The organism is Rhizobium leguminosarum bv. trifolii WSM2297 (genome assembly GCF_000271845.1).
Genome location: NZ_JH719395.1, coordinates 4,269,956 through 4,325,269 on the forward strand (window position 1 = coordinate 4,269,956; position 55,314 = coordinate 4,325,269).

Annotated in this window: 57 protein-coding genes (2 of these 57 only partly in view); 37 read left to right on the plus strand and 20 right to left on the minus strand. The window is 61.3% G+C overall.

Annotated elements, in window-relative coordinates:
• Positions 1-674, plus strand: partial view of a right-handed parallel beta-helix repeat-containing protein gene (locus RLEG4DRAFT_RS35875; protein WP_003584199.1) — the 3' portion only. 472 nt of this gene lie to the left of the window's left edge; only the last 674 of its 1,146 coding nucleotides appear in the window; the start codon falls outside the window, past its left edge; it ends in the stop codon at positions 672-674.
• 101 nt (positions 675-775) lie between these two features.
• Here the strand turns inward: RLEG4DRAFT_RS35875 and RLEG4DRAFT_RS35880 are convergent, their stop codons facing one another.
• Positions 776-2,110 carry an O-antigen ligase family protein gene (locus RLEG4DRAFT_RS35880; protein WP_003584200.1) on the minus strand — a complete coding sequence of 445 codons (1,335 nt, stop codon included), beginning with the start codon at positions 2,108-2,110 and terminating at the stop codon, positions 776-778.
• 453 nt (positions 2,111-2,563) lie between these two features.
• On the opposite strand from RLEG4DRAFT_RS35880, the gene RLEG4DRAFT_RS35885 reads away from it, so the two are divergent.
• The gene (locus tag RLEG4DRAFT_RS35885) at positions 2,564-3,367 is read left to right on the plus strand and encodes a Ku protein (RefSeq protein ID WP_003584201.1); all 804 of its coding nucleotides are present in this window, start codon (positions 2,564-2,566) and stop codon (positions 3,365-3,367) included.
• A gap of 44 nt (positions 3,368-3,411) precedes the next feature.
• Here RLEG4DRAFT_RS35885 and RLEG4DRAFT_RS35890 read toward each other — a convergent pair whose 3' ends face one another.
• Genes RLEG4DRAFT_RS35890 through RLEG4DRAFT_RS35900 form a run of 3 tightly spaced genes read right to left on the minus strand, consistent with a single transcriptional unit; the run spans position 3,412 to position 4,831 of the window.
• Entirely contained in the window at positions 3,412-4,263 is an 852-nt protein-coding gene (locus tag RLEG4DRAFT_RS35890) for a Ku protein (protein WP_003584203.1), read from the minus strand.
• Positions 4,264-4,281: 18 nt separating this feature from the next.
• Positions 4,282-4,515, minus strand: a complete 234-nt coding sequence (locus tag RLEG4DRAFT_RS35895; RefSeq protein ID WP_003584204.1) for a DUF2188 domain-containing protein — start codon at positions 4,513-4,515, stop codon at positions 4,282-4,284.
• 55 nt (positions 4,516-4,570) lie between these two features.
• Positions 4,571-4,831 (minus strand): hypothetical protein, encoded by a 261-nt coding sequence (locus tag RLEG4DRAFT_RS35900; RefSeq protein ID WP_003570398.1) that lies wholly within the window; start codon positions 4,829-4,831, stop codon positions 4,571-4,573.
• A gap of 144 nt (positions 4,832-4,975) precedes the next feature.
• Here RLEG4DRAFT_RS35900 and RLEG4DRAFT_RS35905 point away from each other — a divergent pair, with 144 nt between their 5' ends.
• From RLEG4DRAFT_RS35905 to RLEG4DRAFT_RS35915, 3 genes are all read left to right on the plus strand, one after another.
• Positions 4,976-5,404 (plus strand): OsmC family protein, encoded by a 429-nt coding sequence (locus tag RLEG4DRAFT_RS35905; RefSeq protein WP_003584205.1) that lies wholly within the window; start codon positions 4,976-4,978, stop codon positions 5,402-5,404.
• A gap of 100 nt (positions 5,405-5,504) precedes the next feature.
• Positions 5,505-6,941: an FAD/NAD(P)-binding protein gene (locus RLEG4DRAFT_RS35910; RefSeq protein ID WP_003584206.1), complete on the plus strand. Its 1,437-nt coding sequence runs from the start codon at positions 5,505-5,507 to the stop codon at positions 6,939-6,941.
• Between the two features lie 112 nt (positions 6,942-7,053).
• Positions 7,054-7,959 (plus strand): DMT family transporter, encoded by a 906-nt coding sequence (locus RLEG4DRAFT_RS35915; RefSeq protein ID WP_003584207.1) that lies wholly within the window; start codon positions 7,054-7,056, stop codon positions 7,957-7,959.
• Here the strand turns inward: RLEG4DRAFT_RS35915 and RLEG4DRAFT_RS35920 are convergent.
• From RLEG4DRAFT_RS35920 to RLEG4DRAFT_RS35935, 4 genes are read right to left on the minus strand one after another with little or no spacing between them, the layout of a single operon-like run.
• Entirely contained in the window at positions 7,925-9,607 is a 1,683-nt protein-coding gene (locus RLEG4DRAFT_RS35920; protein WP_245278005.1) for a VOC family protein, read from the minus strand. The two genes, RLEG4DRAFT_RS35915 and RLEG4DRAFT_RS35920, sit on opposite strands and share 35 nt — an antisense overlap.
• Before the next feature lie 21 nt (positions 9,608-9,628).
• Entirely contained in the window at positions 9,629-11,224 is a 1,596-nt protein-coding gene (locus RLEG4DRAFT_RS35925) for a response regulator (protein ID WP_003584209.1), read from the minus strand.
• Between the two features lie 4 nt (positions 11,225-11,228).
• The gene (locus tag RLEG4DRAFT_RS35930) at positions 11,229-11,654 is read right to left on the minus strand and encodes a response regulator (RefSeq protein ID WP_003584210.1); all 426 of its coding nucleotides are present in this window, start codon (positions 11,652-11,654) and stop codon (positions 11,229-11,231) included.
• Positions 11,641-13,782 carry a sensor histidine kinase gene (locus RLEG4DRAFT_RS35935; RefSeq protein ID WP_003584211.1) on the minus strand — a complete coding sequence of 714 codons (2,142 nt, stop codon included), beginning with the start codon at positions 13,780-13,782 and terminating at the stop codon, positions 11,641-11,643. The genes RLEG4DRAFT_RS35930 and RLEG4DRAFT_RS35935 overlap by 14 nt, the downstream gene beginning before the upstream one ends.
• A gap of 193 nt (positions 13,783-13,975) precedes the next feature.
• On the opposite strand from RLEG4DRAFT_RS35935, the gene RLEG4DRAFT_RS35940 reads away from it, so the two are divergent.
• The 3 genes from RLEG4DRAFT_RS35940 to RLEG4DRAFT_RS35950 all read left to right on the plus strand — a co-directional run bounded on the left by RLEG4DRAFT_RS35940 (position 13,976) and on the right by RLEG4DRAFT_RS35950 (position 16,001).
• A complete protein-coding gene (locus RLEG4DRAFT_RS35940; RefSeq protein ID WP_003584212.1) occupies positions 13,976-14,353 on the plus strand; it encodes a response regulator in 378 nt (125 codons plus the stop codon).
• A 475-nt stretch (positions 14,354-14,828) separates the two neighbouring features.
• Positions 14,829-15,533, plus strand: coding sequence for a helix-turn-helix transcriptional regulator (locus tag RLEG4DRAFT_RS35945; RefSeq protein ID WP_003584213.1), 705 nt, complete (start codon positions 14,829-14,831; stop codon positions 15,531-15,533).
• A gap of 30 nt (positions 15,534-15,563) precedes the next feature.
• Complete coding sequence (locus RLEG4DRAFT_RS35950) at positions 15,564-16,001, plus strand: response regulator (protein WP_003584214.1); 438 nt, start codon at positions 15,564-15,566, stop codon at positions 15,999-16,001.
• A 21-nt stretch (positions 16,002-16,022) separates the two neighbouring features.
• Here the strand turns inward: RLEG4DRAFT_RS35950 and RLEG4DRAFT_RS35955 are convergent, their stop codons facing one another.
• From RLEG4DRAFT_RS35955 to ybaL, 4 genes are all read right to left on the minus strand, one after another.
• On the minus strand, positions 16,023-16,730 hold the full coding sequence (locus RLEG4DRAFT_RS35955) for a sensor histidine kinase (RefSeq protein ID WP_003584216.1): 708 nt from the start codon (positions 16,728-16,730) through the stop codon (positions 16,023-16,025).
• 173 nt (positions 16,731-16,903) lie between these two features.
• Positions 16,904-19,453 (minus strand): protein translocase subunit SecD, encoded by a 2,550-nt coding sequence (gene secD / locus RLEG4DRAFT_RS35960; protein WP_003584217.1) that lies wholly within the window; start codon positions 19,451-19,453, stop codon positions 16,904-16,906.
• 83 nt (positions 19,454-19,536) lie between these two features.
• On the minus strand, positions 19,537-19,917 hold the full coding sequence (locus RLEG4DRAFT_RS35965; protein ID WP_003584218.1) for a hypothetical protein: 381 nt from the start codon (positions 19,915-19,917) through the stop codon (positions 19,537-19,539).
• Between the two features lie 54 nt (positions 19,918-19,971).
• Positions 19,972-21,792 carry a YbaL family putative K(+) efflux transporter gene (ybaL, locus tag RLEG4DRAFT_RS35970; RefSeq protein ID WP_003584220.1) on the minus strand — a complete coding sequence of 607 codons (1,821 nt, stop codon included), beginning with the start codon at positions 21,790-21,792 and terminating at the stop codon, positions 19,972-19,974.
• 34 nt (positions 21,793-21,826) lie between these two features.
• On the opposite strand from ybaL, the gene RLEG4DRAFT_RS35975 reads away from it, so the two are divergent.
• A complete protein-coding gene (locus RLEG4DRAFT_RS35975) occupies positions 21,827-22,126 on the plus strand; it encodes a helix-turn-helix transcriptional regulator (protein WP_037094549.1) in 300 nt (99 codons plus the stop codon).
• 24 nt (positions 22,127-22,150) lie between these two features.
• Here RLEG4DRAFT_RS35975 and RLEG4DRAFT_RS35980 read toward each other — a convergent pair whose 3' ends face one another.
• Positions 22,151-23,572, minus strand: coding sequence for an ArnT family glycosyltransferase (locus RLEG4DRAFT_RS35980; protein ID WP_003584224.1), 1,422 nt, complete (start codon positions 23,570-23,572; stop codon positions 22,151-22,153).
• A gap of 713 nt (positions 23,573-24,285) precedes the next feature.
• Here RLEG4DRAFT_RS35980 and RLEG4DRAFT_RS35985 point away from each other — a divergent pair.
• The 13 genes from RLEG4DRAFT_RS35985 to visR all read left to right on the plus strand — a co-directional run bounded on the left by RLEG4DRAFT_RS35985 (position 24,286) and on the right by visR (position 36,353).
• Complete coding sequence (locus RLEG4DRAFT_RS35985) at positions 24,286-25,914, plus strand: globin-coupled sensor protein (protein ID WP_003584226.1); 1,629 nt, start codon at positions 24,286-24,288, stop codon at positions 25,912-25,914.
• A 63-nt stretch (positions 25,915-25,977) separates the two neighbouring features.
• Positions 25,978-26,274, plus strand: coding sequence for an STAS domain-containing protein (locus RLEG4DRAFT_RS35990; RefSeq protein WP_003584227.1), 297 nt, complete (start codon positions 25,978-25,980; stop codon positions 26,272-26,274).
• A complete protein-coding gene (cheY1, locus tag RLEG4DRAFT_RS35995) occupies positions 26,271-26,636 on the plus strand; it encodes a chemotaxis response regulator CheY1 (protein WP_003570362.1) in 366 nt (121 codons plus the stop codon). Before RLEG4DRAFT_RS35990 ends, cheY1 begins: the two co-directional genes overlap by 4 nt.
• Positions 26,637-26,653: 17 nt before the next feature.
• Complete coding sequence (locus RLEG4DRAFT_RS36000) at positions 26,654-28,942, plus strand: chemotaxis protein CheA (protein ID WP_003584229.1); 2,289 nt, start codon at positions 26,654-26,656, stop codon at positions 28,940-28,942.
• A 4-nt stretch (positions 28,943-28,946) separates the two neighbouring features.
• Positions 28,947-29,414, plus strand: coding sequence for a chemotaxis protein CheW (locus RLEG4DRAFT_RS36005; protein WP_003570359.1), 468 nt, complete (start codon positions 28,947-28,949; stop codon positions 29,412-29,414).
• A complete protein-coding gene (gene cheR / locus RLEG4DRAFT_RS36010; protein ID WP_003584230.1) occupies positions 29,411-30,319 on the plus strand; it encodes a protein-glutamate O-methyltransferase CheR in 909 nt (302 codons plus the stop codon). The genes RLEG4DRAFT_RS36005 and cheR overlap by 4 nt, the downstream gene beginning before the upstream one ends.
• On the plus strand, positions 30,316-31,359 hold the full coding sequence (cheB, locus tag RLEG4DRAFT_RS36015; RefSeq protein WP_003584232.1) for a protein-glutamate O-methylesterase CheB: 1,044 nt from the start codon (positions 30,316-30,318) through the stop codon (positions 31,357-31,359). Before cheR ends, cheB begins: the two co-directional genes overlap by 4 nt.
• Before the next feature lies 1 nt (position 31,360).
• Complete coding sequence (locus RLEG4DRAFT_RS36020; protein ID WP_003556488.1) at positions 31,361-31,750, plus strand: response regulator; 390 nt, start codon at positions 31,361-31,363, stop codon at positions 31,748-31,750.
• Positions 31,747-32,301 (plus strand): chemoreceptor glutamine deamidase CheD, encoded by a 555-nt coding sequence (cheD, locus tag RLEG4DRAFT_RS36025; RefSeq protein WP_003570356.1) that lies wholly within the window; start codon positions 31,747-31,749, stop codon positions 32,299-32,301. The genes RLEG4DRAFT_RS36020 and cheD overlap by 4 nt, the downstream gene beginning before the upstream one ends.
• 16 nt (positions 32,302-32,317) lie before the next feature.
• Positions 32,318-32,707: a chemotaxis protein CheT gene (gene cheT, locus RLEG4DRAFT_RS36030; RefSeq protein ID WP_003584234.1), complete on the plus strand. Its 390-nt coding sequence runs from the start codon at positions 32,318-32,320 to the stop codon at positions 32,705-32,707.
• A gap of 109 nt (positions 32,708-32,816) precedes the next feature.
• Positions 32,817-34,508 (plus strand): flagellar basal-body MS-ring/collar protein FliF, encoded by a 1,692-nt coding sequence (fliF, locus tag RLEG4DRAFT_RS36035; RefSeq protein WP_003584235.1) that lies wholly within the window; start codon positions 32,817-32,819, stop codon positions 34,506-34,508.
• Between the two features lie 343 nt (positions 34,509-34,851).
• Entirely contained in the window at positions 34,852-35,598 is a 747-nt protein-coding gene (gene visN / locus RLEG4DRAFT_RS36040) for a transcriptional regulator VisN (protein WP_003584236.1), read from the plus strand.
• 8 nt (positions 35,599-35,606) lie between these two features.
• A complete protein-coding gene (visR, locus tag RLEG4DRAFT_RS36045; RefSeq protein ID WP_003584237.1) occupies positions 35,607-36,353 on the plus strand; it encodes a transcriptional regulator VisR in 747 nt (248 codons plus the stop codon).
• 57 nt (positions 36,354-36,410) lie between these two features.
• Here visR and RLEG4DRAFT_RS36050 read toward each other — a convergent pair whose 3' ends face one another.
• The 6 genes from RLEG4DRAFT_RS36050 to motA form a co-directional block, all read right to left on the minus strand.
• Positions 36,411-36,854 carry a hypothetical protein gene (locus RLEG4DRAFT_RS36050; protein WP_003584238.1) on the minus strand — a complete coding sequence of 148 codons (444 nt, stop codon included), beginning with the start codon at positions 36,852-36,854 and terminating at the stop codon, positions 36,411-36,413.
• A 5-nt stretch (positions 36,855-36,859) separates the two neighbouring features.
• Positions 36,860-37,939 (minus strand): flagellar biosynthesis protein FlhB, encoded by a 1,080-nt coding sequence (gene flhB, locus RLEG4DRAFT_RS36055; protein WP_003584239.1) that lies wholly within the window; start codon positions 37,937-37,939, stop codon positions 36,860-36,862.
• A gap of 129 nt (positions 37,940-38,068) precedes the next feature.
• A complete protein-coding gene (gene fliG, locus RLEG4DRAFT_RS36060) occupies positions 38,069-39,109 on the minus strand; it encodes a flagellar motor switch protein FliG (protein WP_003584240.1) in 1,041 nt (346 codons plus the stop codon).
• Between the two features lie 28 nt (positions 39,110-39,137).
• Complete coding sequence (gene fliN / locus RLEG4DRAFT_RS36065) at positions 39,138-39,725, minus strand: flagellar motor switch protein FliN (protein ID WP_003584241.1); 588 nt, start codon at positions 39,723-39,725, stop codon at positions 39,138-39,140.
• 65 nt (positions 39,726-39,790) lie between these two features.
• Positions 39,791-40,741 carry a FliM/FliN family flagellar motor switch protein gene (locus tag RLEG4DRAFT_RS36070; protein WP_003584242.1) on the minus strand — a complete coding sequence of 317 codons (951 nt, stop codon included), beginning with the start codon at positions 40,739-40,741 and terminating at the stop codon, positions 39,791-39,793.
• Positions 40,742-41,614, minus strand: coding sequence for a flagellar motor stator protein MotA (motA, locus tag RLEG4DRAFT_RS36075; protein ID WP_003584243.1), 873 nt, complete (start codon positions 41,612-41,614; stop codon positions 40,742-40,744).
• 254 nt (positions 41,615-41,868) lie between these two features.
• Between motA and flgF the strand changes: the two genes are divergently transcribed.
• The 13 genes from flgF to fliP all read left to right on the plus strand — a co-directional run bounded on the left by flgF (position 41,869) and on the right by fliP (position 50,799).
• Positions 41,869-42,603, plus strand: a complete 735-nt coding sequence (gene flgF, locus RLEG4DRAFT_RS36080; RefSeq protein WP_003584245.1) for a flagellar basal-body rod protein FlgF — start codon at positions 41,869-41,871, stop codon at positions 42,601-42,603.
• Between the two features lie 2 nt (positions 42,604-42,605).
• Entirely contained in the window at positions 42,606-44,003 is a 1,398-nt protein-coding gene (gene fliI / locus RLEG4DRAFT_RS36085) for a flagellar protein export ATPase FliI (protein ID WP_003584247.1), read from the plus strand.
• A gap of 2 nt (positions 44,004-44,005) precedes the next feature.
• On the plus strand, positions 44,006-44,548 hold the full coding sequence (locus RLEG4DRAFT_RS36090) for a hypothetical protein (protein WP_003584248.1): 543 nt from the start codon (positions 44,006-44,008) through the stop codon (positions 44,546-44,548).
• 165 nt (positions 44,549-44,713) lie between these two features.
• Positions 44,714-45,106: a flagellar basal body rod protein FlgB gene (gene flgB / locus RLEG4DRAFT_RS36095; RefSeq protein WP_003584250.1), complete on the plus strand. Its 393-nt coding sequence runs from the start codon at positions 44,714-44,716 to the stop codon at positions 45,104-45,106.
• A gap of 5 nt (positions 45,107-45,111) precedes the next feature.
• The gene (flgC, locus tag RLEG4DRAFT_RS36100; protein WP_003584252.1) at positions 45,112-45,528 is read left to right on the plus strand and encodes a flagellar basal body rod protein FlgC; all 417 of its coding nucleotides are present in this window, start codon (positions 45,112-45,114) and stop codon (positions 45,526-45,528) included.
• A gap of 2 nt (positions 45,529-45,530) precedes the next feature.
• Positions 45,531-45,872, plus strand: a complete 342-nt coding sequence (locus RLEG4DRAFT_RS36105) for a flagellar hook-basal body complex protein FliE (protein WP_003570337.1) — start codon at positions 45,531-45,533, stop codon at positions 45,870-45,872.
• Between the two features lie 19 nt (positions 45,873-45,891).
• Positions 45,892-46,680, plus strand: coding sequence for a flagellar basal-body rod protein FlgG (gene flgG, locus RLEG4DRAFT_RS36110; protein WP_003570335.1), 789 nt, complete (start codon positions 45,892-45,894; stop codon positions 46,678-46,680).
• A 16-nt stretch (positions 46,681-46,696) separates the two neighbouring features.
• Positions 46,697-47,179 carry a flagellar basal body P-ring formation chaperone FlgA gene (flgA, locus tag RLEG4DRAFT_RS36115; protein WP_003584254.1) on the plus strand — a complete coding sequence of 161 codons (483 nt, stop codon included), beginning with the start codon at positions 46,697-46,699 and terminating at the stop codon, positions 47,177-47,179.
• Positions 47,176-48,297, plus strand: coding sequence for a flagellar basal body P-ring protein FlgI (locus tag RLEG4DRAFT_RS36120; protein ID WP_003570331.1), 1,122 nt, complete (start codon positions 47,176-47,178; stop codon positions 48,295-48,297). Before flgA ends, RLEG4DRAFT_RS36120 begins: the two co-directional genes overlap by 4 nt.
• Positions 48,294-48,833: a MotE family protein gene (locus RLEG4DRAFT_RS36125; RefSeq protein ID WP_003584256.1), complete on the plus strand. Its 540-nt coding sequence runs from the start codon at positions 48,294-48,296 to the stop codon at positions 48,831-48,833. The genes RLEG4DRAFT_RS36120 and RLEG4DRAFT_RS36125 overlap by 4 nt, the downstream gene beginning before the upstream one ends.
• Positions 48,830-49,546 carry a flagellar basal body L-ring protein FlgH gene (gene flgH, locus RLEG4DRAFT_RS36130; RefSeq protein ID WP_003556536.1) on the plus strand — a complete coding sequence of 239 codons (717 nt, stop codon included), beginning with the start codon at positions 48,830-48,832 and terminating at the stop codon, positions 49,544-49,546. The genes RLEG4DRAFT_RS36125 and flgH overlap by 4 nt, the downstream gene beginning before the upstream one ends.
• A 12-nt stretch (positions 49,547-49,558) precedes the next feature.
• Positions 49,559-50,065: a flagellar basal body-associated FliL family protein gene (locus tag RLEG4DRAFT_RS36135; protein ID WP_003584257.1), complete on the plus strand. Its 507-nt coding sequence runs from the start codon at positions 49,559-49,561 to the stop codon at positions 50,063-50,065.
• Entirely contained in the window at positions 50,062-50,799 is a 738-nt protein-coding gene (gene fliP / locus RLEG4DRAFT_RS36140) for a flagellar type III secretion system pore protein FliP (protein ID WP_003584259.1), read from the plus strand. Before RLEG4DRAFT_RS36135 ends, fliP begins: the two co-directional genes overlap by 4 nt.
• Before the next feature lie 103 nt (positions 50,800-50,902).
• Here fliP and RLEG4DRAFT_RS36145 read toward each other — a convergent pair whose 3' ends face one another.
• A complete protein-coding gene (locus RLEG4DRAFT_RS36145) occupies positions 50,903-52,876 on the minus strand; it encodes a glycosyl transferase (protein ID WP_003584260.1) in 1,974 nt (657 codons plus the stop codon).
• 376 nt (positions 52,877-53,252) lie between these two features.
• Here RLEG4DRAFT_RS36145 and RLEG4DRAFT_RS36150 point away from each other — a divergent pair, with 376 nt between their 5' ends.
• Both RLEG4DRAFT_RS36150 and RLEG4DRAFT_RS36155 read left to right on the plus strand, forming a co-directional pair.
• Complete coding sequence (locus RLEG4DRAFT_RS36150; RefSeq protein WP_003584262.1) at positions 53,253-54,158, plus strand: flagellin; 906 nt, start codon at positions 53,253-53,255, stop codon at positions 54,156-54,158.
• 282 nt (positions 54,159-54,440) lie between these two features.
• Positions 54,441-55,314, plus strand: partial view of a flagellin gene (locus RLEG4DRAFT_RS36155; protein WP_003584264.1) — the 5' portion only. Its footprint extends 35 nt past the window's final position; 874 of the gene's 909 nt are visible here — the first part of the coding sequence; it begins with the start codon at positions 54,441-54,443; its stop codon lies beyond the right edge, outside the window.

Below are 55,314 nucleotides of genomic sequence, written 5' to 3' on the forward strand. Positions count from 1 at the left end.
TCGGCGACGATGCGGTGGTGCGCAGCAATATCATGCGCGACGGCAGGATGAACGATTATTCCTTCGGCTATGGAGTTGGCGATCAAGTCAGCCATGCCGGCCACCATGTCTATGACAACAGGATTGAGAACAGCAATCGCGGCGTCAGTTTGAGCGGTTATTCGGATCAAAATCTGGCCTTTCGCAAAGATATGAATATCCACGATAACGTCATCAGCGAATGTGAGATCGCCTTTTTCGCCAATCGACCATGGTCCGGAAGCTTTCGACGCAACATATTCCTGCGGTGCAAGCAGGGCATTCTGCTGAAGGGGAACGGGAAGGAGACCGCGGGGGAAATTGACGGCAACTATTTCAACGACGGCAGCTTTCTGAACGTGACTGCGCCGCCGCTTCGCTTCAAGCCCGATGGAAAGGCTTCCGTTTCCTCCGGCGAATGGACATCCGAGCCCGACGAAATCCGCATCCAGTGGCGTGACAAGGGCATCGATATACCGGGCGCCAACCGGCCTTCCATTACGGTTGAACCCGGTATGGAATTGTCCTGCGTCTTGCTGGCCCGCAAGGAGCAGAATTGGATGTTGGCGATCGCCGAGACTGCTTATGACGATTTCACGCCACGCGCCTGGGAAGAAAACATGCTGCCTTGGCAGAAGCGCTATCTCTCGATCTGAACGGCTGGTCGCGTGCCCATCCGGCGGCGACACATATTAACCGACGCGACGAAAACGGCGGAATGAGGCGCTCTACCGCCAGACGTCGAACACATCTTCCCTCAAGGCTGGTATTGATTCCGATTTATTCGCAGCCTGGGACGCAGTTCCGAGAGTGCGATGACCATATGTGGCCAGCAAATAAAAGGTGCCAGCATCATGCCTGCCTCGGTCATGGCTCCAAGCATGATGAGGATGATGATGACAATTTCCTTTCGCCTGGCGCCCGATTCTGCCGGATCGGGGTCGACGATCGTCATCTTCCTGAACACGCGGGTCAGCGCAAACAACGTCCATGCGGTAACGCCCGGAATGCCGATATTGAGCGCTAGCTCAAGATAGGTGTTATGGGTCGATCGTGCATCGAAGGTAACCTTGACGTACTCTTCCATGACATCGGGCTGACGAAACATCGCAAACCCATAACCTGTTATGGGCCTATCCCATATCAACGGAAATAGCTGTTCCCAGATATTGGTGCGACCGGAGAAGGTAATGTCTTTGCCGAATGCTTCCGCAACCGCTGAAGCCACGCCGAGGTAAACGAAGCTGGCGCCGAACCCGATGATCACGAACAACAGGAAAACAACGAAGGAACGAAAAAGACGGTTCGGGTAAATGTGAATAACGCGAATGCCATACAGCATCATGCTGCCGAACATCGTCAAGACAACAGCTGTCGAGGATTTTGTAGCCACAATCAAGGCGAGAAGGCAAAGCATCGCAGCCCAGCGTATCAGGGTACTGTAACGAAGCCGGCCGAGTTTCTCCGTCGATAGCAGGCAGACAAAACTGACCGAGCAAAACTGCCCCAACGTGTTCTTGTGATAAAATGCGCCTTTGACCATGCCCGCATAGCTGCCACGCATGATGGCGAATTGTGGGAAAGCCGCTGTATAGAGAACGTTGATGAATGCGGCGGCAATCGCAAAACGGCCGAGTACTTTGAAGGCTTCGACATTGCCGTAGCGCGCGCGATACAGAAGAGGCGGGATCGCGAGAACGATGACCGCAGCCAATCCCTTTAAGGATGCGGTCTTGTCGATGGAGAAGACGATTGATGTCAGGCAGGAAATGCCAACAACCACGATGAACGGCGAAAACCTTGAAAAGACCCGCAGGAACTGTTTCTGCTCCAGCAGAAAATATAAGCCCGACAAGGGAATAAGGCCGTAGAGCAATATTTTCATCGGCAGCGGGTCGACCGCGGCGCCGTCGTCGAAGTTTGCAGGCAGGCCGTACCACATGCCTGTCGCCCGCCAAAGAGACGCGTAAAATGCTATCGTAAGGACCAGCTTTGCCAGCACATCGCGCCGGACGCGCCACCGGGGCACAGACTGCCGGTGGTAGCCCGCCGGATAGTGGTGTCTTGCCAAGGCTGCATTTTCTATCGTCATCAAAGGCTCATATAAATCAATCTTGAGAACCCCGGCTGTTCGCCACGATCAAGGCAATGCCGGTATTCGATTGAACGGAGGCGGGAACTGGTCTGTGCATCCTCGGCTTCCGCTCGCGAAGAACGAATTCGTTTTTGGCGGTATCGATAACGTCGTCCTAGTTTCGCAAACTGCCCGTTTCGGTGGGCGATTCAGCCTGGGCAAATTTGACCAGTGGCCCCAAGCGTCTTGAAGCGGCACGTCGCACTTCGCCATGCGGCACGACTTTAAGCGAACTCATATCGTGAATCCAGCCGATAAAATCATGTCATCATGTCGCGCCGTTAGCCGTCCAATCGACTCTAGACTATTGGCACTACCGGGGCGCTTTTGCGGCGAACCCGATTTTTGGAACCAAAAACCGAACCCGCCGTTGATTGCCATGCCCAAGCGTGTCCGGGAGGCAGGACAGACATGGCACGTCAGACATTCTGGAAAGGTTATCTCAAGCTCTCGCTCGTCACCGCCGCCGTCTCGCTGACGCCGGCGACGACCGAAAGCAACAAAGTGCGGTTCCATGTGCTCAATCGCCAGACCAGGAATCGCGTCGAAAGCCGCTATGTCGACAGCGTCACCCATAAGCCGGTTGCCGATCGGGACCAAGTGAAAGGTTATCCGCGCGGCGAGGACGACTATGTCCTGCTCGAAGACGAGGAGCTCGAGGAGGTCGGGCTCGAAAGCACCCGCACCATCGATATCGATACATTCGTACCGCGCGGCTCGATCGATTGGATCTGGTACGACAAACCGCATTTTCTGGCGCCCGAGGACAAGGTCGGAGTGGAAGCCTTCTGCGTCATCCGCGAGGCGATGAAAGCGAACGATGTCGTCGGCATCGCCCGGCTCGTCCTCTATCGGCGCGAGCGTGCCGTGCTGTTGGAGCCGCAGGGCAAGGGTATCGTTCTGTGGACCCTGCGTTATGGCGACGAGGTGCGCGAGCCGGTGGCCGAACTCGACAGCAAGGCGGAGATCGACAGCAATCTGCTGACGCTGATGAAGCAGCTGGTGAAGGAAGAGACGAAGGATTGGAGCCCGGCCATGGTGCAGGATCCGATCCAGAAGCGCCTGAAGTCGATGATCCGCGGCAAGCAGAAGAACCTGAAGAAGGCCGCGCCTGCGAAAAAACCCGCACCGGTCAAATCGACCGGCAACGTGATCAATATCATGGATGCGCTGAAAAAGAGCCTGGCCGCGGAGGACGGGGGCAAGCCGCGTTAGGGAAAACGCGGTGGCATTTCGCCCGATGGGTTTGGAGAACCACCTCAGCTCGCCTTCTTGCTGCGGTTGTCGCTGCGTGCGGGCGCCTTCTTCGCCGCCGGCTTCTTTGCCGAGCTTTTGCCGCTCATCCCGGCGCTCTGGCGCAGCGCTTCCATCAGGTCGACAACCTTGCGTTCCGGAGGCTGTTTCTTCTTCGGCGGTGCCCGGCCCTCGATCTTCGCCTTCACCAACTCGACGAGGGCAGCCTCGTAGCGATCCACATATTCGCTCGGTTCGAAACTGCCCTGCTTGGTGCCGATGATATGGCCCGCAAGCGCGATCATCTCCTTGTCGAACTTGATGTCGGGAATGTCGTTGAAGACGGTGTCGGCCGAACGCACCTCGTAGTCGAAATTCAGCATCGTCGCGACGATGCAATCGTCATGTGGGCGGATCAGCAGCGTTCGGTTGCGCCGGAACAGCACGGCTTCGGCGAGGGCTGCGACCTTGCCGTCACGCATGCTCCTGGCGATCAGCGACAGCGCCTCCTCGTCGTGTTCGTCAAGGGGTGCAAGATAGTAGGGCCGGTCGAAATAAAGCTTGTCGATATCGTCGTAGCCGATGAACGCCTTGACGTTGAGCACCTTGTCGCTTTCCGGCATGAGTGCGGCGATCTCGTCGCCCTCGATGACGATGTAATCGCCATTCTCCATCTGGTAGCCCTTGACCTGGTCGTCCCGCTCGACCGGTTTGCCGGTCTCGCTGTCGATGAATTGCCGTTCCACCCGGTGACCGGTCCTGCGGTTGATGATGTTGAAGGAGACGCGGTCGGAAGAGGAAATGGCGGTGTAAAGCCCGACGGCGCAGGCCAGGTCGCCCACTTTCAGATGACCTTTCCAGCTTGCCCGCGCGGCCATTCCATCCTCCGTCGCAAATCAGAGCCGACTGTTGCTCTTGTCGGTTTCGAGTTCCTGAAATGCCCAGCCGTCGCCGTCGGGCGCGGGATAGGCGAGCAGCGCGTCACCATCGCCGATCTTCTGGCGCGACGCGGCGTCCCTGGCGTGAACGATCGCTTCATCGGCCGTTGCGTAGGTTTCCGAGAGCGTGTCGCCGAGTTTATACGCCCAACCATTGTCATGCGGTACGACCTGATAGGTGATATCGGCCATTTCGGATCTCCTCTTGCCAATTATATAGGGGGCATCATGGCGTTGCCATCATGCTCTAATTCCGATTTGTTTTACGCCGCTCATCAAGGGCGATGATTTTCTCCACCGAAGCGATATCCTCGCTGGTGACGACGGGAACCGGATCGGCCGCGATCGCCTCCAGCACCTCCTGCGAGACGGCACCGTTGCGGATCGCCCATTCCAGCGTCTCGCGTGTTTCTCGCTCGGCCTTGAGCTGAGCATAGAGCGCGACGATCAGCCGATCGCGGGCGTCCATGCGCCCGCCCTGGCGATCCATTCTGCGGACATGCACCATTGCAATCCACCTTTGTCACTGATTTCGTTCAGGTGTAATCAACTGCTGACGGATGGAAAGGTTCCGAAACCGGCGGGCAGCCATTGCCGGTGCGGCGCCGGGCGGAAATTGCCATCTGCAGAATGTTCATGAGAGGATTTCACCATGGTCGATCTCAAAGCTCGTCCCCGCCCGACCGGCGCCACCGCCGTTCTCGGCCGCACCGGTTTTCCGCATGTCACCTCCGCCACCAAGGGCGAGATCGATATCGTCACCTCGCCGTCGCAGCCGGGCTTCAATCCGCTCGACCTGCTCTATGCCTCGCTTTCAGCCTGCCTGGTGCTCAGTGCTCGTATGGCCGCCAGCCAGATGGGTGTTCTCGACAGGATCAGCGACATCACCGCCGAGGTTACCGGCGAGAAGGCCACGGAAGGCCTTTCGCGCGTTGCCAGGTTCAACATCGCCTTCTCGATCAAAGGCGATATCGATGAGGAGACCCGGCAGAGGATCGTCCATGCGGCTGAAGACGAGATCTGCACGGTGAGCAATACGATCCGCGGCAACCCCGATTTCTCGACGACGATATCGGCATAGGCTCAATCTTCATAATATTTATAGACAATTGCCGGCTAAGGATTGCGCGGCCCATGCCCGGCTTCTATGCTTGGGCATAGAAAGCGATGATACGGCCGCCATGCAGTCCAAGCCTTTCCCGTATTCTGAACGGCCTGTCGTCGCCATCATCGGCGGCGGTGTTTCCGGTGCCGGCGTCGCCTATCATCTGGCCCGGGCGCATTGCGGCGAGCGCCCCGTTATCCTGGTCTTCGAGCCGCGCGCCGAACTCGGCCGCGGCCTTGCCTATGACACGGATGATCCGGCTCACCGCATCAATGTCCCGGCCGCCAAGATGAGCCTGCAGCCCGACGAACTGGGCGAATTCCAGGCCTGGATCGAAGCCCGCGATGCCGTTGCCGGCGACCTCAAGGCCAAACAGCCCGATGGCTCGCTTTTCCCCCGGCGCCGGCTGTTCGGCGAATATGTCGCCTCCCTTCTGAAACCATTGCTGGAAGACGGTCGCGTGCGTCATTGCCGCGCTGCGGTCACCGGTGTCGAGCGCTGTGCCGGCCGCTGGACGATCCGCGACGAAAAGGGCGGCGTGACGGAGGCCGATATCGTCGCGATCGCCACCAGCCATCCGCCGCCCGCAGCCCCCGGCCGGCTGGCGAGCCGGCTCACGGCCCATCCGCGTTTTATCGCCGATACCACCAAATCCGCTGCGCTCGACGTCATCCGCCCGCATGACCGGGTGCTGGTCATCGGCAACGGCCTGACGGCGGCCGATGTCATCGCCTCGCTTGTCGAGCGCGGGCATGACGGTCCGGTGACGGCGATCTCGCGCCGTGGCCTGCGTTCGCGCGGGCATGCGCCGGTGCCGCAGCCGCTCTTCGGCGATTTCCTTGCCGATGCGGCGCCTTCCGCCGGCTCGCTGCTGGCAAGGATCCGCGCAGCCATTAATGCCGCAAAAGCCGACGGCATAAGCTGGCACGGCGTGATCGATCAGGTGCGGGCGCAGGGATATGATCTCTGGCAGGCGCTGCCGGTTGCCGAACGACGCCGCCTCGTCCGCCATCTGCGTCCCTATTGGGATGTGCACCGTTTCCGCATTGCCCCGCAGGTCGAGGCTGTGCTTGACGCGGCGATTGCTGCCGGCCGCCTCGAGATCCTTGCCGGCTCCGTCGCCGATGCGCGCATCGAGGGCGAGTTCATCCTGTGTACCCTGCAGCCGCGTCATCGGCGCCAGCCGCTGGAGCGTTGTTATGACGCCGTCGTCGTCACCACCGGCCCCGCCCATGGCGGTATACTCGATACTCAGCCCTGGCTTGCAGCGCTTGCGGCAAGCGGTCACCTGTCGCTCGATCCGACCGGCCTCGGCCTTGCCTGCACCGGGCAGTCGGAGGCGATCGGCCCGTCAGGAGAGGCGGATCCGTCGCTGCTGATCTCCGGCCCGCTGGCGCGCGGCACTTTCGGCGAGCTGATGGGGCTGCCGCAGGTGAGCGAGCACGCCGTCTTCGTCGCCACCGAAATCGCTGCGAAGCTGCGGGTGAACGCGACAAACACGCATCCGGTCTGATTTTGCATCTCTATGTCGCGCATCGGCTGTCGCCGGGGATGGATTTCTGATACTCGCTCGGCGACGACCATCCCATCGCGCTCGCGTCCGGGCGATTAAAAATGTCGAGATCATGTCGCAGGCTGCCTCCCCCCTTTCCGAAGCCTCGCCTTCCAATCGCCTCGCCCTTGCCGCCCTCATTCTCGGCGGGGCGGCAATCGGCGGCTCGCCGATCTTCGTGAGGCTCTCCGAGGTCGGGCCGATGGCGACGGCCTTCTGGCGCGTGGCGCTGGCGCTGATCCCGATCTTCATCGTCTCGCGGATGAAGAAGAATGCAGGGGCGAAGCCGCAAAACCTTTCCGATTACGGTCTGCTCATCCTTCCGGGCGTCATGCTGTCGCTCGATCTCGCCGCCTGGCACCTTTCGATTACGATGACGTCAGTCGCGAATGCGACGCTGCTCGCCAACCTCGCGCCTGTTTTCGTCACCGTGATCGCCTTCCTCTTTTTCAAGGCGCGGATCAGCCGCGTCTTCCTGCTCGGGCTTGCCCTGGCGCTGACCGGCGTCGTCGTCTTGAAAGGTGGACCGGCAGCGATCAGCAACGGCGACCTTCACGGCGACGGCCTGGCGATGATCGCCGCCTTCTTCTATGCCTGCTACATCCTTGCGCTGGGCAGCCTGCGCAGCCGGTTCGATACGATGCGGATCATGCTTTGGAGCACGGCGTCCGCTGCCGTCTGCATCTTTCCGGTCGCCTTCTTCATTGAGGGTCACATGCTGCCGGCGACCCTGTATGGCTGGTCGATGGTCTTTGGCCTCGCCTTTATCAGTCATGCCGGCGGGCAGGCGGCGATCACCTATGCGCTGGCCTATCTGCCGCCGGCTTTTTCCTCGCTGACTCTGCTGCTGCAGCCGGTCGTCGCCGCCATCCTCGCCTGGGCGCTGCTCAACGAGGCGATCGGGCCGATGCAGGCGCTGGGCGGCGCCGTCGTGCTTGCCGGGATCATGGTTGCCCGAATATCTCGCTCTCCGGCTTGATTGCCTGCTGCTCCAGCGGCGGTGGTTCGTCACCCCTTTCCTGCAGCAGCCATTTCTGGATGATCGGCACATCGGCATCGCCGAGATCGTGGCCGCCGGGGATGACGTCGGAATCGACTGTGGCGCCGGAACTCTTCAGCCGCTCTTCCAGCTCGCTCGCATATTTGCCGTAGGCATCCGTCTTGCCGCTGATGACGAGCAGGTCGGTGCCTTTGAGATCGGCATGCGGATAGTCGCTGAGAACAGGCATGGAGCGCAGCAGCACTGCCTTGTGAACCAGGTTCGGATGCAGGTAGAGCAGCGAGTTCAAGAGGTTGGCGCCGTTGGAGTAGCCGACATACACGACCTTCTGGGGATCGAGCCCGTAGGATTTGACGGCGCCCTCAATGAAGGCCGCGAAGGCCTCCGCCTCGGTCTTGATGTCGTTTTGGTCGAAGGAGAAGGGGGTAATGCGCTTGTACCAGCGCGGAAAGCCTTCCTCTGTCGCCCGGCCGCGCACGCCGAGCAGCGTCGCACGCGGCGCCGCCTTGTTGAGCAGCGGCATCAGCGTCGTCTCATTGCCGCCGGAGCCGTGCAGCAGCACGAAGACGCTGCCGTCGGGATCCGGCGGCGTATAGAAACGGTGGACGAAAGGCAGCTCGCGATAATTGATGCGCGGCTGGCCAGGCATCGAAAATTGCGGCAGCACGACCTTCAGGTCATGGAGATTGGTGATTGCTTCCGGCGGCGCGAACAGCTTCGTCCCAAGAGCGGCCTGCTCTTCATCGACGGTCATGCCCGGCTTGTCGGTCGCAAGCTCTATCAGCGTACCGCCGGGCTCGCGGGCATACAGCGAACGGAAATATTTGCGATCGTGCATGTTGGTCGGCGATGCGTCGGTGGCTTCCAGCGCCTTGCGGACGGAAAGCAGCGTCTCCTCGTCGGCGGCACGGAAGGCGACGTGATCGATGGTGCCGGTGCCCGGCGCGCCGGACCAGAAGCCGCGCGCGTCCCGCACGTCGATGACGTCGCCGGACTGCGAAACCAGCCTGTCGATCGTGCCGCGATTGGCCTGGAACCGGTAACCGAAATGGCTCTCGATGAAGCTGCGGCTTTCGGCTGGCTTCTCCGTCAGCATGGTCGCACCGCGCACGCGCTGGATGGCGTGCTCGGCGGGGATCGAGGCGCCGTCCCAGACGGCCGCTGATGTCAAGTTCTTTGCGCCGGCGAGCTTGAGGATGATGTTGTCGGGATCCTTCAGCCGCAGCACAGGTTCGCCGAATTCGTCGGCCGGCCCTTCGGTACGCAGGCCGAAGCTCATAGCGCGCGTCAGCCAGTAGCCGATGCTGGCGGGGTCGATCGACAGCGAGACTTCGCTGATCTGGCCATAGCCCACCCGACCGGGTGCACCGTCCTCCCAAGCGAGGAAGGTCAGGAGCGAACCCGGCGTACCCGCCGCATCGCCGTAGATGAGATGAAGTTGCGTCGCGTCCTCGTAACCGGCCGTCTGCTTGACAAGCCGCATACCGAGAAAGCCTGCGTAAAAGTCCACGTTCGCCTGCACCTTTCGGGTGACGGCCGTCACGTGATGTATGCCTGATACCATCGAGAGCAGTCCTGATTGAAGCGGCGTCGTCAGGAGCGCGAGTATGAGAGCTGCGAAGGTCATACCGTTGCCAATGACCACCGCTTAGTTTTGTTCCGCACAAAGCGCAAGCGAATCGCCGCGCTGCAGCAATTCCAGATTGTCGACATATTCGAGCGCCTCTTCGAGTTGCTGCAGAGTCGGCGGCTTGACCATATAGGCGCGCGCACCGAGATTTCTGGCTCGTCGCACGTCGCTCTCGTCGCTTGACGTGCTGAGAATGCAGACGGGAATCTGGTTGAGGCGGACATCGGCCGAAAGCGCGTGCAGCACCTCGAAGCCGTCCATGATCGGCATGTTGATGTCGAGCAGCATCAGGTCGATCTGCGGCACCTCGGCAATGCCGGCGCGTTCTTCGAGCAGCCGCATCGCCTCGCGCCCGTTGGTGGCGACATGCAGGTTGAAATTCACTTTCTCCCGCCGCATCAGCTTGATCTTCAGAAGCTGGATGTCGGCCGGGCTGTCCTCCACCAACAGCACTTCGGCGAGCCTGCCGGACCCTTCGCCTGGCTGCTCGGCCGGTTTGCCGCTGTGCGCGACGGCCGTTGCAGGCTGCGGCTCGGGCCGCGTCTCGGCGAGCGGCACGTCGAGAACGAAGGTGGCGCCCGGCCCATCCTCCGCCTCGCACCAGATCGAGCCCCCATGCAGCTGCGCGATGCGGCGGCAGATGGCAAGACCGAGCCCCGTGCCCTCGATACCACGGCCGACGAGGCGCTTGAACGGTTGGAAGATCAGTTCGCGATGCTGAGGATCGATGCCAGGCCCGTTGTCGCGCACGGTAAGGCGGCAGAAATCGCCATGGGTTTCGCCTGTGATACTGACCTCCGGAACCTTCTGCTCGCAATAGCGGATGGCATTCGACACTAGGTTCTGCAAGAGCTGGGTCAGCAGCGTCGCATCGCCCATGACCTCCGGCAGCGTCCCGCGGGTGATGACGGCGCCGCGGCTTTCGGTCTGCTGGCGCAGATTGTTCTCTACCTGATCGAGCACATCGGAGAGCGAGACCGGCGTCAGCTCCGGGCCGCCGGAGGCTTCGAGCCTGGTGAAGCCCGAGACCTTGACGATCAGGTCTTCCATATGGTCGGCGGCGCTCAGTACGTAGTCAAGCAGTTCCCGGTCTTCGGTCGGCAGCGCTGCCGAGCCGTGCAGGATGCGGCTGAAGGATTTGATCGTCCGAAGCGGCTCCTTCAGATCATGGGCCATCGCACGTGTGAAGATCTCCAGCGATTGCCGCTTCTGCTCCAGCTGCGCTTCCAGCATGCCGTGCATGATAGCGTTCTGGATGCAGCGATGCAGCGTTTCGGGCGACAGCGAATCCTTCGTCAGATAGTCGCGCGCGCCGCTCTTCATTACCTCGACGGCGACGGTTTCATTGCCCTGGCCGGTCAGCATGATGACGTTGGCGACAGGATCGTTCTCCAGGATATCGGCAAGAACACCGAGCCCGTTGCGCCCCGGCAGCGAATAGTCGAGCAGGATGCAGTTCGGCCGTTTCCGGCTATTCAGCGCCAGGCCCTCTTCACCCGTCTCCGCCTCCAGAACGCTATAGGCGGTGCTGGAGACGCGGCCCAATATGCGCCGATAGACCTCGCGATCGTCGATATTGTCGTCGATGATGAGAATGCTGCAGTCTTCCGCCAATCTGTCAGTCCTCGAGCGGCAGGATGGCGATTTCGAACCAGTATTCCTTCAGCCGCTGGATCGCCGCAAACAGCCCGTCGAGATCGACCGGCTTCTGCACATAGGTATTGGCGCCGAGCGCATAGCAGCCTTCGATATCCCGCTCGTCGTCGGAAGTGGTAAGGATCACTACCGGGATCTTGCGCCAGCCGGCGTTCGACTTGATCGCCTCCAGCGTCTTGCGGCCGTCAAGCCCCGGCATGTTGAGATCGAGCAGGATCAGCCCCGGTTTCGGCACCATCACGGCCAGCATGTCGAGCGCTTCCTGCCCGGAGGCCGCCCAGCGGATCGAGTTGCGCAGGTTGGTACGTTTGAAGGCGCGCATTGTCGCTTCGAAATCGTCTTCGCTGTCCTCGACGATCAGGATCGGTTGCGTGTCACGCTGCTGCATTGTGGCCCTCACGCTTTTTCCCCAGTGTAAAATAGAATGTCGTGCCGGCGCCGACCTCCGATTCCAACCAGATATCGCCATTGTGCCGGGCGATGATCTTGCGCACGAAGGTCAGGCCTGCTCCGGTGCCGTCGTCGGAATCCTGCGACTTTTCCAGCCGTTTGAAAATGCGGAAAATGTCCTCATGGAATTCCTGGGGTATGCCCTTGCCGTTATCCCTGACGAAAAACACGTTGCGGGCAATCGTACCATCCTCGCCGACGAAGCGCTCGAGATAGCCGATCGACACCAGCGGCGCCGGTTTGTCGTTGTATTTGATCGCATTGGTGATGAGATTGCGGAACACTTCGGTCAGCCGCGGCGCGTCGCAGACCACATCAGGCAACTTGCCGTCGATGATAACCTTGGCATGCCGTTCCTCCAGCAGAAGTTCCATCGTCGCGACGACATCCTTGACGATCAGGCCGATATCGGTGCGTTTGACCGCCAGCTGCTGTCGCCCGAGCCGGGAGAAATAAAGCAGGTCGTTGACGAGTTTTTCCATGCGCTGGCTGAGGCGTACCAGCCGGTTCAGCCGGCGCACGCCGTCGACGTCGAGCTTGTCTTCATAGTCCTCCAGCAGGAATCGGGAATGGTTGTGCAGGCCGCGCAGCGGTTCCTTGAGATCATGCGAGGCGATATAGGCGAATTCGTCGAGGTCGTGGTTGCTGCGCTCGAGTTCGGCCGTATAGGCTTCCAACTGAGCAAGCGTCGTTTTCATCCGCTCTTCCTGCCGGGCGCGCTCGCTGATATCGCGCACGATGCCGACGAAGATCTTCGCATCGTCGGTCGCGACGGCGCTGATGGAAACGTCGATCGGAAAGACGATGCCGTTCCTGCGTCGTCCGGAGACCATGCGTGTCGTGCCGATGATGCGCTCCTCGCCGGTCTTCCGGTAATGGGCAAGATAGCCGTCATGTTCGGAATGGTAGGGTTCGGGCATCAGCATCTTGATATTCCGGCCGATTGTCTCCTGCGGGGAGTAGCCGAACATGCTTTCAGCCGCCGGGTTGAAACTTCTGATGGTTCCCCCCTCGTCGATGACGATGACGGCATCGGGCGTGCCGCGCACCAGCGCGCCAAAACGGACGCGCTCGGTTTCGAGATTATGATTGTTGCGCATGAAATAAAAGACGAGGATCGCAATCAGCCAGAGCGTCGCAGCCGTAATCGTGCGGTTGGCGATCTCCTGCCAGAAGGCCGTCTCGTCGTGCCTGACGGCGAAGAAGCCGAGCATCAAAAGCACGGTGCAGGCAAAAGCGAAGAAAAGCGGCGCATTCCTGTTGCCGAACCAGAGCGCCGTCAGCACCAGCGGCACATAGAGAATGCCGTTGGCGACGCCGAGCGGCGTATAGAGATCGACAAGAAGGCCGGTGAAGCAGACCGCAGCCGGGATCCAGAGTGGAATTTGTGCCCGGTTTGCCGGCTGCATCCACCAGGAGCGCGCAAGCAGGCCCGAGCCGAACATCACGATGCCAACCGCCGTATGTAGCGCCATCGCCGCATAAGGCCCCCAGCGGTAACCCTGTTCGGCATCGGTGACATAGCTGGCGAGCGCGATCATGCCGAGGGTGATGACGACATAGCTCGTCAACTCCTGCACCACCTGGCTTTTTCTCTCCGCATGGAGAGAGAGCAGGAGCGAAAGATTGGCGATCAGGAAGACCAGTGCGGTGTTCGGCCCCATGCCGCCGCCGATCTGCGCGATGAAATCGGGCGAAACCAGGAAGCGGCTAATCAGTACGTCGACATTGTGGAAAGTCCGTCCGACGGTGACGATTTCAACCAGCCGAGCCACGGCGATCGCCGCAGCAAGTCCCGCCAAGACCGTTGCCCCTACTCGAAAGCGACGAGCAGCCAGCGTCGAGGCGGTAAGCCCCAAGCCGGAAAACACGAAGCAGAGCGCGGTGTTGAAGGCCATCGACGGAAAGCCGGGAACCAGCGAAATGATCACCTTGATCTGCAGCAGCCAGCCGGCAAGGGCGCTCATTCCGAGAAGCAACATCAGGCAACCGACCGCAATTGCAAACGCACGGTAGCGTCGCCGCCGCCGTTGGTCCTGCAGGTCCACGTCGCCATTATCCTGCACCCGTCATGTCCTCTCGGTTCGCGCGGCCATTTTTTCCGAAATCGAGGAATACTCAATAGGCAGGGGAGGGCGGCGCCGCGCTTTTTGCGAAATGATTTTTCGACAAGAAGGATCGAAATTTCGCCAAATCGCGATATCGTGACGTCGAAGGACAGCGAGGTTCATTCGAACAATATCCAAATCACGGTGCTGAATGCCTACCATAATCTATGTCGACGACAGCAGGGATGATCTCTTCTATCTCGACTATATCCGCAGGAAGCAGCAGATAGAGGTCGATCTATTCTGTTTTTCGACCGCCGAGACGGCGCTTGCGGCGCTGGAGCAGCGCGCCGCGGAAGGCTGGGCGCTGCCGGAACTGCTGGTCGCCGATCTCTACATGCCGCTCGACAGCGGCATCGCCCTGGTGAGCAGGCTGCGCCGGGACGATCGTTTCAAGGCGATACGGCTTGCTATCTGCAGCGGCTCGGATGCTGCCGAGGACCGCGCGCGCTCGCTTGAGGCCGGCGCCGATGCCTATCTGGAAAAGCCGCTTGATCTCGCCGGGATGATTCTCAATCTTGAGATGTAGGAAACGGCGGAGGCCGGTAACCTGTTCTCCGTCCTATGTCCCAACCGTACGACGAACCGCAATTGACAAGGTCGAGCACGCATCCCAAGATGCAACCGAAGCGGAGGAAATGATACGAAAAATAAGCGCTGAGAGAACCGATTGACCCGCGTTCGCCGCCACGAACATCAGCCAACCCCTTAGCTGAATGGGTCTGTCGGCTCTCTCGCGCTTACGTCTGGCACTGCCCTTCCTGCATTCATGGATGTTGAATGCAGGAAGAATACGATACTCAGGTAAGAACTACTGCCCCTCAGTAAAATCTGCCCGTGCATCATCTGTAGTTGAGATAATTGATGATTTCCGCCTTTGAATGCCGAAAGTCCCCGTTTCGATATTCGTCATCAACCGTCTCGCAATTTTTGTAGCTCTTCGCGTTTAAGACGTATATCCCAAGATTTCGGGATCGAGGGCATCGAGGAGAGGAAGAGTGGGAATGAACAACGCCCCGGCAATTCCCTTTCATGCCGGCCCGGAGCTGAGCCGGGCGATCAACCGCACCGATTTTTTCCGGCTGCTCAAGTCTGCGGCGCAGCACTACAACTTCGATAATTTCGCGCTCGCCCGCATTTCCGAAGCTTCGGCCCCTTTCGGTGAGCGCGATATCGTCATCACCAATGTCGCCGAGCGGCGTGTCGGCCTTTTCATCACGACGCTGAAGGAAGCGCTCGGGACCGTCCGAGCAAAGTCCGCCCAGTTTTTGGCAACGCCGGTTCATGGCAGGAGCGCAAGGCCGGAAGATTTTCGCTCCGATCTCGTTTTCAACGAGTTCCTGGGTGGCGCCTTTCTGTTCATCCCGCTGTTCACCCCGGAAGGGCGGCGCTATTGCCTCGTGCTCAGCGGCGAGCGTCAGGAGCCGGATCAGAGCGAGATCGCCGACATGCTTCTCGATGCCATGCGCATTTTCGACAAGCTTTATGAGGAAATCCTCACACCGGAAATGTCCGGACGACTGACCCAGCGCGAGCAGGAAATCGTCAAATGGACGAGCGAAGGCAAGACGTCGGCTGAAATCGCCATCATTCTCGGTCTTTCCGAACATACGGTCAATTCGCACATTACCGCGGCCGCGCGGAAACTTGACGCCGTCAACCGCGTGCATATGGTGGCGATCGCCTTGAGGAACGGTTTGGTTACGTGACGCTGGTTTCGGGATTGGGGAATTAAGACGATGATCACCGAAACGGGCCGAAGGAACGCCGTAAAGGTTCTCTTTGTCGACGACGAATTCATCGAATTCCGCGCGCTCAAGAAGAAGATCGCCGATCTCTCCGAGCCGGCCGTCGAGGTTGAATATTCACCATCGATCGGTGACGCGCTGGAAAAGATCCGCTTGGCGCGTTTCGATCTCATCCTGCTCGACAACCGCCTTCTGCCGAACGCCGATTTCCGCGAGACGGTGCCGGAACTGCGCGGCATCGGTTACACCGGCCCGATCGGCGTCGTCTCGACCGACATATCCGGCGGCTATTTTCAGGAGTTCCCGGACTACGGCGTCGATTTCCGCATCGGCAAGGACGAAATCGACGCCCAGACGCTGCAGCACATCATCCGCGAATATGTGAACTACGACGTCCCGGATTTCTGGAAGGACGATTACAGCATCTGAAAAGATGCGCGCGCTGTAAGCTCAGGCGGGAAGGCGGATGAGGAAGCGGCTGCCGCTTGCATCCGAATGTTCGAGGCTGAGATCGCCGCCAAGCGCTGCCAGAAACTCCCGCGCCGTCGTCAGTCCGAGGCCGGCGCCCGGCACCGTTCCCGTCTTCGGCAATTTCCAGAACGGCTCGAAGATCCGCTCGCGATAGGCCGGATCGATGCCCGCCCCATTGTCGGAAACCCGGATGAACCAATCCGCCCCCTGCCGCTCCGCGGCGATGACCACATGGAGCGGCGCTTCGCTGCGATAGGTAACCGCGTTGGTCAGCAGATGCCGCAGCACCAGGCCGAGCAGGGCAGGATCGCTCCGCAGGGACGGCAGGCCCCGGCTTTCCAGCGTCGCATCGCCAACCGCGGTTTCGTCGGTCAGTTCGCCCCAGATATTTTCGGCCAGCGCCTGCAGATCGACCTCTTCGGGCGTCACCTGCGGTGCTCCGCCGGCAAGGCTCATCAATGCCTTGGTCAGGCGCTGCGCGGCTTGTGCCTTTTCCATGATCATCCGGAGGCTTTGAAGCTGTTCGCCGTCGAGCGTTTCCTCGAGATCGTCGAGCAGCAGCTCGGCATACATGGCGATATGGCGCAGCGGCGATTGCAGATCGTGCGACGCGGTTGCGAGAAACCGCTTGATGCGCTCCTCGCTGTTATCGTCGCTTTCCGGTCGTCTCGTCGGGTTTGATGACATCTGGCGGTTCCCCCGATCTCTGCTGCAGCGCCGCGCATCCTGTTCAGACGCGCCAAGGACGCTGTAATCCCTTGAATCGCTGCAGGATTTTATCCCTGCAGTTATCGACAATAGAAAGAGGGCGCCGGCTCTGCAACCGGCGCCCTCTTCAAGGATGCGTTAACACGCGGATTTTAGCTCGCCGACTTGCGCGGGCGACCCTGTTCAGGCGGGATGATTTCGACGGCGCCATCGGTTGCCGCTGCCGCCTTGGCGTGGCGGCGGCGCCAGTCGCCGAGGAAGAGCAGGATCGGTGCCGCGATGAAGATCGACGAGGCGCCGGCCACGAGAATGCCGAAGACCATCGGGATCGCGAAGCTCGAGACGGCGCTGCCGCCCCAGATCGCCATCGGCACCAGGGCGAGGAAGGCCGTCGCATTGGTGTAGAGGCTTCGTGCCAGGGTCTCGTTGATCGACTTGTCGATGATCTCGCGCAGCGGCATCGACTTGTAGAGCCGCATGTTTTCGCGCATGCGGTCATAGACGACGACCTTGTCGTTTACCGAGTAACCGACGAGCGTCAGGATGGCGGCGATGGCCGTCAGGTTGAAATCGAGGCCGGTGATCGCGAAGAAGCCGATCGCCTTGGTGACGTCGAGCACCAGCGTGACGATGGCGCCGACCGCAAACGGCCATTCGAACCGCACCCAGATATAGATGAGCATCGCGAAGCTGGCGATCACCACCGATAGGATGCCGGCCCAGGCAAGCTCGCCGCTGACCTTCGGGCCGATGACGTCGGTGCCTTCGACGGTGGCGGTCGGATCGATCTTGGCGACTTCGGCCTTCAGCTTGGTCACAGCAGCCGTCTGCGCCTCTTCGCCGCCTTCCTGCCGCTGCGCGCGAACGAGAATGCTGCTTTTGTCGCCGAAGGACTGCAGGGTGATTTCGCCGAGGCCGAGACTATCAAGACCTTCGCGGAACTTCGCAAGATCGGCCACGCCTTGAGTCTTGACCGACATCTGGATGCCGCCGCGGAAATCGACGCCGTAGTTGAGACCGGGATGAATGAAGAGCACGACGGAGGCAATCGAAAGGAGCGCCGAAACGGTGACGCCGAAGAAGCGCGCCTTCATGAACTCGATGTGCTTGTCATAGGGGCTGAACGGAATCAATGGCCGGATGTTCAGCACCTTGAACTTGCGGCGGCGGGTGATCTCGATCATGGCGACGCGAACGAAGGCGACCGAGGTGAACATCGAGATGATCAGGCCGAGCGCCATGGTCACGGCAAAGCCGCGAACCGGCCCGGAACCGAAAAAGAACAGGATGGCCGCAGCGATCAGGGCCGTCATATTGCCGTCGATGATGGTGGAATAGGCACGGTTGAAGCCCGTATCGATGGCGGCAAAGGCGCCCTTGCCCTTGCGGGTCTCTTCACGAATACGCTCGTTGATGAGAACGTTGGCGTCGACCGCAAGGCCGATGCCGAGCACGACACCGGCAATACCCGGCAGCGTCAGCGTCGCACCGACCAGCGTCAGGGCCGAGAAGGTCAGGATCGTGTGGATCAGCAGCGCGATATTCGCCAGCACGCCCCAGGTGCCATAGAGCACGAAGATGAAGAGTGCGACGAGGATAAAGCCGACGATGCCGGAATAGATACCCATCTTGATGGCATCGGCGCCGAGATCGGCGCCGACGGTGCGTTCCTCGATGACCGTCAGCTTGGCGGGCAGGGCGCCGGCGCGCAGCATGGCGGCAAGCGTCGTTGCGCTGTCGGCCGAGAAGTTGCCGGAGATCTGGCCGGAACCGCCGGTGATCGGCTCGCGGATATTGGGTGCGCTCAACACCTTGTCGTCGAGGACGATGGCGAAGGGATTGCCGACGTTTTGACGGGTGATATCGGCAAAGCGGGTGGCGCCGGCGCTGTCGAAGCGGAAGCTGACGACCGGCTCATGCGTGTTCGGGTCGAAGCTGACGCGGGCATCCGAAAGCCGGTCGCCGGAGAGTTCGACGCGGTCGAGAACCGCATAGGATCGGCCTTCTTCGTCCTGCATCATGGTCACGCCCGGGCCGGGCTGATTGTTCGGCGCCACCATGTGGAACGACATCTTTGCCGTGGAGCCGAGAAGTTGGCGCAGCCGCGTCGGATCCTGCGCACCCGGAAGCTGGACGAGCACACGATTGGCGCCGATGCGCTGAATGGTCGGCTCGGAAACGCCGACCTGGTCGACGCGCTGGCGGATGACTTCAAGGCTCTGCTGGACGGCGTTGTCGACATTGGCGGAGATGCCGGCCGGGGAGAAGCCGACGGTAATGGTCGCGCCGTTCGCCGTGACATTGAGATCCGCCTGGCCGGCGCTGAGACCGGTGCTGATCGGGTTGGCGAGCGTCTTGAGTTCGGTGACGGCGGCATCACTCTGCGCGGCATCAGCGAGCGTCACGACGATCTGGTTCTGGCTGCGCACGACGGCCTTCGGCTGGATGCCCTTTTCGCGCAGCACACGGCGCGCGTCCTGAAGCAGCGATTGCAGCCGCTCCTTGGTCAGATCCGCCTCGTCGACTTCCAGAACCAGATGTGAGCCGCCGCGAAGGTCGAGGCCGAGCGACACCTGTTCATGCGGCAGCCAAGCCGGCACGCGCTGAAGGACGGATTGCGGCAGGACGTTCGGCAAGGCGATCAATAGGCCGAGAAAGATGATCACCGAATAGGTGAACACCAGCCATGGTGAAGTACGCATGTTGTATTCCTTAGATAATCGAGGGCCGGCGCTCGGGCGCTGGCGGCATGTCGTCAGATGTCGGAAGCGCCTCGGCGCAAACGTCAGGCAGCAGGCGGCGGGCCGCGCGGCTGATGGGTCCTGGAGACCGCGGCATGAAGCGGGGCATCAAAGGCCGGAAAGGCGGCTGAAATCGTCCAGCCGGCGAGATCGACAACCGGGGCAGCGGCAAGGGCGGGCGATCCGCCGTCATAGGCTGCCTGCTTCGGCGCAAGCCTGCGCTCGGTGGCAAGCACGCCGCGCACGGCATCGCGCGCGGTGAGCTGCGGCGGCTGCGGATCCCGGTTGGAGGAGGAAAGCGTATTGACGGCGGCGGCCGGCGAAATGACCAGATTGCCGCCGAAAAGCAGGCCCAGATAGGCAAGGATGGCGACAAGCAGGGAAGCGGCGACACGGCTGGTCAGATGGTGCTGGTCCAGCTCCACCTTCTCCGTCCCGGCGATGTCACTCCCGTATCGGCTCAAAAGCGCGCCAATCTCTCATTCTTTTTGCGGCGGAGGCTCATCCGCGGCGATAATTGTATCAGGCCCATGCCCGTCTTCATAGGGCACACTGTCATGATGCACTTGGGCGAGCCGGTCAACCATGCCAAGCGCAATTTCACGCTCGCCCATGATGACGGTGTCGGCGCCATATTGCTTCAATTCATCGACCTCGGCGTCGGAATGGGCGCGGGCGACGATGAGGATCGACGGATTGACGTCGCGCGCCTGCTCGGCGATGCGGCAGGCCTCGAAGGCGTTCGGGATGGCGATGGCAATGCTGCGGGCGCCGGACAGATTGGCAAGGTCGAGTGTTTCCCGCATCACCGCATTGCCCATCAGCGTTTCGATACCTTGAGCCTTCAGCTCGCCGATGCGCTTGTCGGAATCCTCGATGACGAGAAAAGGGGTGGCTGACGATTTGAGATTCTGTCCGACGATGCTGCCAACCCTCCCGTAGCCGACGAGAATGGCGTGGCCGCTGAGAGCGGTGGGGTGCACCTCGTCGTCTTCGGGCGGCGCCTCTTCTTGAGCGACCGCCGCATCCGCGGAGGGAGCGGGTTCCACCACGGCTTCCTCCCGTTTTGCACCTTCAAGCAGCGGCCGCATACGGTCGCAGAGGAAGAACAGCAGCGGATTGAGGATGATCGAGATGATGGCGCCGGCAAGGATCAGATCGCGGCCTTCCTCCGGCAGCAGCCCGAGTTCAACGCCGAGGGCGGCGAGGATGAAGGAGAATTCGCCGATCTGGCCGAGGCTCGCCGAAATCGTCAGGGCCGTGCCGAGCGGCTTCTTGAAGGCGAGCACGATCAGCAGGGCGGCGACCGATTTGCCGATGACGATGATGAAGATGGTGGCGAGGATCGGCAGCGGCCTGTCGATCAGGATGTTCGGATCGAACAGCATGCCGACCGAGACGAAGAAAAGCACGGCGAAGGCGTCGCGCAGCGGCAGGCTTTCCTGGGCGGCGCGATGGCTGAGCTCGCTTTCGGCAAGCACCATGCCGGCGAAGAAGGCGCCGAGCGCCAGCGACACGCCGAAAAGCTTGGCCGCTCCGAAAGCGACGCCGAGCGCGATCGCCAGCACCCCGAGCCGGAACAGCTCGCGCGACCCGGTATGGGCGATGCGGTGCATCGTCCAGGGAATGAGCTTGCGGCCGAAGACCAGCATCAGCGCCACGAACAGTGCCACCTTCACCAGCGTCATGGCGATCATGCCGCCGATGCCGAGATCGAGCCCGAACAGGCGGTTGAGCCCGGCCGAGAGCGGCTCGACAGGCGCGTGACCCTCCCCGCCGATGCTGGCTGCGGCGGGGATCAGCACCAGCGCCAGCACCATGGCGAGATCCTCGACGATCAGCCAGCCGACGGCGATGCGGCCGCGCTCCGTCTCAATCAGGCGCCGCTCCTGCAGCGCTTTCAACAGCACCACGGTCGAAGCGACCGAAAGCGCCAAGCCGAAGACCAGGCTGCCGCCGGTCGGCCAGCCCATAAAGGCGCCGAGCCCCCAGCCGAGCAGGGTCGCAAAGGCGATCTGGGCGATCGCGCCGGGCACGGCGATGCCGCGCACCGACAACAGGTCCTTGAGCGAGAAATGCAGCCCGACGCCGAACATCAGCAGGATGACGCCGATTTCGGCAAGCTCCGGCGCCAGGCTCTGGTCCGCGACATAACCAGGCGTGTGCGGCCCCACCAGCACGCCGGCAATCAGATAGCCCACCAGCGGCGGCATGCGCAGCCGATGGGCAAACGCGCCGAAGATGAAAGCCAGCACGAGGCCGCCGACGATTGTCGAAATCAAGGGCGTATCGTGCGGCATTGCTGTCTCCCGATCTGGAAATCCCGTTCGTAATATGACATATATGGTTTATATCGACCAATATGGGCAGGTTGTAATCATGGGTCAAGGCGCAAGCGAAACAATTCTGACCCCGGCTCTCTGCCGGGCGGCGCGCGGCCTGCTCGACTGGACCCAGACCGATCTTGCCGAAAGGGCTGCCGTCTCGCGCAGCACCATCCGCGATTATGAGGGTCGCCACCACGATATCCACCGCGCAACGGAAGCTCAGCTGCGCCTCGCCTTCGAGGAAGGCGGCGTCAAATTCGTCGAGATTGAAGGGGCGGGCACCGGCCTCTGCCTGCCCGCCGCATAATTTCTTAAATCGGAATCGATTGGCTCAGGGGGCCAGGCAGGCGGCGGAGACCTTGTAGACGGAGAGCGTCTTGCCCTTGTAATAGCCCTCTGTCGGCTGCCAGTTTTTCAACACCTCGGGTGTCTCGGTGGCGCAGCTGAAGGGACCGACCGTCAGGAAAAGCACCTTGCCGGTGATATCGGCCGGCAGGGCGAATTCCTGCTCGTAATAGCTCTCGGGAAGGCCGGCCGGCGCTTGCGCATAGATCCTGTAGGATGTGTCGCGCAGCGTATAGAAAAGATCGGCGACCATATCGCGATCATTGGTGACGATGATGTCGGTGCCGGCCGGGCCGGCAAGGGCTGCGGCCTCGCGGCTGACTTCGGCGCGGCCGAGATAACGCTTCATCACCTCGTCGCCGTTCGGCAGCAGCAGCTGCTGCGGAAAGATCGTCGCCAACGGAAAGAGCAGGCTGGCGATGCCGTTGATGGTGAGCGACAGCCTCAGGCCCTTCGGCCACATCCGATAAAGCAGCCAGACGGCAAGGATGGTGCCGGCGACATAGGCGGTCACGGCCCAGTTGGCATAGGCCTTGGCGACCGTTGCCTGCAGCGTGATCAGCACCATTACCGGCATCGACAGCCAGACCAGCATTTTTTCGCGGTCGTCGCTCCTGCCCTTGATCATGCGATAGACCGCCCAGAGCATCGCGAAGAAGATGATCGGCCCGACGACGCCGAATTGGGCGGAGAAGAATTCAAGCCCGCGGCGGAGATTGATGCCGAGATCGCTCCAATGCGCGATGTCCTGCGTATGCCGCACCGTCGTATTGTCGTGCTTGAGGTTCCACCAGAGGTTCGGCAAGGCGACAACAGCCGCGACCGCGACCGCGATGATGAAATCCCGGACGGCGATGCGCGCCGCCGGAATGAGGAGGAGGGCAAGCGCACCGCCCGGAACCACGAACAGCACGGCATATTTCGTCAGGAAGGCGAGGCCGACGCCGAGACCCATGACCAGCGCCAGCCCGACCGAGCGCCGCTGCGTCAGGCCGAAATAGGCCAGCAAGGCGATCGCAATGAAGAACAGCAGGATGACGTCGGTCGAGAAGAATACCGAGGAAAGTGCCACACCCGGCAGCGTGATGTAGGTGGCGCCCGTCCAGCCTTCGATTTCAGGGCCGACGAAACGCTTCGCAACCTTCATCAGCACCAGTGCCGCCGCCATATGGATCAGCGGTCCGGAGAGCCTGATCCAGTAGATGGCGTCGGAACCGGAAAGCTCGGTCACCGCCCGGATCACCCAGGCGATCATCGGCGGCTTGGAATAATAGCCGAGATCGAGATTCTGCGACCAGAACCAGTACTGCGCCTCGTCGACGAAAAGGTCGGTCGCATCGAAATGCAGCGTGACGACGCGCCAGAGCGTGAAGCCGAGAACGATGAGGAGACCTGATCTGGGGGACATGAACTATGAGTTCCGCTGACATGAAAGGCGCGAGTGCGATACACCAAAGGTGCCGGACTGCCAACGGGGAAGGATGTCGCGCAAAGGTGTGCTGCGGTTTTGCAATCACGGCATGCGCAAGTTTAAGACCTGAAGCGCAAGACAGCGAACCTGAACGATCGAGACGCGCTTTAGAACACCCGGAGCCCGCGGATATCGCGGTTTGCGGCGAGAAAATCGAGGCGGGCGACGGCGGCAAGCAGCGTCATTGCAATCAAGCAGGCACCCAATCCGAGAACAATCATTGCTCTGTCCTTGTCGACGTCATGTCTTGGTTATCGATCGGCCTATAACACGGAGCTTGCGTGTGCCTTGTAGCAGCCGTGCAACTCCGCAGCAGTATTTTCTGGGCGCGGCCTTGAATTGCGTCAAAAGCCGGCAATGCGGAAGGCTTATTAACCTTCAGGCAAGGAATTAACCATAAACATTGGGTTACACGTCGGAATGGGAAGATGCACTCGTTCCCACCAGGCATGACGCCGTCCCGCCGTACCGGTTGATCCGGTATCCATCTCTTCAGACAGCTCCGAAACATAGCTGATCAGGGGGCTCGACCCGCCGGTTGTTACTGGTGGTGAGGACCGTCTCCAGGCGTTGCGTTCTCCGGATGCTGCGAAAGTTTTTGGCCGGGCATTCGCTCGGAACGTGGTTGGGGACAGGCGTTGAGGCAGGACATGCCATCAGATCAGGCTCGTGGAGCGCAAGCAGGCAGCTTGCGCGACCGCCTGCGCTTTGCCGGTCTTGATGCCGAGCAGTGCGAGCTGGTGCGCCGCAACCGGCTGGCCCTCGAAGCGCATCTGAAGGCAGGGCTCAGAGATCTCTTCCACAGATTTCAGGCTTTCCCCGACGCCGCCCGCAACTTCGACAGCGAGCGCCAGGTCGAGCGCCTGCATGATCTGCAGTCCTCGCATTGGGACGTGCTGACCGATGCGCGGTTCGACAGCCTCTATGCCGAACGCATCAAGGTTCTCTCCGATACCGAAAGCAAGATCGGCCTCGACCCGCGCTGGCACGTCGCCGGCCATGGCGTCATGCTGGAGCATGTCGTTGCCGGTCTCGCCGAGGAAATTGCCGGCCGCCCGCTGCTGCCGTCCGCCAAGCGCCGCACCCGCGAAATCTCCGATCTGATGACGGCGATCATCCGCATCGTCATGGTCGATGTGGAAATCGCCGTCTCGCTGCGCTTCAACGCCCAGCGCGCCGCCCAGAGCCGTGCGCTCGCCGATCAGCGCGCCGACAACGAGGCCGAGATCGTCAGAATCTTCGGCGATGTCATCGAAGGCCTTGCCGCCCGCGACCTGACGCGGCGCGCACCCGTCGACGGCGACCATGCGGCGATTGCCGCCGCGCTGAACGGCGCATTGGATGGTCTCCAGGCGGAGTTCACCTCCATCACCGAGCGCACGCTGAAGGCCGAAGCGGCGACCGGTTCGCTTGCCGGCCTGTCGAGGCAGTTCGCCGGCACGGCGTCCGGCCAGGCCGATCGGCTGCAGCTCTCCGCCACAGCCCTTGCCGGCATCGCCGGCAGCGTTCGCGACGGCGCCGCCGACAGCCGTGCCGCCGAACAGGCCGCCGCCTCGACGCGCGCCGCCGTCGAGGAAAGCGGTGAGGTCGTCGGCCGGGCGATCAGCGCCATGGCCGATATCGAGCAGTCGGCCGAAAAGATCGGCCAGATCATCGGCGCGATCGACGAGATCGCCTTCCAGACCAATCTGCTGGCGCTGAATGCCGGCATCGAGGCCGCCCGCGCCGGCGATTCCGGCCGCGGTTTTGCCGTCGTCGCCCAGGAAGTCCGGGCGCTGGCGCAGCGTTCGGCCGAAGCCGCCCGCGAGATCAAGACGCTGGTGACGACAACCAAGGCGCAGGTCGACGCCGGCGTGCAGATGGTTGGCCGCACGCAGGATTCGATCGGCAGCATCGTGCGCCAGGTCACCGAGATCAATGCCGCCATCGCCGGCATCGCCACGAAGACCGGCGAACATGCCGCAAGCCTTGACAGCGTGACTTCAGACGTCAGGGGCCTGGGCGGCGAGGTGGCGGGTAGCGCCGGCTTTGCGGAGCGCTCGGCCGAAGGCGCCGACCACCTTCACACCGTCATTCTCGAGCTCGGCCAGACGATCCGCGAATTCCGCATTGCCCGGGAAAATGCCAATGCCGGACGCCCGGCGCCGGTTCGTGTGACGGCGCCGCGCGCCGTCGAGGCCGCCGCCCGTCTGACTGTGGCCGAGGACGAATACGAAAATGATGATTTTAGCCTTCCGCAGCCCTTCGCAAGCGTCGGAGGTGGGCGGAATGTTTACTAACCTATCGGATGATTGCCTCAGCTCGTCTTCTCGAGCCAGGGACAAGGGGACAAGGAAAAGCTGATGGTAGCAAAGAAGAGTGGCAAGACGCTGGATTTGACAGCGGTGCTCGACCTCAACGAGGCTTCCGCCTTGCGCGATAAACTCCTCTCCCTCAGGGGCAGCGGTCTGTCGATAGACGCTTCCGGCGTCGAAAGGATCGGTGCTCTTTGCGCCCAGGTTCTGATGTCCGCCGAGAAGACTTGGGAGCAGGACAAGCAGCCATTCACCTTTTCCAAGGTGTCCGATGCATTTCAGAAAACCATGCAGCTGGTGGGCGTCAATTTTGATCACCTGCTTGCCAAGGAGATTCGGCAATGAAGAAAAAAGTTCTTACCGTGGATGATTCCCGCACCATCCGAAACATGCTTCTCGTGACGCTCAACAATGCCGGCTTCGAGACGATTCAGGCGGAAGACGGCGTCGAGGGTCTCGAGGTTCTCGAAGAGTCCAATCCTGACGTCATCGTTACCGACATCAACATGCCGCGCCTTGACGGTTTCGGTTTCATCGAAGGTGTCCGCCGCAACGAGAAGTATCGGGCGATCCCGATCCTGGTCCTGACCACCGAAAGCGACGCGGAAAAGAAGAACCGCGCCCGCCAGGCCGGTGCCACGGGCTGGATCGTCAAGCCTTTCGACCCGGCCAAGCTGATCGATGCCATTGAGCGTGTAACCGCTTAAACCCAGGATTTGCTCCTATGGATATGAACGAAATCAAAGAGATCTTTTTCCAGGAGTGCGAGGAACAGCTCGCCGAGCTGGAATCCGGTCTTCTGAAAATGAATGATGGCGATCGCGATCCGGAAACCGTCAATGCGGTGTTCCGTGCCGTGCATTCGATCAAGGGTGGCGCCGGCGCCTTCGGCCTTGATGATCTGGTTGCCTTCGCCCATGTTTTCGAGACCACTCTCGATTGCGTTCGTTCCAACAAGCTCGAGCCGAACCAGGATGTCCTGAAGGTGATGCTGAAGTCGGCCGACGTGCTCGCCGACCTGACCAACGCCGCGCGCGACGGCGGCAGCGTCGATGAAAGCCGCAGCCGCGGTCTCGTCAAGGAGCTCGAGGCGCTGGCGAATGGCGAATTGCCGTCTCCCTCGGCAGTGGCCGAGGCGCCTCAGCCGAAGGCGGCAGCAAAGCCTGCTCCGGCCGCCGCCGCACCCGCTCCCAAACCGACGGATGACAGCGGCTTCCAGCCGGTTCCCTTCTCCTTCGACGATTTCGGCGGCGAGGGCGATGCGAGCTCCGGCATGCCGGCCTATGAAGTCATCTTCAAGCCGCGCTATGAACTCTATTCCAAGGGCAATGACGCCACGCTGCTGCTGCGCGACCTTTCGCGGCTTGGCGAAATGACCATCTATTGCAATAGCGATGAGCTGCCGGGCCTCGATGAACTCGATCCGGAAGGCGCTTATTTCTTCTGGAACGTCACGATCAAGACGGACAAGGGCGAGGACGCCATTCGCACCGTCTTCGAATTCGCTGAATGGGATTGCGAACTGACGGTGAAGCCGGTCGAGGAAGCAAGGGCTGAGGCGACCAGCAACGACGAACTGCCGATGGTGCCGGTTCCCTTCGATCTGTCGATCCTGGACGAATCGGGCGCAACCGAAGACGCTTCCGGCACAGCCGCCGAGGCCGCCGCCGCCGTTGCCGCTGCCGAGACCGCCTCCAATGTGACGCAGATGGCCGCAGCCGCCGCCCGCGTCGAGAAGAAGGAATCGGCAGCCGCCGCAGCGGCCGCCGCAAGCGCTGCTGCCGCTCAGAACAATGCCGCCGGCGCCGGTCAGACGATCCGCGTCGATCTCGACCGCGTCGACCGCCTGATCAATCTCGTCGGCGAACTGGTCATCAACCAGGCGATGCTGTCGCAGAGCGTCATCGAGAACGATACGACCGGCACCTCCTCGATCAACATGGGCCTCGAAGAGCTGCAGCAGCTCACCCGCGAGATCCAGGACTCTGTCATGGCGATCCGCGCGCAGCCGGTGAAGCCCGTCTTCCAGCGCATGTCGCGTATTGTCCGCGAAATCGCCGACATGACCGGCAAGTCGATCCGCCTGATCACCGAAGGTGAGAACACCGAAGTCGACAAGACGGTCATCGACAAACTGGCCGAGCCGCTGACCCACATGATCCGCAATGCCGTCGACCACGGCATCGAGACGCCGGAAAAGCGCGCTGCCGCCGGCAAGAACACCGAAGGCACGGTCCGCCTCACCGCCAAGCATCGTTCGGGACGCATCCTGATCGAGCTTGCCGACGACGGCGCCGGCATCAACCGCGAGAAGGTCCGCCAGAAGGCGATCGACAACGACCTCATCCCCGCCGATTCGAACCTTTCGGATGAAGAAATCGACAACCTGATCTTCCTGCCGGGCTTCTCGACGGCCGACAAGATCTCCGACATCTCCGGCCGCGGCGTCGGCATGGACGTCGTCAAGCGTTCGATCCAGGCGCTCGGCGGCCGTATCAACATCACCTCGAAGCCGGGCCACGGCTCGGTCTTCACCATGAGCCTGCCGCTGACGCTCGCCGTCCTCGACGGCATGGTGGTCACTGTCGCCGGCCAGACGCTGGTCGTGCCGCTGACCGCGATCGTCGAAACCCTGCAGCCGGAAGCCGCCGCGATCCATTCCTTTGGTGCCAACCACCGGTTGATCTCGATCCGCAACTCGTTCTGCCCGCTGGTCGATGTCGGCCGCATCCTGAACTTCCGCGCAACCCAGGCCAATCCGGTCGAAGGCGTGGCGCTTCTGGTGGAATCCGAAGGCGGCGGCCAACGCGCCCTGATGGTCGATGCCATCCAGGGTCAGCGCCAGGTGGTCATCAAGAGCCTGGAAGCCAACTACACCCACGTGCCGGGCATTGCCGCCGCCACCATTCTCGGTGACGGGCGCGTCGCTCTCATTCTCGATGTCGACGCGGTTGTCGGCGCCTCGCGCGGCCAGTCGCTCAAAGCAGAAATGTCGTTAGCAGCGGTAGGGTAAGGGAATGTCGTACGCCGTAAAAAATCTGAACGAGGGGGATCGCGAGTTGATTGCGTTCCGCATCGGGGATCAGGAATTTTGCGTGAACATCATGTCGGTTCGTGAGATCCGGGGCTGGACCCCGGCGACCGCGATGCCGCACTCGCCCGGTTATATGCTTGGTGTCATCAACCTGCGCGGCGCGGTGCTGCCGATCATCGACCTTGCCGCCCGGCTCGGCATGAAGCCGGCTGATCCGACTGCCCGTCATGTCATCATCGTCGCCCAGGTGCGGCGCAAGGTCGTCGGCCTGCTGGTCGACGCCGTGTCCGATATCCTGACGGTGACCGACGAAACCATTCAGCCGACGCCCGAGATTTCCTCCGAGCTCGAACGTCAATTTGCCCGCGGTATCCTTGCCATCGACAAGCGCATGATCTGCCTGATCGAACTCGAATCCCTCTTTCCCGAGACCGAAAGCGAAGCCGCATGAACGCAACGGGCGCAAAAGATCAGAGACAGGGACCCGACGAGGTCCTGGCGAGCGGAGAATATCCGCTGACGCGCCGCGACCTCACCGAGATCGCCGCGATGATCTATTCGGATGCCGGCATCTTCCTCAACGAGACGAAGGCGTCGCTCGTCTATTCGCGCCTGTCGAAGCATATCCGCAATCTCGGCCTGTCCGGCTTCCGGGAATATTGCGACCTCGTCGCTTCGCCGGCCGGTGCCGCGCCGCGCCGCGAGATGCTGTCGCATCTGACGACCAATTTTACCCGCTTCTTTCGCGAAAACCATCATTTCGACCACCTGCGCGACCATGTCCTGCCGGAACTTTTGCAGCGGGCGAGATCGGGCGGTCGGGTGCGCATCTGGTCGGCCGCCTCCTCCGACGGGCAGGAGCCCTATTCGATCGCGCTGACCGTGCTGTCGCTGATGCCGAATGTCGCCGATTACGACTTCAAGATCCTGGCAACCGACATCGACCCGAAGATCCTGGCGATCGCCCGGGCCGGCGCCTATGACGAAAGCGCGCTCGAGACCGTTTCGCCCGCCATGCGCAAGCAATGGTTCAGCGAAGTCGAAGTGCAGGGCCGCCGGAAGTTCCAGGTCGACGACCGCGTCAAGCGGCTGATCACCTACAACGAGCTGAACCTGATGGCGCAATGGCCGTTCAAGGGCAAGTTCGACGTCATCTTCTGCCGCAACGTCGTCATCTATTTCGACGAGCCGACGCAGATGAAGATCTGGCAGCGTTTCGCCGGCCTGCTGCCGGAGGGCGGTCATCTCTACATCGGCCATTCCGAGCGCGTGTCGGGCGAGGCGAAGCACGTCTTCGACAATATCGGCATCACAACCTATCGCTATACGGCCAAAGGTCTCGGGAGGAAGGCATGAGCGCTCCGGCAAGAGTTCTCGTTGTTGACGACTCACCGACGATGCGGGGGCTGATCACCGCCGTCCTGAGTTCCGACCCCGAGGTCAACGTCATCGGCCAGGCCGGCGATGCGCTTGAGGCGCGCGAGGCCATCAAGCGGCTGAACCCCGACGTCGTCACGCTCGACATCGAGATGCCGAACATGAACGGTCTCGATTTCCTCGAAAAGATCATGACCCTGCGTCCGATGCCGGTCATCATGGTTTCCACCATGACCCATCGCGGCGCCGAGGCGACGCTTGCGGCGCTGGAGATCGGCGCCTTCGACTGCGTCGGCAAGCCGGTGCCGGGCGAACTCAGGCCCTTCGGCGACCTTGCCGAGAAGGTCAAGGCAGCCGCACGCACGCAGCGCCAGTTCTCCCATCCGGTTGCCGCCCCGGCACCTCCGCCCGCCGCCGCCGATTTCCGCGTCGGCCGCAAGATCGTCGCGATCGGTTCGTCCACCGGCGGCGTCGAGGCGCTGATCGCCGTGCTGCAGAAGTTTCCGGCCAACTGCCCGCCGACCGTCATCACCCAGCATATGCCGCCGACTTTTACCAAGAGCTTCGCCGAACGCCTGAACCGCCTCTGCGCGCCGGTTGTGCAGGAAGCGACCGATGGCGCCCGCCTCGAAATCGGCAAGATCTATCTCGCGCCGGGCGGCGAGCGTCATCTGCAGGTCAGCAACGCCTCGGCGCCGTGCTGCCGTCTCGTCGACCGGGCGCCGGTCAACGGTCACCGGCCGTCGGTCGACGTGCTGTTCGATTCGGTCGCCGAGCTGGCGGGCCGCAACGCCGTCGGCGTGATCTTGACCGGAATGGGCCGCGATGGCGCCGCCGGACTGTTGAAAATGCGCCACGCGGGCGCCAGAACACTCGGCCAGAACGAAAAAACCTGTGTCGTTTACGGAATGCCAAGGGTTGCTCATGAACTTGGCGCCGTTGAGCAGCAGTTGCCCCTGTCTGCCATCGGTGAAGAAATATTGAAAATGACAGCCGCCCGAAAGGAAGGGACCGAATAAAATGTCGATCGCGGAGAAAATCAAAGTTCTGATCGTCGACGATCAGGTAACAAGCCGGTTGCTGCTCAGCGACGCGCTGACCCAGCTCGGTTTCAAGCAGATCACGTCCGCAGGCGACGGCGAGCAGGGCATGAAGATCATGGCCGAGCAGCCGCACCACCTGGTGATCTCGGACTTTAACATGCCGAAGATGGATGGCATCGGCTTCCTTCAGGCCGTTCGCACCAACCCGAACACCAAGAAGGCGGCCTTCATCATCCTCACCGCCCAGGGCGACCGCGCACTGGTGCAGAAGGCAGCCCAGCTCGGCGCCAACAACGTGCTCGCCAAGCCGTTCACGATCGAGAAGATGAAGGCGGCCATCGAAGCTGTGTTTGGAGCCTTGAAATGATGACTGAGGGGGCAGCCCGCCGCGTGCACATCATTCAGGGCGAGTACAAGGTTCTGAGCGATCCGAATGCGGTCCTCTCGACCATTCTCGGTTCGTGCGTGGCTGCGTGCCTCAGAGACCCTGTCGCCGGTATCGGCGGCATGAACCACTTCTTGCTGCCGGGTTCTGCGACGTCGCCGACGTCAGGCGGCGATGCCACGCGTTACGGCGTGCACCTGATGGAACTGCTGATCAACGGTCTCCTGAAGCAGGGCGCCCGGCGCGACCGGCTGGAGGCCAAGATCTTCGGCGGCGCGAAGACGATCTCGACATTTTCCAATGTCGGTGAGCAGAACGCGGCCTTCGCCATGCAGTTCCTGCGGGATGAAGGCATTCCGGTGGTCGGCTCCTCCACAGGCGGAGACCATGGACGCAAGCTTGAATATTGGCCGGTCTCCGGTCGTGCCCGGCAATACCCCCTGACCGGCGCCGAAACGCAGAGAACCGTCGCTCTCGAGCAGCGCCCCGCCGCTCCGCCGAAGCCCGTCGAAACCAGTATCGAATTTTTTTGATGGCGAGGATTTTCATATGACATTTAATCCGGTGATGGAGCCGCCCGCGCCTGTTGAAGCGTTGAGCGACATCCTGATGCGCATCGTTTCGGAACTGCACGATGTCGCCTATCTCATCGAGCGCATCGAGCCGCAGCTTCTCGATCTCGGCGGCGCTGAAATCCTCAATTCGCCGGATGCCATGAAGGTCATGCAGGGCATCGATCTCGCCGTACAGAAATCGCGCGGCCTTGCCGAGTTCATCGACACCATCACCGGCGAAATCCCGCATGGCTGGGCCGTCGACGTCGCGACCGCGCTCAGCCTTGTCAAGCTGGCGGAGATGCAGAAGGCGCTGGGCGGCGCCACCCGCCACGGTCATTCCCAGCCCCTGAGCAAGGCAGCCGGCGACTTCGATTTCTTCTAGTCCTCGAGGGGCTGCGCCCCTTCACGAAACGCTCGCACAAGTTTCGGCGACTATTCGTCAGATGAGGCAATAAGCCTGCTTTGTCTTTGACGGATCGCGCGAGAACAGAATGAATCTGTTAAATCAATTAGTTCAGATCTTTAAGAACTTCGGTTCCCTTGGCCGAACACGCCTGATGATTCTCGGAGGCGTCGGTGCCGTCTCCATCGCAATCGTCCTTGCGGCCGCCCTTTTCGTCAACAAGCCGGCACAGGAGACGCTCTATGTCGGTCTGGACAATCCTGATCTCAACCAGATCAGCATGGCGCTTGCCGAAGCCAATATCAATTTTCAGGTGGGCACCGACGGCGCCAGCATCAGCGTCCCCGCGGGGATGACGGGCAAGGCCCGCCTGATGCTTGCCGAACGCGGGCTGCCGAACAGCGCCAATGCCGGTTACGAACTCTTCGACAATGTCGGCTCGCTGGGTCTGACCTCCTTCATGCAGGAGGTGACGCGGGTTCGCGCGCTGGAAGGCGAAATCGCCCGCACCATCCAGTCGATCTCGGGCATAACCGCCGCCCGCGTGCATATCGTCATGCCGGAGGTCGGAAACTTCCGAAAGCAGGAGCAGAAGCCGACCGCCTCCGTCATGATTCGCGCAAGCGCCACCACCGGGCGCAGTGCTGCGACCTCGATCCGCCACCTCGTCGCCTCGGCCGTGCCGGGGCTTGACGTCGATGATGTGACGATCCTCGATTCCGCCGGTCAGCTGCTCGCGTCCGGCGACGATGCCAGCAACAGTTCGCTGAACCGTTCGCTCAACATCGTCCAGAACGTCCAGCAGGAAGTCGAATCTAACATCGACAAGGCGTTGGCGCCCTTCCTCGGCATGGACAACTTCCGCTCCAGCGTCACAGCCGATCTCAACACCGACGCCCAGCAGATCCAGGAAACCACCTACGATCCCGAATCCAAGGTCGAACGCTCGGTCCGCTCGACCAAGGAAGCCCAGCAGTCGCAGCAGAAGCAGTCCGACAGTGCGACCACGGTCGAGCAGAACGTTCCGCAGGCGGCTCCCGAGGCCGGTGGTTCGGCGGGGCCTGAATCGCAGGACAAGTCCGACAAGCGCGAAGAGCAGACCAACTACGAAATCAACAGCCGGACGACGGCGACGACCCGCAACAGCTACAAGGTCGAGAAGCTCTCGATCGCCGTGGTGGTCAATAAGGGCCGCATTGCCAAGATGGTTGGCGAGCCTGCCGACCAGGCCAAGATCGATGCCTATCTTGCCGAAATGCAGAAGATCGTCGCTTCGGCGTCCGGCATCGACGCCAAGCGCGGCGACGTCGTCACCGTCACGGCCATGGACTTCCTCGAGAACCAGCTGCTCGAAGACGCCACCGGCGGTGTCCGCGTCATGGACATGCTGAGCCGCAACCTTGCCGGCATCATCAACTCGCTGGCCTTCGTCGCGGTCGCCTTCGTGGTGGTCTGGATGGGTCTGCGTCCACTGGTCCGCAGCGTCAGCGGCAACGGCTCCAGCTCGGTTCTCGGCGACGCCACGCCGGAGGCGGCCGGCCTCGAGCTTCCCGACTTCGCGCCCGCACCTGGCGCCTCCGGAGGAGCCCTCATGGACGGCTTCGGATCCGACTTCGGTTTCGACAGCACCGAGGATCTGCTCAGCCTCGGCGACGACGACGGCAACTTCAACCGCCGCGTCAAGGAAGGCCCGGAACGCAAGCTTTCCCGCATGGTCGAGATCAACGAGGAACGCGCTGCGAAAATCCTCCGGAAATGGGCGATCGACGAAGCAGCATAAGAAAAAAGGCCGGGCAACCGGCCTTTTTCATATCCGCGCCAAGCGTCGTTTCCTATAGCGGAAGAGTTATCAGTGTCCAGACTCGCGTAAAACGCGAATGAAGTTGCGACATAGCTAGAATCACCTTAGCCTTCCCATATCTCGATGGCTGGAAATGATCATCGAATCAGTGCATGGGCGGCAGCGGAAGTAAATCCCTAGAAGTCGGAGATGGTGATTTGCATCGGCGGACTTACCCTTGGGTGATTCGAAATGGGATTCGAGCGAGACGTGAATTGAATCCCTTATAGAAAAATTGCTGTTGCACCGAGTTCGATCGTTCCTCAGCCGCAGGACATTGCCAATGGATATGGATGTAATTCAGGCGAGCAAAGGCGAGAGGCAAATGTCGAATTTCGCGAGCGCTGTGGTGCCGGATCTGTTGCCGCGCGATCAACTGCTCCAGCGCCTGCACGGTGTCGCCAACACTGGCAGGTTGCAGTCCGGTTTGCGGGCGCTGACGGAGTATGTCGGTGCTTCGCACTACCTCCTGGCGCGCTGCGATCTCCTCCAGGAAAGCGGCCTCGATTTCATTGTTTCGTCGGATTGGCCCTTTGACCTGGTCAGGGATATCGCCAATGATCTGGTTCGCGGCTATGCCCGTTCGACCGAGCTGGAAAAATGCATGCAGGTTTTCCAGCCGAATTTTGCTCTTATGCCTGACAATGCCGACGTGCCGGACGGCGCCAGCCGCCAATATTGTTCGGTGACCTTCAATGTCGGGCGGTCGCGGCTGGCCCTGATGTTCCTGTTCGGCGAGGGGTTCATCCTGTCGCCGGAGCGCCTGCGGGATGTCGGCCTGCTTGCCGGTTATGTCGCGAGTTTCCTGCGCTGCGGCGGCACGCGGGTCGATCGCGATTTCGAATTGACGGACCGCGAGCTGGAATGCCTGTTCTGGATCGCCGAGGGCAAGACCAGCGACGAGATCGCGATGATCCTCGGCATCTCCCGCAATACCATCAACAACTACATCACCAGCGTGATGCGCAAGACGGCGACCAAGACCCGCTCCGAGGCGATTGCCTTCGCCGTCCGCAATAATCTCGTATAGGGGGATCCATGGCGCACCCATCAGCCAGGACGATGAGCAGCGCCGAACAGCTGCGCACGCTTCGTGTGAACAGGATTTCCAGCCGGTCCGACCTCTTTCCGCGGCTGATTGCGATGCAGAAGCTCGCCGATGCTCACGGCTTCGCGATCTTCCGCGTCAACGGCTCGGGTCTCCCGGCAAAGCAGCGCCTTGTCTGCGAACTCGAGAACTGGGGCTCCGCCAATGCCGGTTTCGGCAAGGCCTTCACGGATGCCTACGGCGATGTCCTTCTCGAGCACATCGACAAGTCGCTATTGCCGCTCTCATGGGCCGGCGGTTACGACCGTGCCGCACCCGGTCCCGCCGACTTCGCGCCGTTCATGACGCGGCTGCAGGATGGTATCGTGCCCTTTTCCGGCCTTGCCTTTCCGGTGCGGCTCGGCGCCGTCGGCAACGGCTTTATCGTTTTCACCGGCGATGAGATCGATCCGTCGAGCGATACCATCGTCGAGCTGCACGGCCGCTGCTGCCATATCATGATGGATCTGCTCTCGCTCGACGAACGCCGCACGGCGGCCGCCGAAGCCCTCAGCGAACGCGAGATCGCCTGCCTCCAGCTTGCCGGTGACGGCCGCATCAGCGAAGAGATTGCCGACAAGCTCGGCCTGTCCGTGCACACCGTCAACGCCTATCTCGGCTCGGCGACCATCAAGCTCGATTCCGTCAATCGCATCCAGGCGATCGCCAAGGCGATCCGGCTCGGCTACATCAGCTGAAGCGGATGGATATGCCCTCGAAACAGCTGACGAAGCTCTGATGTCCTGATTGAGAGGTCAGCCGGCCAGCGCACGCGGTGCCTGGCTGACGCTGTAGCGCGATTCCCGAAGGCTCTTTTCCAGGAAGCGGGTGTTTTCATCGGGATCGGCCGAGGGATCCTGGAACGCGATATGGTTGATCTCAATGCCGGCGTGGTCTTCGGCAAGCGTCAGCTGCGCATAGACGGTGACGCCGCGCGGCTTGATTTCGAGATCGAGAACGACTTCGGGCTTGCCGCCCCATTCCAGCGTATAGTTGCCGCCCAGGCCGAAATTCACCGTGCCCGGATGAAAGAAAAGCTCTGCCGCCGAAGCCACGAGATCGGAAAGATTGCCGTAATACTCGAAGCGCAGCAGCGAAATAAGGTCAGAAGCATCCAGAAGGCGCAGTTCCGTGGCGACCGGGCTGATCGCAACTGCGAGGATTTTTTCACGCTGGGTAGAGTGGGGGCATTTTTTCATTCGACTTATCTTACCCGTTTGTTCTTGGCGTCTGCGGCGTAGACCCGGTGGATCAGCTCCGCAACGGCCTTATAGAAGACTGACGGTATGACACTATCGACCGAGACTTGCGCAAACATGGAGCGCGCAAGCGGCGGATCCTCGAACACCGGTATGCCGTTTTTCTCGGCAATCTCCCTGATTTTGAGCGCAATGAGGTCCTGGCCCTTGGCCAGCACCACCGGCGCATCGTTTTCTTCACGCGCGTAGCGCAGCGCCACCGCATAGTGCGTCGGGTTGGCGATAACGAGTGTCGCCCGGTCCACATTGGCGATCATGCGCCGACGCGCGCGGTCGCGCATCAGCGAGCGCTGCCGGCCCTTGACGAAGGGGTCGCCCTGCGCCTGCTTGTTTTCTTCCTTGATCTCGTGCCGCGTCATCTTCAGCTCGGTGAACCAGTGATGGCGCGTCCAGAAGACGTCGACGATCGCCACGATCGCGGTGGCGATCAGCACGACGATGATGATCTTGCGCATCGCCGTCGACATCCGCACCAGGATCGTCTGCGGGTCGGAGAACATCGCGTCGATCGAGCTGAAATATTCGCTCCGAAGCACGAAAAACAGGATCACCCCGACGACAACGACCTTGAACAGGGATTTTCCGAACTCGACGAGGCCCGGCAGGCTGAAGAGCCGTTCCCAGCCTTTGGCGGGAGAGATGCGCGAGGCCTGCGGCCGGATGCGTTCGAGCACCGGCGTCGGCAGGTTCTGGAAGACGGAGGAGGCGATGCCGAACACCATGAACAGGATGAAGGCGGGCGCCAGAAGCGCCGCAACTGCCCAGCCGAGCCGGACAAACAGCGAAAGCACATCCGGCCCCGTCTCGATCTTCCATTGGTCGGGCTGCTCGAAGATGTCGCGCAGCGTTTCAGCCATGCGCCCGACGCTGTCGGGAAGGAAGAACACTAGATAGATGTAGGTGGCAAGGATGGTCGCGAAGATCGACAGCTCGCGCGAAAAAGGCACGTTGCCTTTCTCGGCGGCATCGGTTTGCTTTTTCGCGGTCGGGGCTTCTGTTTTGCTGTCCTTGTCATCGTCTGCCAAGACGCGCCCCTCCGTCAAAGAAATAGGCCGCAGCTTGAGCGCGGCCTATCGGTTGAAGGGTAGTCGCCTGCGACGCGGCGATCAACAGCCGCCTTGTGGCATGCCGGATTTGTCAACAGTCTCGAAGTGTTAGGCGGCTGCCGAAGCGTCGCCTTCCTTCTCCTTGAGCTGGATCTGGCCTGAGTTGGCCAGACGAATCGCTTCCTGCGCCACGGCGCGCCGGGCAATGGCGATCTCGCGCGGATTGACGCCGCCCATGCCGCTCTGCAGATCCGATTCGATCATGCGGCGCTGGCGCGGGCTGATGGCGGAGAGAACCGATTCGCGGATCTCGGGCGGCGAACCGCGCAGCGAGACGGTGAGCACATCCGTCGAGATGTCGTTGAGCAGCATGACACGGCTGCGCTGCGGCATGTACATCAGGTCCTCGAACAGGAAGATCTTCGGGCGGACCTTGTTGACGGATTCGCGGCTGATCGATTCGAGCGAGGTGAGCAGCGTGTCGACCTGCGGCTTGTCAAGTTCGTTCATGAGATCGGCGACCTTCGTCGAGCCGGCGGCATTGCGCTCTGCCTCGACCTCGGCAAGCAGCGTCATCACCTGGTTCTCGATGATCTGCGCAGCCTTCGGGCTGACCGTCTTCATATTGACGGTTCGGTTCATGATGTCGGCGCGGCGATTGTCGGGAAGCTGCAGCAGCACCTTGGCGCCGAAGTTGGAAGGCATCATCGAAAGAATATAGGCGACGGTCTGCGGATGTTCGCGCAGCAGGAACTGGGCGACGAATGTCGGCTCCGCCTCGCTGAGGCGATCCCAGATCGAGGTTTCATAGGCCTGGAACGCCGTGCGGCGGCCGAGCAGGCTGTCGACCTCGTCGGGCGTCAGGCCTTCTTCCAGAATGGCCTCGATCGCCTTGGCGTTGTCCATCAGTCCGGCGCCCTCGGTGAAGAGGTCTTCGAATTCGGAGACGAGCATCAAGAGCTCGTCCGGTGGAATGGCACGCAGCGACTGGGCGGATGAGATAATGGTCTGCAGTTCGGCCTGGGTGAAATATTTCAACAGCCGGCCGGCGACGCCCTTTCCCATAGCGAGAAGAACAGCCGCCGCCTTTTCAGCCTGGGTCAACGGTTTCCCGGCTAGCGCGCCGCCGAAATCGTCAAAGTCCATCATGGTCTAACCTCTCCGTCCCACACAGGGATCAGGCTTTTTTCGTACTCAAAACTTCTATCAGTTTCACACCGAATCGGGTGTCGTCGTTATCAAGCACCGTAATCTCGCCGCGGGCAATCCTGCGGCCGTTCACCATGATCTCGACCGGTTCGCCGATTTTCTTGTCAAGGGCGATCGTCGCCCCTTCATTGAGGTTCATCAGGCCGGAGACCTGCATGCGGCTGGTGCCGAGCATGATCTGGACATCGATCGGGATGTCCATGATCAGTTCGAAGTTCGAATTCAAAGCGCTGCCGAGCGGAGCCGGCGATGCCTCGAAGGAAGAGCTGCCGCCGAAATCCATGCCCGCAGCCGGGCTGGCATTGCCGGCGCCGAAATCGCCTCCGAAATCGTCGCCGCCGAACGGGCTGTCCGAAATCTCGCCGCCGAAGGCCGCCAGATCGGTTCCTGCTGCGAAGGCGTCGTTCTGCAGGTCGTCGCCAAACTGCGGCAGGTCGCCATCGGCATCCTGCTTCAGCACGCCGCGCAGATCGTCGATCGCCTGGTCGAGATCCGCTTCGCTGCCCGGCATATCCAGGGAGAGGTCGCTGTTCTGCTGTGTTTTCTTCGTAGCCATGAAATCACTATTCCAGTTGAAACTTGCCTCAAACTGCCTTTGCAGCCCAATGGCCAGAGAACCGATTAATTCATTAAATGACGGATGAGTTCGTCATCCGAGTTCATCGTATCCTTGACGCGGACCATGTAGTTTTCGCCTGAACGCCCGAACTCGCACACATACAATTCCTTGCTGTTGGCGCTGACCTCGACGCGCACGTCGCCATGGTCACGGAACGGGATGACATCGCCGACCATCAGCTTCGAGATCGTGCGCAATGTCAGGTCCTGCAGCCTGATCTTGGCCTCGAGCGTGACATGCGAGCGGCGGACCTGGTCGCCGAGTTGCTCGGTCCATTCCGCTGAACTGCCGCCGGATTGGCGCTTCGGCTTCGGCGGCGTCACCTTGGTCTTGAGCAGCGCCGTCTGCGGAACCATCAACGAAAATTCCGACACGATACCGGCAAGCGTGATCGACATGTTGATGGCGGCGGCAAATTCATCCGGGCGATCCTCCGGCGGCCGGGCGCGCATCTCAAGGGCGTGCGGGGCCGAAAGGCTCGGTTCGAAACCACCGGGCGCGTTGACGGCCGAGCGCAGCACCTTGGCGATCTTGTCGAAAACCATCACCGCCAGGTCCATTTCGATGATCGACAGCAGCCGGTCGGCCGGCTCCTCGATCGTATCGGCGGTGGCGCCGAGCAGGTGCTCCATCAGCGTGATGACGAAACCGTTGCCGCAGGCAATCGTGATGTTCTGCGACCAGTTGCGCAACGTCACGTCGACGAGCGTGACGTTCGAGCTCAGGTCGCCGACCAGGTGATTCTTGTAGCCGATCTCGCAGCCGAGATAATTGACCGTCACGTCGAGGCCGGTCTCGCTCTTGATGACGTCGGGAAAGAATTCGCTGTAGATTTCCCCGAAGGAACTGCAGATCTTGGCGACCCTGCCTCTGTCGCCGAGCCCGCCGGTCAGCTTGGCGAGAAGGGCAGGTTCCATCGCCGGTTTGTCGTGCGAAGCATTGCTCATGGTCATTTAAGCCGCCTTGTTTTCGCCGCCTGGGTTCATCATTTCCTGTTCGACCGCATCGATGGACGGACGCTCGTAAGCCGAGATCGTCTTGCGGCCGTATTCGAGAGCCACCTGCGGCACCGAGCCGTTCATGTAGGCAAGCAGCGTCTGCTTGACGATGACGTAGAGGCGGTGCTGCTTGTTGCGGACGATCTTGATCTGGGAGACCAGCGGCGAGCAGACGCAGTAAGACAGGAGAATGCCGAGGAAGGTGCCGACCAGCGCCGAGCCGATCAGGTGGCCGAGCACTTCGGGCGAATCGTTGATGTGGGCCATCGCCTTGATGACGCCGAGAACTGCCGCGACGATACCGATTGCCGGGAAAGAATCGCCCATGATCTGGATCGCGTAGTAGGGCTTCATCTTGTCGTGCATGATGGTGTTCAGTTCTTCGTCCATCAGCGCTTCGATCTCGTGGCTGCGGGCATTGCCGATGATGATCAGGCGCACATAGTCGCAGATGAACGCCGTCAGTTCCTTGTTCTTCAAAACGGTCGGGGCGGACTGGAAGATCGTCGATTCTGCCGGATTGTCGATATGGGCTTCGATTTCGTTTCGCGACTTGGTTCGCAGGTCGCGCATCAAGGAATAGAGCACGCCGAGCGTATCGAGATAATTGCGTTCCTTCGGCACGGCGTGCTTAAAGGCCTCGCCGAGCGCCTTGCCGGAATCCTTCACCACCTTCATCGGGTTCGCCATGATGAAGCTGCCGAGGCCGGCGCCGCCGATGATCACGAATTCGAAGGGCTGAAACAGCGCGTCCACGTGGCCGCCCATTGCCATGAAGCTGCCGATGACACAGCCGCAAGTCACTATAAATCCGATAATGATATTCATCGTCAGCCCAATCTGAACGTTACTTTTCTCTAAGACGGTTAGGGTTTCTGCCTTGCGTGAGGCTGATGAACGGGCCGCACGCAGGGCATTTCCGCGTGCCAGCTTCGCGCAAGCATCTGCCGTCAGTCTAAAGGAGACGAATGGGTACCCGCACCCGTTTCTGAGATGCCGCCTCAGCGAAATCCCGGCCGAACCACACAAGACGACGCCCGGCTTTTCGTTCCGTTCATCGCCAATGCTTGGAGCCTACCGACATGCAATCCGGTCTTTATGTTTCTCTGTCGTCGCAGATGGCCCTCGAAAAGCGCCTGACCACCATCGCGGACAACATGGCGAACGTGAACACGACGGGTTTTCGCGCCACCGAGGTGAAGTTCGACGAGATGGTGGCGGCGACCAAGAACAAGCTGAACACCAAGGTCGCCTTCGTTTCCCAGGGCAACGACTATCTGAACGAGGCCAATGGCGAGCTGCAGCACACCGGCAACATGCTTGATTTCGCCATCAAGGGCGATGCCTGGTTTTCGCTCGATACGCCGGCCGGCCGCGTGCTGACGAGGGACGGCCGCTTCACGCTGAAGGATACCGGCGAACTGGTCTCGATCCGAGGATATCCCGTTCTCGACGCCGGCGGCGCGCCGATCCAGCTCAACACCAAAGGCGGCGAGCCGGCCGTCGGCACCGACGGGATCATCTATCAGGGCGGCCGCCAGGTCGCTTCGCTCGGGCTGTTCGAGGCCGATATCAGCAAGGGTTATCTGCGCTACGAAAACAGCGGCATCATGACCACCGACCAGCCGCGCGCCGTCGTCGACCGCTTCAATGTCGGTGTCGAGCAGGGTTATCTCGAAAATTCCAACGTCAACGCCATGCGCGAGATCACTCAGCTGATCGAAGTCAACCGCGCCTTCGAGAGCGTCTCGTCGCTCATGCGCGACAGCGAGGATTCCTTCAAGGAAGCCGTCCAGACGCTTGGGGGCAGCCGCTAAGCATGAGCACCACGCTACTGTCCGAGGACGGCCTTTCCCCGAAGCTGGCGCATCTGGCAGGCCTCGTCGACCGATACGCATCGCCGGAGTTCGCCGTTGCCCATGGCGGTCGCGTGCACACCATCGCCGCCGGCCACTACACGGTTCGCGGCCTCTCCCGCCATGTTCGCCTCGGCGAGTTCGTCGCCCATAAATCGGCGACCGGCATTCATCTGGGCGAGGTCGTTCGCGTCGAGCCTGATCTGATCTATGTCTGCCCGATCGAACCCGGCGAGCCGATCGGCATCCACGACACGGTCATCCGCAAGGGCGCCTTCCGCATTTCACCGTCGGACGGCTGGTGCGGGCGCACCGTCAACTCGCTCTGCGAGCCGATCGACGGGCTGGGGCCGATCGCCGAGGGCCTCGACCGCCGCTCGATCTCCAATACCGCGCCGCCTTCGATGACCCGCAAGCGTGTCGAGGCTGGTTTCAAGACCGGCGTGCGCGCCATCGACATCTTCTCGCCGCTCTGCCTCGGGCAGCGCCTCGGCATCTTCGCCGGCTCCGGCGTCGGCAAGTCGACGCTTCTGTCCATGCTCGCCCGCGCCGATGCCTTCGACAAGGTCGTCATTGCGCTTGTCGGCGAACGCGGCCGCGAGGTGCGCGAGTTCATCGAGGATACGCTCGGCAGCAACATGAAGAAGGCGATCGCCGTCGTTGCCACCAGCGACGAGAGCCCGATGCTGCGCAAGATGGCGCCGCTGACGGCGGTCACCATCGCCGAGCATTTCCGCGACAAGGGCGAGAACGTCCTGTTCATTGTCGACAGCGTCACGCGTTTCGCCCATGCGATCCGCGAAGTGGCGACCGCCTCCGGCGAGCCGCCGATCGCCCGCGGTTACCCGGCCTCCGTCTTCACCGAGCTGCCGCGCCTGTTGGAGCGCGCCGGTCCCGGCGCCGAGGGCGCCGGCACTATCACGGCGATCATCTCGATCCTCGTCGACGGCGACAACCACAACGACCCGATTGCCGATTCGACGCGCGGCATCCTCGACGGCCATATCGTCCTGCAGCGCAGCCTTGCCGAAGAGGGGCGTTATCCGCCGATCGATCCGCTCGCCTCGATCTCGCGTCTTGCCCGCAAGGCCTGGACGCCGGACCAGGAAAAGCTGGTGTCGCGGCTGAAGGTGCTGATCCACCGCTTCGAGGAAACCCGCGACCTGCGCCTGATCGGCGGTTACCGCCAGGGCGCCGACCCCGATCTCGATATGGCGGTCAAGCAGGTGCCGATCATTTACGACGTTCTGAAACAGTCTCCGGGCGATCGCGACTCGCCCGATGCCTTTGCCGATCTCGCCGGCGCCCTCAAGGCTGCAGCCGGTATCGGCAATCAGGGCGGAGCCATCCAGAGGAGATAGACGTGGCTGAATTCGACGACGAACGCATCGCTTCCCCGAAGCTGCGCAGGAAGACCGCCGGCCTGGATCGGTTTCTGACCTTTGCCGGCCTGGCGCTTGCCGGCGCCTCTGCCTTCTTTCCCTGGTATGTGTTCTTCAACGAGGACAAATTCGGCATCAACGTCGCCGCCAGCGACAATTCGCGCGAACTTCCGGATTGGCCGGCCCGCAACGTTTTCAGCGTCTCGCCGCTTGCCATGGTCAACAAGAACGAGCCGGACAAGAAAGCGCCGCCGATCGATCCGCTAACGACGGCGACGGTCTCCGACCTCGGCAAGGAGCGCGAGGGCCGCCCGATCCTGGAGGATCAGCCTTTCCCCGGCAAGTCGTCCTTCCGCCTGCTGCACGTCTCCAACGGCCGGGCGCTGATCGAGGATACCTCCGGCATGTATGTGGTGCGCGTCGGATCGATCCTGCCGGACCAGAGCCGCCTTGCGACAATCGAACAGCGCGAGGGCAAGTGGATGATCGTCACCTCCAAGGGTGAGACCTACCAGAACAACTAAACCTGTCGGCCAACGTCTGAGGCAAAAGGGGCCCCGCCGCGAACCGGCCGGGGCTCCTAATTTTTTGCGCGCAGCGCTCCCCGAAGAGCGCCTGAAACCTGAATTCCCGTAAGTCCCACGCAAGATTACCCCACTAGGTTCGGGACAGTAAAAACGGAGAGTCTCATGCAACCGATCCAACTTTTCGACTTGGCTTCGCGACAGGCGGAATGGCTGACGATCCGTCAGCAGGTTGTTGCCGGCAACATCGCGAATGCCAATACCCCGAAATTCCACGCCAAGGACGTCACCCCCTTCGACGCCATGCTCGACAAGTCCGACATCACCATGGCGCGCACCAATCCGGCCCATCTCAGCGGCAATGATTTCAGCGCCAGCGGCGATATCGACGTCAAGGACGCCGCACTCGACCAGGAAATCGGCGTCCAGGAATCCGGCAACACCGTCGGTCTGGCCGAGGAGCTCTCCAAATCAGGCGATATCAAGCGCCAGTACGATCTGAACACCTCGCTGGTCAGTTCCTTCAACCGCATGATGCTGATGACCGTCAGGAAGTAAAAGCCATGGATCCGCTTTCCGCAGCAATGAAAATCGCCGGTTCCGGGCTCGAGGCGCAGTCGACGCGCCTGCGCATCGTTTCGGAAAACATCGCCAACGCCCGCTCGACCGGCGACACACCAGGTGCCGACCCCTATCGTCGCAAGACGATCACTTTCGGCCAGCAGATGGACCGCACGAGCGGCGTCGAGACGGTCGACGTCAAGAAGGTCGGTGTCGACGAAGGCGACTTCAGCACCGAATTCGACCCCAGCAATCCGGCTGCGGACCAGAAGGGCGTCGTCAAGCTGCCGAACGTCAACATCCTGGTCGAGATGGCCGACATGCGCGAAGCCAACCGCTCCTATGACGCCAATCTGCAGACTATCAAGCAGACCCGCGATCTCATCTCATCCACGATCGATCTCCTGAAGAGCCAATAATAATGATCAGCAGCGTCCAGAATGTCAGCAACCTTTCGATGACCCGTGCGCTCGGCGCCGTCGACACCGAAAATTCCGCCTCGTCGTCTGCCGCCACCATGCCGGGCACCGCAGGCGCGGCCAATAATATGAGCTTCGCCTCCGTCATGGGCAACATGGCGAGCGACGCGGTCACCAGCCTGAAGGGTGCGGAAAGCATGTCCTTTGCCGGCATCAAGGGCACGGCTACGACGCGTGAAGTCGTCGATTCCATGCTCCAGGCCGAGCAGACGCTGCAGACGGCGATCGCCATCCGCGACAAGGTCGTCTCGGCCTTTCTCGAAGTCACCAAGATGCAGATGTAACTGATTTGAGGACGAACACATGAGAGCGCTCGCCATCGCAGCAACGGGCATGGATGCCCAGCAGACCAATCTGGAAGTCATCGCCAACAATATCGCCAACATCAATACGACGGGTTTCAAGCGCGCCCGCGCCGAATTCTCCGATCTTCTCTACCAGACCGAACGCGCCAAGGGTGTCGCCAACCGCGCCAACCAGGCCGTCGTTCCCGAGGGCGCCAATATCGGCCTCGGCGTCCAGACCTCGGCGGTCCGCAACCTGCATCTTCAGGGCGAACTGACCCAGACCGGCAACGACCTCGACGTGGCGCTGATCGGCAAGGGTTTCTTCCAGATCCAGTCGACCGACGGGACGACGCTATATACCCGCGCCGGCGCCTTCAACAAGAACGACCAGGGCCAGCTCGTCACCATCGACGGCTACGAGGTCCTTCCCGGCATCAACATTCCGACGGGCTCGACCGAACTGACGATCAGCCGCTCCGGCCAGGTTTCGGCCAAGCTTCCCGGCGCGACGGACGCGACCGTGCTCGGCCAGCTGACGCTTGCCGATTTCGTCAACGAGGCCGGTCTTCAGCCGATCGGTGACAATCTCTTCCAGGAAACGGCGGCCTCCGGCGACGCCGTCGTCGGCAATCCCGACGAGGAAGGTTTCGCCTATATGAAGCAGGGCTATCTGGAATCGTCGAACGTCGATCCGGTGAAGGAAATCACCGAGCTGATCTCGGCCCAGCGCGCTTACGAAATGAATTCCAAGGTTATCACCACCGCTGATGAAATGGCCTCCATCGTCAGCAAGAACCTGAAGTAAAAGGAAGGGCCGAAACATGATGTTTTGCCGGGCAGGACACATCTCAGGATGGGTGGCGGCAGCCACGATCGCAGTCACGGGCATTTTCCTGCCCGCGGAGGTGGATGCCGGCATGGGTTATGCCGTGGTCCCGACGACGATCATCTACCCCGGCGACACATTGTCGGCCAGCCAGCTTCAGGAGGTCGAGGTCACCAACCCCAACCTTGCCGGCGATTTTGCCAAATCCATTTCCCAGGTCGAAGGCATGGTCTCCAAGCGCACGCTGCTGCCGGGCCGGACGATTTCGGTTTCGGGACTTCGCGAAGCCTATACGGTGACCCGCGGCTCTTCGATCCGCCTGGTCTTTTCGCTCGGCGCGATGACGATCTCAGCTGCCGGCACGCCGCTTGAAGACGGCTCGACCGGCCAGGTCGTGCGCGCACGCAATATGGATTCCGGCGTCATCGTCAGCGGCACGGTGCTCGCGGACGGCACGGTCCATGTGAGGGCAAAATGAAATTGTTCTTCCGGTTCTTGACCCTTGTCGCGGTGCTCGCGATCAGCCTGGCCGACGTCGCGCCCGCCTGGGCGCTAACCTCCCGCATCAAGGATATCGCCTCCCTTCAGGCCGGCCGCGACAACCAGCTGATCGGTTATGGCCTGATCGTCGGCCTGCAGGGAACCGGTGACGGCTTCCGTGCCTCGCCGTTCACCGAGCAGTCGATGCGGGCGATGCTGCAGAATCTCGGCATTTCGACGCAGGGCGGCCAGTCCAATGCCAAGAATACGGCGGCAGTCATGGTCACCGCCAACCTGCCGCCCTTCGCGAGCCCCGGCAGCCGCATCGACGTGACGGTGAGCTCGCTCGGCGACGCAACGTCGCTGCGCGGCGGCACACTCGTCATGACGTCGCTGTCCGGCGCCGACGGCCAGATCTACGCCGTCGCCCAGGGCGCTGCCATCGTCACCGGATTCCAGGCCCAGGGTCAGGCCGCGACCGTGACCGAAGGTGTGACCACCGCCGGCCGCGTACCCGGCGGCGCCATCATCGAACGCGAATTGCCGTCCCGCTTCAAGGACTCGGTCAATCTCGTGCTGCAGCTGCGCAACCCCGACTTCTCGACGGCGATCCGCATCGCCGACATCGTCAACGGTTATGCCTCGGCACGTTTCGGCGGCCCGGTCGCCGAAGCCAAGGATTCGCAGGAAGTGGTGATCCAGAAGCCGCGCACGGCCGATCTCACCCGGTTGATGGCCGACATCGAAAATCTCATCGTCGAAACCGACACGCCGGCCAAGGTTGTCATCAACGAGCGCACCGGAACGATCGTCATCGGCTCCGATGTCCGCGTCTCGCCGGTCGCCGTCAGCTACGGCACCCTGACGGTTCAGGTCACCGAGACGCCGCAGATCATCCAGCCCGAACCCTTCTCGCGCGGCAGGACCGCGGTCCAGCCCCAGACCGATATCGCGGCTGAGCAGACCGGCGGGCGCGTCGCCATCATCGATGGTCCCGATCTCAGGACGCTGGTTGCCGGCCTCAACAATATCGGCGTGAAACCAGATGGCATTATCGCCATTCTCCAGGGCATCAAGTCGGCGGGCGCCCTGCAGGCGGAGCTTGTGCTGCAATGATAAAGGTCATCAAAGACATCACGGTCCTGCAATTGCTGCGCCGGCTGGCGCTGCCGGCAGCAGGCCTGGTCCTGCTGTCGATCCCGGGCGCCTTCGCGCAGGAGCATGCGCCGGCGGGTGACATTACCTCCCAGGACGAGGTCAAGCAGTTCTGCACCAACATCGCCGACCCCGCCCGCGACCAGCGTTACCTCCTGCAGAAGCAGGAGCTGGAAAAGCTTCGCGCCGACATCGACGCCCGCATGGCGGAGATGGACAAGCGCAAGGCCGAATATCAGGATTGGCTGAAGCGGCGGGACGATTTCCTCAAGCAGGCGGAAGCCGGCCTCACCGAGATCTATAAGAAGATGAAGCCGGATTCGGCCGCGCTCCAGCTGCAGGATATGAAGATCGAGGTGGCGTCTGCCGTGATCATGCGGCTCGGGCCGCGTCAGTCGAGCCTCATCCTGAACGAGATGGACCCGAAGAAGGCCGCGGCCATCGCCAGCGTCATCGCCAGTGCGTCCGATCCCAATACGTCGAAGGATCCTTCATGAATATGCGTTTCCCGGCCGCGATCGCCGCCCTCGCACTCCTTGCAGGTTGCCAGTCTCCGACGGCAGTCAGCGAGATCGGCCGCGCGCCCGCCATGAGCCCGATCGGCAGCGGCCTTGCCTATGGCCAGACGCCGCAGATGGCGCTTTATCCGAAGCAGCCGCGCGCCGTGGCCCAGGGCTATTCGCTGTGGAGCGATTCGCAGGCGGCGCTCTTCAAGGATGCGCGCGCGCTCAACGTCGGCGACATCCTGACCGTCGACATCCAGATCAACGACAAGGGCTCCTTCGATAACGAGACCAACCGCAGCCGCAAGAATTCGAGCGGCATGAACTGGGACGTCAACGCCCAGATCTTCGGTTGGACGCCGGAGTCCAAGACCGACCTGACCTATGGCTCTGACACCAGCACCGACGGCAAGGGCAAGATCGAGCGCACCGACAAGCTCACCCTTCTGGTCGCCGCCGTTGTCACCGGCATTCTCGAAAACGGCAACCTCGTCATATCGGGCTCCCAGGAAGTCCGCCTGAACCAGGAACTGCGGATCCTCAACGTCGCCGGTATCGTTCGGCCGCAGGACGTCAATGCCGAAAACCAGATCTCCTACGACAAGATCGCCGAAGCCCGCATCTCCTACGGTGGCCGCGGCCGTCTGATGGAAGTGCAGCAGCCTCCGCGCGGCCAGCAGGCCGTCGATCTTTTCTCGCCGCTTTAAGGCTGAACGACGATGGCAGAGCCAGACGCAAGCGCAGGTCAACCAAAGAAGAAGTCCGCCACGCTGATGACGATCATCGGCATCGCCGTCCTGACGCTGCTCGGCGCCGGCGGCGGCTGGGCGGTCGGGACGATCGTCGCGCCCAACATCAAGGGCGCCAAGGAGGCCGAGCAGGCCAAGGATGCCGAGGCCAAGAAAAAGTCCGAGGAAGGCCTGGCCCACATCTCGACCGAGGCCAACAACGTCGTCCAGCTCGAGCCGATTACCTCGAACCTCGCTTACCCCTCTGAAAACTGGGTCCGACTCGAGGTCGCGCTGTTGTTCAACGGGCCGCCGGATGTCAAGGTTTCCGAGGATATTCACCAGGATATCCTCGCCTATATCAGGACCGTATCCCTGCAGCAGATCGAGGGGCCGCGGGGCTTTCAATATCTCAAGGATGACATACAGGAACGTGTTGACCTTCGCTCGCAAGGGCGGGTATCGAAGGTCATGTTCAGGACATTTGTCATCGAATGATTCGTCTCATAGTTTTCCTTGCCGCCATGATGGCGGTACCGGAACTGGCGGTAGCGCAGCAGCTGCCGACTGACTTGTTGAACGTGCCGGTCGATGGCTCCGTCGCCGCCTGGATCATCCGCACATTCGGCCTGCTGACCATTCTTTCGGTCGCGCCGGGCATCCTGATCATGGTGACGAGCTTCCCGCGCTTCATCATCGCCTTCTCGATCCTGCGCTCAGGCATGGGACTTTCCTCGACGCCCTCCAACATGATCCTCCTGTCGCTGTCGCTGTTCATGACCTTTTACGTCATGTCGCCGACCTTCGATCAGGCCTGGCAGAACGGCGTGCAGCCGCTGCTGGCCAATCAGATCAACGAGACCGAGGCCGTCCAGCGCATTGCCGAACCCTTCCGCACTTTCATGGCGGCCAACACCCGCGACAAGGATCTGGCGCTTTTCGTCGATCTGGCGCGTGAACGCGGGCAGACCATCCAGACCACCGATCCGATCGACTACCGCGTGCTGATCCCGGCCTTCATGATTTCCGAGATTCGCCGCGGCTTCGAGATCGGCTTCCTCGTCGTGCTGCCGTTCCTGGTCATCGACCTGATTGTCGCGACCATCACCATGGCGATGGGCATGATGATGCTGCCGCCCACCTCGATCTCGCTGCCGTTCAAGATTCTCTTCTTCGTGCTGATCGACGGCTGGAATCTGCTGGTCGGCAGTCTGGTGCGCTCCTTCAACTGACCGGCCGCCGCGCCTATCTTCGCCCCATGTCTTTGCCCGCGTATACGCCAACAAGAAAACCCGCCGGATCGCTCCGGCGGGTTTTTCGTGACGATTGAAAAGCTCACTCGGCGCCGAACGGTGCCGTGCGCGGCGGCAGCGCCGCAATGTCCATGTGCTCGGGTGCAAGGCGCTGTTTGGCGCGCTCGGCCATGATTTCGTAGGCCTGCTCCAGATGATCGCAGAAACGTTCGGCGTCGAAGAGCGGCGCGATATAGCGCTTCTCTTTCAGATGCGCCTTGTATTCGGCGATCCGCCCGGGGTTCTCCGCCAGCTCGACGGCCATATCCTCATAGGCCTGGAGGTCGCTTGCGACGAGGTCGGGCAGGTCGATCGCCCTGAGCAGGCTCTCGCTGACGCGTGAGGCGAAGTTGGTGCCCTTGACGGTGAGGACCGGCAGACCGCCCCAGAGCTGCTCGGAGGTGGTTGTGTGGCCGTTGACGGGGAAGGTATCGATGCCGAGGTCGGCCGCCTGCTGACGGTCGATATGTTGTTCGTAGGGCGCGCGTGGGCAGAATATGATCCGCTTGGGCGAAATGCCCGCCGTCTGGAACTGCTTCAACAGGTTCGCCTGGTTGCGCGGCGTGTTCGCCATCAGCCAGAGCACGCTGGTCGGCGCCCGCTTGAGAATGCGGCACCAGCTGTCGATCGTCTCCGGCGTGATCTTGCGGTTGCCGTTGAACGAGGCGAAGATGAAGGCCTCTTCCGGCAGGCCGAGCTGCTCGCGGGTGACGGGGCGCGGCTTCGGGCGATGCATCGGGTCGTTCGGCTGATAACTCTCCGGAAGCCGGCAGAATTTCTCATGGTAGAAGGGCTTGGCCACCTCGGGCAATACCGAGTGGTCGCCGATGACGTAGTCGAGATCGATATTGACCGTGCTGCCGGGGAAACCGAGCCAGCCGACGTGTACGGGTGCCAGCGGCAGGTTGAAGGCTGTCGCGCGACTGCCGGAGGTATGGCCCTTCAGGTCGACCATGATGTCGATATTATGCTCGCGCACGACTGCCAGCACCGCCTGGTCGGAGAAGCCGTGAATGTCGACGATCCGGCCCCAGCGGCTGCGGTCGGTAACGTTGTGCTTCAGGTATTCCGGGCCGGTATGGCAGAACAGCGTCACCTCGAAGCGGTCCTTGTCGTGCAGTTCCAGGATGCGCTGCAGCAGCTTCATCGTCGCATGACGATCCCAGAAGTCCGACGACATGTAGCCGATCCGGATCTTGTCCGTCCATGTGTGCGGCTGGTTGCGGCGCAATGCCACCCGTTCCTGGTTGAGAGGCGTGGTGCCGATCGTGGCAAAGCGGTTGAAATCCTCGTTGCCGCACCAGTGCAGATGATAAAAGGGGTTGTCCTTGCGCAGGATCTCGACATCGCCCTTTGCGAGTGCAGCATCGATCACCGCCTGATGTTTGCTGGCCTCTTCGAACTCATTGAATTCGCGGGCGAAAACCAGATGCAGGAAGCGGAATGCGAGATTGCCTGGAAAGCGCTTGAAGAGGTTGCGCGAGAGGCTCTGATTGGTTGCGTCGTTCAGATCGTCGCTCAGCAGCAGGGCTGCCAGGCGCATGTGATCGGGATTGGCACTCTGTGACAGCACCGTCTTGAACGGGCGAATGATATCCCGCTGCTGGCGCTTCAGATAGATTGCGGTGATGATGAAGGCGAGTTCGGCGTCGTCCTGTGCCCTGGCGAGGTTTCGCATGGCAATCAGCAGAGCATCATCCTCGTTGCCGATCTCATAATGCAGCTTGGCGGCCTGTTTCTGGTACTCGTAGGCATTCGGTCCTTCGCAGTTGCCGGCCAGGCCATAGGCTTTCGCGGCATCGGCCTTGAAGCCGAGCTGCACGAGGTTCTTGGCCAGCAGCGCGTAGGTCTTGGCGTCCTGCTGGATATCCATGAGCTGGTTGAGCGTCGCCAAGGACTGTGTGTAGCGGCCCGCCTGGTAATCTTTGGATGCCGCAGAGAACGAAACTTTGCTGTTCAAAACCCAACTCCGTGAAGGAAATGTTCTGGCATGGCTGTCGATCGCCGACACGCGCACGAGCCGTCCTCTCCGAAAACGGATGGATCGATCCGATGATGCTATCCCGGCACCTGCCACATTGCCATGTGAAGCTTGCTTGAAACCGGTGCGCCTCCCGGAGACGCTTCCGTTCATGAGAGAAAATGGTTTCTTTCCCGGTACGTTAGCATGCGAAGGAATAGATTCAGCCGGCATTAACTATGCGATGTAAGGAGCCGGCGCGGACCCCCCATTTTTAAGAAGTTGGCAAGCATTGGCTGCGAGATTGCCCTGGACATGACGGGTTTGGGCCAAGCAAAAAAAGGCGCCGAGTAGCATGAAGCTGGTCCGTCATCGCCGGTATTATAGTCCGGTATGTCCTCCTTTTTGTATCTAGTTTCCAGGGGACAGATTTATGACAAGCATTAACACCAACACTTCCGCACAGGCCGCTCTGCAGACGCTGCGCAACGTCAACCAGAACCTCAACAGCACGCAGAACCACGTTTCGTCGGGTTACCGCGTGGAAAAGGCTTCTGACAACGCTGCTTACTGGTCGATCGCAACGACCATGCGTTCGGACAACAAAGCGCTTTCCGCCGTCTCCGACGCTCTCGGCGTAGGTGCTGCCAAGGTCGACACCGCTTACACCGCCATGGACAGCGCCATCGATGTCGTCGGCGACATCAAGGCCAAGTTGGTTGCCGCGACTGAAAACGGCGTCGACAAGGCCAAGGTCCAGGAAGAAATCGGTCAGCTGCAGGAACAGCTGAAGAGCATCGCTCAGTCGGCTTCCTTCAACGGTGAAAACTGGGTCGCCGGTGCTGACGGCACCAAGAGCGTCGTTTCCTCCTTCGTCCGCGATGGCTCCAACGCCGTTTCGGTCACCACGACCGACTACGTTCTCGATGACGGCTCTGCAGGCAACGTTCTGTTCGGCATGAGCAACGGCACGGTCGAAACCTCCACGGGTATCCTCGGGACCTCGAACGGCGCCACCGGTTCTGTCTACTCGATGGACATCACCAACTTCACCGCCGGCCAGATCCAGACGGCTCTGACCAACGTCGAAGCGGCTCTGAAGTCCATGACCAGCGCCGGCGCTGCTCTCGGCTCGCTCTCCAAGCGTATCGACAGCCAGGACAGCTTCGTGTCCGCTCTCAGCGACTCGATCGACTCCGGTGTCGGCCGTCTCGTTGACGCCAACATGGAAGAAGAATCGTCCAAGCTCAGCGCCCTGCAGACCCAGCAGCAGCTGGCGATCCAGTCGCTGTCGATCGCGAACTCCTCTTCGCAGAACATCCTGTCGCTCTTCCGCTAAGAGCGGCCGGCAAAGGCTTTCAAGTTTCGCGGCCGGGGTCATTCCCGGCCGCGAAATGTTTTAACATAAGGTTAATGAAAATCCTTCTAAGTGTCAGATATTTTTACGTTATTTCCATTTGGAATTTAGCTTTCCTTAACCATCTTGCTGTCTTCTAGGCCCATCGAAACGGCGAGTTAACCTTAACGAGAATGGTTAACAGGCATGATGCTGATCGCTGTGGGCCGGCCGAAAATCCGGAATGTCCCTTCTTAAAATCTGCCAACAAGGGGCAAACAAACTATGACGAGCATCAACACCAATAATGCTGCAATGGCAGCTCTCCAGACTCTCCGTGGCATCAACCAGGGTCTCCAGACGACCCAGGCTCACGTTTCGTCCGGTTATCGCGTCGGCCAGGCTTCCGACAATGCTGCTTACTGGTCGATCGCAACGACCATGCGTTCGGACAACAAGGCGCTTTCCGCCGTCTCCGACGCTCTCGGCCTCGGCGCCGCCAAGGTCGACACCGCTTACTCCGCCATGGACAGCGCCATCGATGTCGTCGGCGACATCAAGGCCAAGCTGGTTGCCGCCACTGAAAATGGCGTCGACAAGGCCAAGGTCCAGGAAGAAATCAGCCAGCTGCAGCAGCAGCTCCTGAGCGTCGCTCAGTCGGCTTCCTTCTCCGGCGAAAACTGGGTTGCAGGCGCTGACGGCACCAAGAACGTCGTTGCCTCCTTCGTCCGTGATGGCTCCAACGCTGTTTCGGTCGTGATGACCGACTACGTTCTCGACGACGGCTCTGCAGGCAACGTTCTGTTCGGCATGAGCGGCGGCGCGGTTGAAACCTCCACGGGTATCCTCGGTACGTCGAACGGTGCCACCGGTTCTGTCTACGCCATGGACATCACCACCTTCACCCTCGGCCAGATCCAGACGGCTCTGACCAACGTCGAAGCGGCTCTGAAGTCCATGACCAGCGCCGGCGCTGCTCTCGGCTCGATCTCCAAGCGCATCGAACTGCAGGAAAACTTCGTCTCCGCTCTCAGCGACTCGATCGACTCCGGTGTTGGCCGTCTCGTCGACGCCGACATGGAAGAAGAATCCTCCAAGCTCAGCGCTCTGCAGACCCAGCAGCAGCTGGCTGTCCAGTCGCTGTCGATCGCGAACTCTT

Excerpts from the sequence above, each read along its gene's own strand:
- flgB (WP_003584250.1), top strand. The coding sequence starts at position 44,714 with ATGCAACCGATCCAACTTTTCGACTTGGCTTCGCGACAGGCGGAATGG.
- RLEG4DRAFT_RS36120 (WP_003570331.1), top strand. The coding sequence starts at position 47,176 with ATGAAATTGTTCTTCCGGTTCTTGACCCTTGTCGCGGTGCTCGCGATC.
- RLEG4DRAFT_RS35975 (WP_037094549.1), top strand. The coding sequence starts at position 21,827 with ATGACATATATGGTTTATATCGACCAATATGGGCAGGTTGTAATCATG.
- RLEG4DRAFT_RS36000 (WP_003584229.1), top strand. The coding sequence starts at position 26,654 with ATGGATATGAACGAAATCAAAGAGATCTTTTTCCAGGAGTGCGAGGAA.
- RLEG4DRAFT_RS35985 (WP_003584226.1), top strand. The coding sequence starts at position 24,286 with ATGCCATCAGATCAGGCTCGTGGAGCGCAAGCAGGCAGCTTGCGCGAC.
- RLEG4DRAFT_RS35950 (WP_003584214.1), top strand. The coding sequence starts at position 15,564 with ATGATCACCGAAACGGGCCGAAGGAACGCCGTAAAGGTTCTCTTTGTC.
- RLEG4DRAFT_RS36105 (WP_003570337.1), top strand. The coding sequence starts at position 45,531 with ATGATCAGCAGCGTCCAGAATGTCAGCAACCTTTCGATGACCCGTGCG.
- secD (WP_003584217.1), bottom strand. The coding sequence starts at position 19,453 with ATGCGTACTTCACCATGGCTGGTGTTCACCTATTCGGTGATCATCTTT.
- motA (WP_003584243.1), bottom strand. The coding sequence starts at position 41,614 with ATGAATATCATTATCGGATTTATAGTGACTTGCGGCTGTGTCATCGGC.
- fliN (WP_003584241.1), bottom strand. The coding sequence starts at position 39,725 with ATGGCTACGAAGAAAACACAGCAGAACAGCGACCTCTCCCTGGATATG.
- RLEG4DRAFT_RS36020 (WP_003556488.1), top strand. The coding sequence starts at position 31,361 with ATGTCGATCGCGGAGAAAATCAAAGTTCTGATCGTCGACGATCAGGTA.
- RLEG4DRAFT_RS35990 (WP_003584227.1), top strand. The coding sequence starts at position 25,978 with ATGGTAGCAAAGAAGAGTGGCAAGACGCTGGATTTGACAGCGGTGCTC.
- RLEG4DRAFT_RS35880 (WP_003584200.1), bottom strand. The coding sequence starts at position 2,110 with ATGACGATAGAAAATGCAGCCTTGGCAAGACACCACTATCCGGCGGGC.
- RLEG4DRAFT_RS35980 (WP_003584224.1), bottom strand. The coding sequence starts at position 23,572 with ATGTCCCCCAGATCAGGTCTCCTCATCGTTCTCGGCTTCACGCTCTGG.
- fliP (WP_003584259.1), top strand. The coding sequence starts at position 50,062 with ATGATTCGTCTCATAGTTTTCCTTGCCGCCATGATGGCGGTACCGGAA.
- fliG (WP_003584240.1), bottom strand. The coding sequence starts at position 39,109 with ATGATGGACTTTGACGATTTCGGCGGCGCGCTAGCCGGGAAACCGTTG.
- cheB (WP_003584232.1), top strand. The coding sequence starts at position 30,316 with ATGAGCGCTCCGGCAAGAGTTCTCGTTGTTGACGACTCACCGACGATG.
- RLEG4DRAFT_RS35940 (WP_003584212.1), top strand. The coding sequence starts at position 13,976 with ATGCCTACCATAATCTATGTCGACGACAGCAGGGATGATCTCTTCTAT.
- RLEG4DRAFT_RS36135 (WP_003584257.1), top strand. The coding sequence starts at position 49,559 with ATGGCAGAGCCAGACGCAAGCGCAGGTCAACCAAAGAAGAAGTCCGCC.
- RLEG4DRAFT_RS36150 (WP_003584262.1), top strand. The coding sequence starts at position 53,253 with ATGACAAGCATTAACACCAACACTTCCGCACAGGCCGCTCTGCAGACG.
- fliI (WP_003584247.1), top strand. The coding sequence starts at position 42,606 with ATGAGCACCACGCTACTGTCCGAGGACGGCCTTTCCCCGAAGCTGGCG.
- RLEG4DRAFT_RS35885 (WP_003584201.1), top strand. The coding sequence starts at position 2,564 with ATGGCACGTCAGACATTCTGGAAAGGTTATCTCAAGCTCTCGCTCGTC.
- flgG (WP_003570335.1), top strand. The coding sequence starts at position 45,892 with ATGAGAGCGCTCGCCATCGCAGCAACGGGCATGGATGCCCAGCAGACC.
- RLEG4DRAFT_RS36050 (WP_003584238.1), bottom strand. The coding sequence starts at position 36,854 with ATGAAAAAATGCCCCCACTCTACCCAGCGTGAAAAAATCCTCGCAGTT.
- RLEG4DRAFT_RS36005 (WP_003570359.1), top strand. The coding sequence starts at position 28,947 with ATGTCGTACGCCGTAAAAAATCTGAACGAGGGGGATCGCGAGTTGATT.
- RLEG4DRAFT_RS35910 (WP_003584206.1), top strand. The coding sequence starts at position 5,505 with ATGCAGTCCAAGCCTTTCCCGTATTCTGAACGGCCTGTCGTCGCCATC.
- cheY1 (WP_003570362.1), top strand. The coding sequence starts at position 26,271 with ATGAAGAAAAAAGTTCTTACCGTGGATGATTCCCGCACCATCCGAAAC.
- RLEG4DRAFT_RS36070 (WP_003584242.1), bottom strand. The coding sequence starts at position 40,741 with ATGACCATGAGCAATGCTTCGCACGACAAACCGGCGATGGAACCTGCC.
- visR (WP_003584237.1), top strand. The coding sequence starts at position 35,607 with ATGGCGCACCCATCAGCCAGGACGATGAGCAGCGCCGAACAGCTGCGC.
- RLEG4DRAFT_RS35945 (WP_003584213.1), top strand. The coding sequence starts at position 14,829 with ATGAACAACGCCCCGGCAATTCCCTTTCATGCCGGCCCGGAGCTGAGC.
- flgH (WP_003556536.1), top strand. The coding sequence starts at position 48,830 with ATGAATATGCGTTTCCCGGCCGCGATCGCCGCCCTCGCACTCCTTGCA.
- fliF (WP_003584235.1), top strand. The coding sequence starts at position 32,817 with ATGAATCTGTTAAATCAATTAGTTCAGATCTTTAAGAACTTCGGTTCC.
- RLEG4DRAFT_RS35955 (WP_003584216.1), bottom strand. The coding sequence starts at position 16,730 with ATGTCATCAAACCCGACGAGACGACCGGAAAGCGACGATAACAGCGAG.
- RLEG4DRAFT_RS35915 (WP_003584207.1), top strand. The coding sequence starts at position 7,054 with ATGTCGCAGGCTGCCTCCCCCCTTTCCGAAGCCTCGCCTTCCAATCGC.
- RLEG4DRAFT_RS35930 (WP_003584210.1), bottom strand. The coding sequence starts at position 11,654 with ATGCAGCAGCGTGACACGCAACCGATCCTGATCGTCGAGGACAGCGAA.
- cheT (WP_003584234.1), top strand. The coding sequence starts at position 32,318 with ATGACATTTAATCCGGTGATGGAGCCGCCCGCGCCTGTTGAAGCGTTG.
- RLEG4DRAFT_RS36125 (WP_003584256.1), top strand. The coding sequence starts at position 48,294 with ATGATAAAGGTCATCAAAGACATCACGGTCCTGCAATTGCTGCGCCGG.
- cheR (WP_003584230.1), top strand. The coding sequence starts at position 29,411 with ATGAACGCAACGGGCGCAAAAGATCAGAGACAGGGACCCGACGAGGTC.
- visN (WP_003584236.1), top strand. The coding sequence starts at position 34,852 with ATGGATATGGATGTAATTCAGGCGAGCAAAGGCGAGAGGCAAATGTCG.
- RLEG4DRAFT_RS35895 (WP_003584204.1), bottom strand. The coding sequence starts at position 4,515 with ATGGCCGATATCACCTATCAGGTCGTACCGCATGACAATGGTTGGGCG.
- RLEG4DRAFT_RS35920 (WP_245278005.1), bottom strand. The coding sequence starts at position 9,607 with ATGACCTTCGCAGCTCTCATACTCGCGCTCCTGACGACGCCGCTTCAA.
- ybaL (WP_003584220.1), bottom strand. The coding sequence starts at position 21,792 with ATGCCGCACGATACGCCCTTGATTTCGACAATCGTCGGCGGCCTCGTG.
- RLEG4DRAFT_RS35900 (WP_003570398.1), bottom strand. The coding sequence starts at position 4,831 with ATGGTGCATGTCCGCAGAATGGATCGCCAGGGCGGGCGCATGGACGCC.
- RLEG4DRAFT_RS35905 (WP_003584205.1), top strand. The coding sequence starts at position 4,976 with ATGGTCGATCTCAAAGCTCGTCCCCGCCCGACCGGCGCCACCGCCGTT.
- cheD (WP_003570356.1), top strand. The coding sequence starts at position 31,747 with ATGATGACTGAGGGGGCAGCCCGCCGCGTGCACATCATTCAGGGCGAG.
- RLEG4DRAFT_RS35890 (WP_003584203.1), bottom strand. The coding sequence starts at position 4,263 with ATGGCCGCGCGGGCAAGCTGGAAAGGTCATCTGAAAGTGGGCGACCTG.
- flgC (WP_003584252.1), top strand. The coding sequence starts at position 45,112 with ATGGATCCGCTTTCCGCAGCAATGAAAATCGCCGGTTCCGGGCTCGAG.
- flgF (WP_003584245.1), top strand. The coding sequence starts at position 41,869 with ATGCAATCCGGTCTTTATGTTTCTCTGTCGTCGCAGATGGCCCTCGAA.
- flgA (WP_003584254.1), top strand. The coding sequence starts at position 46,697 with ATGATGTTTTGCCGGGCAGGACACATCTCAGGATGGGTGGCGGCAGCC.